The sequence below is a fragment of the Infirmifilum sp. NZ genome (assembly GCF_022693705.1).
GTDB lineage: Archaea > Thermoproteota > Thermoprotei > Thermofilales > Thermofilaceae > Thermofilum.
In genome coordinates this window covers 319,550-376,925 of record NZ_CP094288.1, presented here as the reverse complement: position 1 = coordinate 376,925, position 57,376 = coordinate 319,550, and the positions used below count along the sequence as shown (strand labels likewise).

At 58.6% G+C, this 57,376-nt stretch carries 54 protein-coding genes and 4 CRISPR repeat arrays (2 of these 58 cut by a window edge); of the genes, 28 read left to right on the top strand and 26 right to left on the bottom strand.

Annotation, left to right across the window (positions count from 1 at the left end; translation table 11 throughout):
• Window positions 1-408: the 3' end of a prenyltransferase/squalene oxidase repeat-containing protein gene (locus tag MOV14_RS01965; protein WP_318537552.1), read on the top strand. 525 nt of this gene lie to the left of the window's left edge; 408 of the gene's 933 nt are visible here — the last part of the coding sequence; its start codon lies off the left edge, out of view; it ends in the stop codon at window positions 406-408.
• A gap of 49 nt (window positions 409-457) precedes the next feature.
• Here the strand turns inward: MOV14_RS01965 and MOV14_RS01960 are convergent, their stop codons facing one another.
• Together MOV14_RS01960 and MOV14_RS01955 are read right to left on the bottom strand one after the other, a co-directional pair.
• A complete protein-coding gene (locus MOV14_RS01960; RefSeq protein ID WP_318537551.1) occupies window positions 458-655 on the bottom strand; it encodes a hypothetical protein in 198 nt (65 codons plus the stop codon).
• Window positions 628-813, bottom strand: a complete 186-nt coding sequence (locus tag MOV14_RS01955) for an AbrB/MazE/SpoVT family DNA-binding domain-containing protein (protein ID WP_442786690.1) — start codon at window positions 811-813, stop codon at window positions 628-630. The genes MOV14_RS01960 and MOV14_RS01955 overlap by 28 nt, the downstream gene beginning before the upstream one ends.
• A 276-nt stretch (window positions 814-1,089) precedes the next feature.
• Here MOV14_RS01955 and MOV14_RS01950 point away from each other — a divergent pair, with 276 nt between their 5' ends.
• The 3 genes from MOV14_RS01950 (at window position 1,090) to MOV14_RS01940 (ending at window position 3,573) form a co-directional block, all read left to right on the top strand.
• Window positions 1,090-1,497, top strand: coding sequence for a hypothetical protein (locus MOV14_RS01950; protein WP_318537549.1), 408 nt, complete (start codon window positions 1,090-1,092; stop codon window positions 1,495-1,497).
• A 62-nt stretch (window positions 1,498-1,559) separates the two neighbouring features.
• On the top strand, window positions 1,560-2,492 hold the full coding sequence (locus MOV14_RS01945; RefSeq protein ID WP_318537548.1) for a hypothetical protein: 933 nt from the start codon (window positions 1,560-1,562) through the stop codon (window positions 2,490-2,492).
• Between the two features lie 277 nt (window positions 2,493-2,769).
• Entirely contained in the window at window positions 2,770-3,573 is an 804-nt protein-coding gene (locus tag MOV14_RS01940) for a hypothetical protein (RefSeq protein WP_318537547.1), read from the top strand.
• 55 nt (window positions 3,574-3,628) lie between these two features.
• Here MOV14_RS01940 and MOV14_RS01935 read toward each other — a convergent pair whose 3' ends face one another.
• From MOV14_RS01935 to MOV14_RS01915, 5 genes are all read right to left on the bottom strand, one after another.
• Window positions 3,629-4,150, bottom strand: a complete 522-nt coding sequence (locus MOV14_RS01935; RefSeq protein ID WP_318537546.1) for a DUF3368 domain-containing protein — start codon at window positions 4,148-4,150, stop codon at window positions 3,629-3,631.
• Window positions 4,134-4,454: a UPF0175 family protein gene (locus MOV14_RS01930; protein ID WP_318537545.1), complete on the bottom strand. Its 321-nt coding sequence runs from the start codon at window positions 4,452-4,454 to the stop codon at window positions 4,134-4,136. Before MOV14_RS01930 ends, MOV14_RS01935 begins: the two co-directional genes overlap by 17 nt.
• Window positions 4,455-4,542: 88 nt before the next feature.
• Window positions 4,543-5,013 (bottom strand): type II toxin-antitoxin system VapC family toxin, encoded by a 471-nt coding sequence (locus tag MOV14_RS01925; RefSeq protein WP_318537544.1) that lies wholly within the window; start codon window positions 5,011-5,013, stop codon window positions 4,543-4,545.
• Window positions 5,003-5,233, bottom strand: coding sequence for a type II toxin-antitoxin system VapB family antitoxin (vapB, locus tag MOV14_RS01920; protein ID WP_318537543.1), 231 nt, complete (start codon window positions 5,231-5,233; stop codon window positions 5,003-5,005). Before vapB (MOV14_RS01920) ends, MOV14_RS01925 begins: the two co-directional genes overlap by 11 nt.
• A 734-nt stretch (window positions 5,234-5,967) precedes the next feature.
• Window positions 5,968-7,500, bottom strand: coding sequence for an aldehyde dehydrogenase family protein (locus MOV14_RS01915; RefSeq protein WP_442786689.1), 1,533 nt, complete (start codon window positions 7,498-7,500; stop codon window positions 5,968-5,970).
• A 380-nt stretch (window positions 7,501-7,880) separates the two neighbouring features.
• Here MOV14_RS01915 and MOV14_RS01910 point away from each other — a divergent pair, with 380 nt between their 5' ends.
• The gene (locus MOV14_RS01910; RefSeq protein WP_318537541.1) at window positions 7,881-8,906 is read left to right on the top strand and encodes a hypothetical protein; all 1,026 of its coding nucleotides are present in this window, start codon (window positions 7,881-7,883) and stop codon (window positions 8,904-8,906) included.
• Between the two features lie 128 nt (window positions 8,907-9,034).
• Here MOV14_RS01910 and MOV14_RS01905 read toward each other — a convergent pair whose 3' ends face one another.
• Window positions 9,035-10,261 carry a restriction endonuclease gene (locus MOV14_RS01905; protein WP_318537540.1) on the bottom strand — a complete coding sequence of 409 codons (1,227 nt, stop codon included), beginning with the start codon at window positions 10,259-10,261 and terminating at the stop codon, window positions 9,035-9,037.
• Window positions 10,262-10,390: 129 nt separating this feature from the next.
• Entirely contained in the window at window positions 10,391-10,513 is a 123-nt protein-coding gene (locus tag MOV14_RS09930; RefSeq protein WP_326403749.1) for a hypothetical protein, read from the bottom strand.
• A 616-nt stretch (window positions 10,514-11,129) separates the two neighbouring features.
• Window positions 11,130-13,285: a CRISPR direct-repeat array (repeat unit 25 nt; unit sequence GCAGAAGTCAAGAGACAATTGAAAG).
• A 207-nt stretch (window positions 13,286-13,492) separates the two neighbouring features.
• On the opposite strand from MOV14_RS09930, the gene MOV14_RS01900 reads away from it, so the two are divergent.
• Both MOV14_RS01900 and MOV14_RS01895 read left to right on the top strand, forming a co-directional pair.
• Entirely contained in the window at window positions 13,493-13,717 is a 225-nt protein-coding gene (locus tag MOV14_RS01900; protein ID WP_318537539.1) for a hypothetical protein, read from the top strand.
• Window positions 13,692-14,081, top strand: a complete 390-nt coding sequence (locus MOV14_RS01895; RefSeq protein ID WP_318537538.1) for a hypothetical protein — start codon at window positions 13,692-13,694, stop codon at window positions 14,079-14,081. The genes MOV14_RS01900 and MOV14_RS01895 overlap by 26 nt, the downstream gene beginning before the upstream one ends.
• Before the next feature lie 231 nt (window positions 14,082-14,312).
• On the opposite strand, the gene MOV14_RS01890 is transcribed toward MOV14_RS01895, so the two are convergent.
• From MOV14_RS01890 to csa3, 7 genes are all read right to left on the bottom strand, one after another.
• The gene (locus MOV14_RS01890; protein WP_318537537.1) at window positions 14,313-15,035 is read right to left on the bottom strand and encodes a CRISPR-associated endonuclease Cas3''; all 723 of its coding nucleotides are present in this window, start codon (window positions 15,033-15,035) and stop codon (window positions 14,313-14,315) included.
• 14 nt (window positions 15,036-15,049) lie between these two features.
• Window positions 15,050-16,645 carry a CRISPR-associated helicase Cas3' gene (gene cas3, locus MOV14_RS01885; protein ID WP_318538116.1) on the bottom strand — a complete coding sequence of 532 codons (1,596 nt, stop codon included), beginning with the start codon at window positions 16,643-16,645 and terminating at the stop codon, window positions 15,050-15,052.
• An 8-nt stretch (window positions 16,646-16,653) separates the two neighbouring features.
• Window positions 16,654-17,853 carry a type I-A CRISPR-associated protein Cas8a2/Csx9 gene (cas8a2, locus tag MOV14_RS01880; protein WP_318537536.1) on the bottom strand — a complete coding sequence of 400 codons (1,200 nt, stop codon included), beginning with the start codon at window positions 17,851-17,853 and terminating at the stop codon, window positions 16,654-16,656.
• Entirely contained in the window at window positions 17,850-18,584 is a 735-nt protein-coding gene (gene cas5a, locus MOV14_RS01875; RefSeq protein ID WP_318537535.1) for a type I-A CRISPR-associated protein Cas5a, read from the bottom strand. The genes cas8a2 and cas5a overlap by 4 nt, the downstream gene beginning before the upstream one ends.
• Before the next feature lie 12 nt (window positions 18,585-18,596).
• A complete protein-coding gene (cas7a, locus tag MOV14_RS01870) occupies window positions 18,597-19,595 on the bottom strand; it encodes a type I-A CRISPR-associated protein Cas7/Csa2 (protein WP_318538115.1) in 999 nt (332 codons plus the stop codon).
• Window positions 19,595-19,966: a type I-A CRISPR-associated protein Csa5 gene (gene csa5, locus MOV14_RS01865; RefSeq protein ID WP_318537534.1), complete on the bottom strand. Its 372-nt coding sequence runs from the start codon at window positions 19,964-19,966 to the stop codon at window positions 19,595-19,597. The genes cas7a and csa5 overlap by 1 nt, the downstream gene beginning before the upstream one ends.
• Before the next feature lie 192 nt (window positions 19,967-20,158).
• A complete protein-coding gene (gene csa3 / locus MOV14_RS01860; protein ID WP_318537533.1) occupies window positions 20,159-20,782 on the bottom strand; it encodes a CRISPR-associated CARF protein Csa3 in 624 nt (207 codons plus the stop codon).
• A 66-nt stretch (window positions 20,783-20,848) separates the two neighbouring features.
• Window positions 20,849-23,403: direct repeats of the CRISPR family, unit length 25 nt; unit sequence CTTTCAATTGTCTCTTGACTTCTGC.
• A 363-nt stretch (window positions 23,404-23,766) separates the two neighbouring features.
• Here csa3 and cas4a point away from each other — a divergent pair.
• The 4 genes from cas4a to cas4 are packed head-to-tail and all read left to right on the top strand — an operon-like array spanning window position 23,767 to window position 26,344.
• Complete coding sequence (cas4a, locus tag MOV14_RS01855; protein WP_318537532.1) at window positions 23,767-24,558, top strand: type I-A CRISPR-associated protein Cas4/Csa1; 792 nt, start codon at window positions 23,767-23,769, stop codon at window positions 24,556-24,558.
• Window positions 24,539-25,501: a CRISPR-associated endonuclease Cas1 gene (gene cas1, locus MOV14_RS01850; protein ID WP_318537531.1), complete on the top strand. Its 963-nt coding sequence runs from the start codon at window positions 24,539-24,541 to the stop codon at window positions 25,499-25,501. The genes cas4a and cas1 overlap by 20 nt, the downstream gene beginning before the upstream one ends.
• Window positions 25,498-25,779: a CRISPR-associated endonuclease Cas2 gene (gene cas2 / locus MOV14_RS01845; RefSeq protein ID WP_318537530.1), complete on the top strand. Its 282-nt coding sequence runs from the start codon at window positions 25,498-25,500 to the stop codon at window positions 25,777-25,779. Before cas1 ends, cas2 begins: the two co-directional genes overlap by 4 nt.
• Window positions 25,766-26,344, top strand: a complete 579-nt coding sequence (gene cas4, locus MOV14_RS01840; protein ID WP_318537529.1) for a CRISPR-associated protein Cas4 — start codon at window positions 25,766-25,768, stop codon at window positions 26,342-26,344. Before cas2 ends, cas4 begins: the two co-directional genes overlap by 14 nt.
• Here the strand turns inward: cas4 and MOV14_RS01835 are convergent.
• Both MOV14_RS01835 and MOV14_RS01830 read right to left on the bottom strand, forming a co-directional pair.
• A complete protein-coding gene (locus MOV14_RS01835) occupies window positions 26,341-27,702 on the bottom strand; it encodes an ATP-binding protein (RefSeq protein ID WP_318537528.1) in 1,362 nt (453 codons plus the stop codon). The genes cas4 and MOV14_RS01835 overlap by 4 nt on opposite strands.
• Entirely contained in the window at window positions 27,677-29,041 is a 1,365-nt protein-coding gene (locus tag MOV14_RS01830; RefSeq protein WP_318537527.1) for a hypothetical protein, read from the bottom strand. The genes MOV14_RS01835 and MOV14_RS01830 overlap by 26 nt, the downstream gene beginning before the upstream one ends.
• Before the next feature lie 213 nt (window positions 29,042-29,254).
• Between MOV14_RS01830 and cas6 the strand changes: the two genes are divergently transcribed.
• The gene (cas6, locus tag MOV14_RS01825; RefSeq protein ID WP_318537526.1) at window positions 29,255-30,094 is read left to right on the top strand and encodes a CRISPR system precrRNA processing endoribonuclease RAMP protein Cas6; all 840 of its coding nucleotides are present in this window, start codon (window positions 29,255-29,257) and stop codon (window positions 30,092-30,094) included.
• 154 nt (window positions 30,095-30,248) lie between these two features.
• Window positions 30,249-33,901: a CRISPR direct-repeat array (repeat unit 25 nt; unit sequence CTTTCAATTGTCTCTTGACTTCTGC).
• 260 nt (window positions 33,902-34,161) lie between these two features.
• Here the strand turns inward: cas6 and MOV14_RS01820 are convergent.
• The 4 genes from MOV14_RS01820 to MOV14_RS01805 all read right to left on the bottom strand — a co-directional run bounded on the left by MOV14_RS01820 (window position 34,162) and on the right by MOV14_RS01805 (window position 38,602).
• Window positions 34,162-35,394: a hypothetical protein gene (locus MOV14_RS01820; protein WP_318537525.1), complete on the bottom strand. Its 1,233-nt coding sequence runs from the start codon at window positions 35,392-35,394 to the stop codon at window positions 34,162-34,164.
• Complete coding sequence (locus MOV14_RS01815; protein WP_318537524.1) at window positions 35,391-36,563, bottom strand: hypothetical protein; 1,173 nt, start codon at window positions 36,561-36,563, stop codon at window positions 35,391-35,393. The genes MOV14_RS01820 and MOV14_RS01815 overlap by 4 nt, the downstream gene beginning before the upstream one ends.
• A gap of 4 nt (window positions 36,564-36,567) precedes the next feature.
• Window positions 36,568-37,131, bottom strand: coding sequence for a hypothetical protein (locus tag MOV14_RS01810; protein WP_318537523.1), 564 nt, complete (start codon window positions 37,129-37,131; stop codon window positions 36,568-36,570).
• A 199-nt stretch (window positions 37,132-37,330) separates the two neighbouring features.
• A complete protein-coding gene (locus MOV14_RS01805) occupies window positions 37,331-38,602 on the bottom strand; it encodes a hypothetical protein (RefSeq protein ID WP_318537522.1) in 1,272 nt (423 codons plus the stop codon).
• Between the two features lie 84 nt (window positions 38,603-38,686).
• Here MOV14_RS01805 and MOV14_RS01800 point away from each other — a divergent pair, with 84 nt between their 5' ends.
• From MOV14_RS01800 to MOV14_RS01755, 10 genes are all read left to right on the top strand, one after another.
• Complete coding sequence (locus MOV14_RS01800) at window positions 38,687-39,079, top strand: hypothetical protein (RefSeq protein ID WP_318537521.1); 393 nt, start codon at window positions 38,687-38,689, stop codon at window positions 39,077-39,079.
• 5 nt (window positions 39,080-39,084) lie between these two features.
• Window positions 39,085-39,807, top strand: a complete 723-nt coding sequence (locus MOV14_RS01795) for an RAMP superfamily CRISPR-associated protein (RefSeq protein WP_318537520.1) — start codon at window positions 39,085-39,087, stop codon at window positions 39,805-39,807.
• A complete protein-coding gene (gene csx7 / locus MOV14_RS01790) occupies window positions 39,804-40,730 on the top strand; it encodes a type III CRISPR-associated RAMP protein Csx7 (protein WP_318537519.1) in 927 nt (308 codons plus the stop codon). Before MOV14_RS01795 ends, csx7 begins: the two co-directional genes overlap by 4 nt.
• The gene (locus MOV14_RS01785) at window positions 40,697-41,725 is read left to right on the top strand and encodes an RAMP superfamily CRISPR-associated protein (RefSeq protein ID WP_318537518.1); all 1,029 of its coding nucleotides are present in this window, start codon (window positions 40,697-40,699) and stop codon (window positions 41,723-41,725) included. Before csx7 ends, MOV14_RS01785 begins: the two co-directional genes overlap by 34 nt.
• Complete coding sequence (locus tag MOV14_RS01780; protein WP_318537517.1) at window positions 41,700-44,474, top strand: Cas10/Cmr2 second palm domain-containing protein; 2,775 nt, start codon at window positions 41,700-41,702, stop codon at window positions 44,472-44,474. The genes MOV14_RS01785 and MOV14_RS01780 overlap by 26 nt, the downstream gene beginning before the upstream one ends.
• Window positions 44,471-45,139, top strand: a complete 669-nt coding sequence (locus tag MOV14_RS01775; RefSeq protein ID WP_318537516.1) for an RAMP superfamily CRISPR-associated protein — start codon at window positions 44,471-44,473, stop codon at window positions 45,137-45,139. The genes MOV14_RS01780 and MOV14_RS01775 overlap by 4 nt, the downstream gene beginning before the upstream one ends.
• A complete protein-coding gene (locus MOV14_RS01770) occupies window positions 45,115-46,128 on the top strand; it encodes an RAMP superfamily CRISPR-associated protein (protein ID WP_318537515.1) in 1,014 nt (337 codons plus the stop codon). The genes MOV14_RS01775 and MOV14_RS01770 overlap by 25 nt, the downstream gene beginning before the upstream one ends.
• A 5-nt stretch (window positions 46,129-46,133) precedes the next feature.
• Window positions 46,134-47,012, top strand: a complete 879-nt coding sequence (locus MOV14_RS01765) for an RAMP superfamily CRISPR-associated protein (RefSeq protein WP_318537514.1) — start codon at window positions 46,134-46,136, stop codon at window positions 47,010-47,012.
• Window positions 47,013-47,281: 269 nt separating this feature from the next.
• A CRISPR array of direct repeats spans window positions 47,282-49,351; the repeat unit is 25 nt; unit sequence GAAGAAGTCAAGAGACAATTGAAAG.
• Window positions 49,352-49,513: 162 nt separating this feature from the next.
• The gene (locus MOV14_RS01760; RefSeq protein ID WP_318537513.1) at window positions 49,514-50,533 is read left to right on the top strand and encodes a hypothetical protein; all 1,020 of its coding nucleotides are present in this window, start codon (window positions 49,514-49,516) and stop codon (window positions 50,531-50,533) included.
• Between the two features lie 356 nt (window positions 50,534-50,889).
• A complete protein-coding gene (locus tag MOV14_RS01755; protein ID WP_318537512.1) occupies window positions 50,890-51,471 on the top strand; it encodes a hypothetical protein in 582 nt (193 codons plus the stop codon).
• Window positions 51,472-51,590: 119 nt separating this feature from the next.
• Here the strand turns inward: MOV14_RS01755 and MOV14_RS01750 are convergent, their stop codons facing one another.
• Both MOV14_RS01750 and MOV14_RS01745 read right to left on the bottom strand, forming a co-directional pair.
• Complete coding sequence (locus MOV14_RS01750; protein ID WP_318537511.1) at window positions 51,591-51,740, bottom strand: hypothetical protein; 150 nt, start codon at window positions 51,738-51,740, stop codon at window positions 51,591-51,593.
• Window positions 51,727-51,999 carry a hypothetical protein gene (locus MOV14_RS01745; RefSeq protein ID WP_318537510.1) on the bottom strand — a complete coding sequence of 91 codons (273 nt, stop codon included), beginning with the start codon at window positions 51,997-51,999 and terminating at the stop codon, window positions 51,727-51,729. Before MOV14_RS01745 ends, MOV14_RS01750 begins: the two co-directional genes overlap by 14 nt.
• 228 nt (window positions 52,000-52,227) lie before the next feature.
• On the opposite strand from MOV14_RS01745, the gene MOV14_RS01740 reads away from it, so the two are divergent.
• Entirely contained in the window at window positions 52,228-52,431 is a 204-nt protein-coding gene (locus MOV14_RS01740) for a hypothetical protein (RefSeq protein WP_318537509.1), read from the top strand.
• A gap of 79 nt (window positions 52,432-52,510) precedes the next feature.
• Here the strand turns inward: MOV14_RS01740 and MOV14_RS01735 are convergent, their stop codons facing one another.
• Window positions 52,511-54,799, bottom strand: a complete 2,289-nt coding sequence (locus tag MOV14_RS01735) for a hypothetical protein (protein WP_318537508.1) — start codon at window positions 54,797-54,799, stop codon at window positions 52,511-52,513.
• Between the two features lie 380 nt (window positions 54,800-55,179).
• Between MOV14_RS01735 and MOV14_RS01730 the strand changes: the two genes are divergently transcribed.
• The 5 genes from MOV14_RS01730 to MOV14_RS01710 all read left to right on the top strand — a co-directional run bounded on the left by MOV14_RS01730 (window position 55,180) and on the right by MOV14_RS01710 (window position 56,947).
• Window positions 55,180-55,332 carry a hypothetical protein gene (locus MOV14_RS01730; RefSeq protein ID WP_318537507.1) on the top strand — a complete coding sequence of 51 codons (153 nt, stop codon included), beginning with the start codon at window positions 55,180-55,182 and terminating at the stop codon, window positions 55,330-55,332.
• A gap of 61 nt (window positions 55,333-55,393) precedes the next feature.
• Entirely contained in the window at window positions 55,394-55,618 is a 225-nt protein-coding gene (gene vapB / locus MOV14_RS01725; protein ID WP_318538114.1) for a type II toxin-antitoxin system VapB family antitoxin, read from the top strand.
• Window positions 55,605-56,003, top strand: coding sequence for a type II toxin-antitoxin system VapC family toxin (locus MOV14_RS01720; protein WP_318537506.1), 399 nt, complete (start codon window positions 55,605-55,607; stop codon window positions 56,001-56,003). Before vapB (MOV14_RS01725) ends, MOV14_RS01720 begins: the two co-directional genes overlap by 14 nt.
• 273 nt (window positions 56,004-56,276) lie before the next feature.
• Window positions 56,277-56,546 carry an AbrB/MazE/SpoVT family DNA-binding domain-containing protein gene (locus tag MOV14_RS01715; RefSeq protein ID WP_318537505.1) on the top strand — a complete coding sequence of 90 codons (270 nt, stop codon included), beginning with the start codon at window positions 56,277-56,279 and terminating at the stop codon, window positions 56,544-56,546.
• The gene (locus MOV14_RS01710; protein ID WP_318537504.1) at window positions 56,543-56,947 is read left to right on the top strand and encodes a type II toxin-antitoxin system VapC family toxin; all 405 of its coding nucleotides are present in this window, start codon (window positions 56,543-56,545) and stop codon (window positions 56,945-56,947) included. Before MOV14_RS01715 ends, MOV14_RS01710 begins: the two co-directional genes overlap by 4 nt.
• Window positions 56,948-56,961: 14 nt before the next feature.
• Here the strand turns inward: MOV14_RS01710 and MOV14_RS01705 are convergent, their stop codons facing one another.
• On the bottom strand, window positions 56,962-57,376 hold the 3' portion of the coding sequence (locus MOV14_RS01705) for a hypothetical protein (protein ID WP_318537503.1). The gene runs 140 nt beyond the window's last position; only the last 415 of its 555 coding nucleotides appear in the window; the start codon falls outside the window, past its right edge; it ends in the stop codon at window positions 56,962-56,964.

The following is a 57,376-nucleotide window of genomic DNA, read 5'->3' as shown; positions in this document are numbered from 1 at the left end:
CCCGTGGCCAGCTTTCTCCTCGCGCTCAGGAAGAGCGACGGAGGCTTCGGGGCGAGGGACGTCAGCGTCGAGTCAACGTACAGGGTCCTCGAAGCGCTACACGCCCTGAACCGCCTGCCGCAAGACCTCGAGCCAACCCTCGGGTACCTGAGGCGCTCAGAGAACCCGGAAGGCGGCTTCAGCGCGAGCCCATACACGAAGAGCAACTTCATCGAGCACCTCTACTTCGGCCTCACGTCGCTCAGGATCCTCGGCGCGAAGCCCAACCACAGAGCCGCACACATAGACTACGTGGCCAAGTGCCAAAGCGAGAAGGGAGGCTTCAAGAGAACGCCGCTCCTGGGAATACCCACCATCGAGTACACATACTACGCGGTTGCCAGCCTAAAGGAACTAGGAGCGATTTAAACCCAGACCCTCCACCCAGCATCCTTACGCGCGGTGCCGGCACGCTCCTCTAAAACTTTTTCCTCCCGAGCGGCCTCCGCCAGAAACGCGCCGCCAGCCTCGCCTCCTCGACTAGCATACTCACGCTCAGGTAGACGACCAGGCTGGCGTCGACGAAGACCCTCGCAGGAGCTCCTCCTCCAGCTCCACCCCCTCCAGCTCGCCCAGCCTCTCCTCCCCTCATCCTAGCCCTCCTCTCCATGTCCACCTCACAACCTCCTCGGGGTTCTCGACTCCTCTGAGCAGGATCCCCCCCTTCGCCAGCTCGAGAAGTAGCACCCCCTTCAAGATCCGGTAAGCCTCACTAAGCGCCTTCGGGATAACTACCTGTCCCTTGGGGCCGACCCTCACGCGGATTCTAACCATCCTTTGCACTTCTTCCAACCATGATTCATACATGATTCATACGTTACTTTGCTTCCTCACGTGGATTGAGAAGGCCTCCTCTTATACGAGGTCACTCCTATTGGCCTCCGGCTGCAGTGAGATTCGGATGAGGGAGGTTGGACACAGAGAAGCGAACAGAAGCTTCGAAGGGTTTTGTCGTATCACGGCCTTCTGCGTTTTACACATAACATATATGATAGATTTTAAGGATAAAAATACAAATAAGTTTATATATGTCTCATTTTTTCTGCATTTATGAGGAAAAAAGTAAAAAGCCGTAAAGCCGGCTTCCTCTCCGCGTTCCTCGCACTAGGCGTGCTGGCCCAAGTGCTGTTCACGGCGAGCGCCCAGCCCCAGGGGTACACGCTCGTCTACTCCTCTCCCTTAGCCTACCCCTCCGAGGGGGCTGAGTGGATGAACCCCAAGGCTGTCTACGTGAAGGCCGACGGGGAAGGGCTGTACTTCTACGTCGAGTACTACGGCCCTATGCCCAGCTCCGGGGATGAGTGGAGGCGCATAGCCATAGACCTTGACTCAGACGGCAACCCAGCTACAGGCGATAGGAGCTCGGCGGACTTCGGTGCAGACTACGATTTCCTCTTCGTCACAGCCGGAGACCCCTCGAACTGCCCAGACACCTTGTCTGCAGGTGGGCAGAGCTAACCCCCTGGAACACCACGCTGAACTGGTTTGACCTCGACAATTCGAGGAACGTGACGGCGAGCGTGAAGCAGGAGCCCGGGCTAAGCTACGCTGAAATACGATTCAGCAAAGAGGACGTCAACTTCAGCCAAAGCAAGGTGAAGTTCAAGCTGACCTTCATCTCCCAGGTCCTAGCCATCCCAGACGCCTCGGCGAGCTACGTGCTGGGCTCCTCGGCGGCCCGGGTAACCGTCGACGGCAACACCGCCGACTGGGGCTCCACAGCCCCCCTGCTGAAATTCCCCTCAAGGTCCATAGCCCCGCCTGACCTCGAAGTCTCCAGCGTCTACGTTGCAGACGACACCGAAAACCTATACCTCAGGATAGACACGAGGCGGGCTCCAGCCACAAGCCTTAAAGGCGGCTACCTCTCGCGGTCCCTATACGTATACTTCGACACAGACGACGACAGCAAGACAGGGGACCCCTGGCACAGTGGAGCAGAGCTCCTCCTAAAGGCGGAGTTCAACGTAAACCCAACCCGCAAGAGCAGCACCGCAGTCTACTACAGGTACTCGGGGGACTGGAAAATGCTCGCCATCAACGACTCAAACACGGGTTTCAACGACGCCTTTGAGGCCAAAATACCCCTAAGCTACATGGGAGCAAAGCCCGGGCAGCGCATCAAAATACATCTCACGTGGATCCTCTGGCAGTTCGTCGCCGAGACCCCAGTCCTCGAGTACCCGCCCACAACACCCACCACCGAGGTCTCGCAGCCTGCAAAACCCACAGAGAGCACACCAAACCCCCAGACCCCACCCGAAGCTCAGCAACCAACCCAGACCCAGCAGCCCCCGCAACCCTCCACCCAGCCCGCAACACCATCCAACTCCACAAGCTCACTCAGCGCCGAGGCGCTCCTCGCCCTGGGTGTCCTGGCCCTAATCGTAGCTATGGCTCTGCTGGCAACCAGGAGGAGAAGAGCCCCGCCCCCACCCCCTCCACCAAGCTAGCTAGCCTTAAGCAAGGAGCAAGCTGAAGAGCTAGAAAGGGAGAATCGTTGCACGAGCTTAAGGCCCCAGCCTCAAAGCCCTGGTATGCATGCGTGGAATAGGGGAAAAGACTGCAGTAGCCCTACCAAGCGGCATACAAAATTCTCGAAAATGCTTAATCCTCGACCCCGCTTAAACCTCATCTAACCCGCCCACGAGCCCAACAGCCCCTCGCGGAGCCCACCCCCGCTAGCCTCAACGACTTTATAAGCCCCGCACCCTAAACAAAGTAGGGCAGATGGCGCATCTGGAGCTTCGGAAAAGGCTGCTCGACCTGCTCAAGGAGGACGAGGAGCTACGATACGCCGTGGCGGGCCTCCTGGGCCTAGAGGACCTCAGAGCATCGGCCAAAAGGCTCGAGGAAGCCCTCGCCAAGCTAGCCGAGGCGCAGGCCAGGTTCGAGGAGAGGCTCTCAGAAGTCGAGACCCGAGTAGGTCGGCTTGAGGAGGCAATCGCCAAGCTGGCCGAAGCCCAAGCAAAGTCGGAGGAGAGGCTCGCAGCCCTCGAGGCACGCACCGGCAAGCTGGAGGACGCGGTAGCCAGGCTTGAGACCGCGTTGGCGAAGCTTGCTGAGGCGCAGGCAAAATCGGAGGAGAGGCTGTCCAGGCTCGAGGAAGCTGTCGCCAAGCTAACCGAGGGGCTCGACGCTCTCCGAGTCGAGGTGGGGAGGCTCTCCGAGACACTGGGCTTCGGTCTCGAGGACATCGCGAGGGTGGGCCTCCCCGGCTGGCTGCACAGGCACCTAGGGGTCGAGGTTGGGGAGCTGAGGAGGGAGTTCCTCCAGGTAAAGGGGGAGGAGGTGAAGGTGAACCTCTACGGGGAGGGCTCCCTCAACGGGGAGAGAGTCGTCGTCCTCGGCGAGGTCAAGTCCAAGATCAGCGACTCCGACGTCGAGCGCTTCTACAGGCGCGTCTACAAGCCAGCCTCAGAGGCCCTCGCGTGCAGGACCATAGGCGTGCTCTTCGGCTACCTCATCTACCCACCCGCCAAGGAGAGGGCGCGCAGCCTCGGGCTGCACACCGTAGCCAGCTACGAGAGGTGAAGCCGCAAACCCCCTTATCCGCGGAGCCTTGAAACCTTTAACCGGCGCGCAGGCTCTAACCCCTGCCGGTCTTCGCGAGCTCCTCCCTGATCCTCGCGTAGAGACCCGCTGAGACCCGAAAGCCCCTCAGCACGAGCCTGTCTAGGATCAGCAGAGCCTCCTCCGGCGCCACCGCACCCCTCCTCGCCGCGGCGACGAGGACGTAGAGAGTCCCGTGGACCTCAAGCCCCAGCGAGCGGGCCACGAGCCTAGCAGCCCTGTCGTCCACGAGCACGTGGCAGGGCCTCATGAGCAGCGCCAGGGCAAAGACCTCAGCCTCCCCTCTGTGGATCAAAGGTGCTGAGCGAGCGATCACGTCGGCCTCTCCTCCAGGGGCTTCCGCGACGCGCACCAAGCCAGACTCCACCGCAGACTTAACGGCCTCGACGTCCGAGAAGCCTCTCTCAAGCCCCCTAACCACGACTTCCTCGTACACGGCCCTCGGGATCACGACCTCCTCGTAGACCGCGCCGAGGAGGCGCAGGGCGCGAGTCCTAGCCAGGTGTATCAGGGGCGTGGAGTTAGCTACCGCCCTCACCGAGCGCAGCCCTCAAGTCCTCCTCCAGCTCCCGCAAGCCGTACTGAACCTCAACCTCCCGCTTCTCCAGCTCTCCCACCATCTCCCAGAGGCTCAGCCCCGCCAGCTCCGCCGCTCTCCACAGGGTAACCCGCCCCTCACGGTAAAGCCTCAAGGCGAGCTCGACCCTCCTCTCCCTAACACCCTGCGCGAGAATCTCTCTGACCACCTCACCCCTCTCCCGCCCCTCCAGCTTGGCCAGCTCGTCGAGCCACCTCAGAACCTCCCTGGGCACCCTCACCGAGAGAACCTCCACGCAGCTCACCGTGTACAAATGTATACGGGCAGGATATATGCTTAACCCCGCGGCGCACCTAGCCCGACTCCACCGCTGATCCAAGGGGCCTAGACCCTCAGCGGGCCTGCCGCTCGCTACCAGGCGCCGAGCTAGACCCGTTGTAGTCCCTGATGTGCCTCACAGGTTCCTCGCCGCCCAGGCTCCTCAAGAGCCTCTCGTCCGCCGTGTACACGACGGTCCCGAGCGAGCGCGCCAGTGCCACGTAGAGCGCATCGTACACGCTCACACCCCTCGCCAGGCTGAACTCCAGCGCCGCCCGAAGCAGCCCCTCGTCGACGCCCACCAGCCCGACCTCCGTCCTCCAGAGCAGCTCCAAGGCCCGCAGCGCGCGCCCCGCGTCGAGGAACCCCCTCGCGACGTACTTCCTAAGCGCGCTCGCCACCTCCACCGGCGCGGTGCACGGCGCGACGACCCTGACGCGCCCGAAGAGGTGGTCGTCCCTCAGCGCCCACGCCTGCTCGTAGAAGTCCTCGGGGACAAACCACTTGACGAGGACGCTAGCGTCGGCGACAACGCTACCGCTCATCCCGCACCTCCCTGACGAACTCCGCCGCGTAGTTGCCGCTCAGCCTCCCAATCTCCCTCGCGAGGGCCTCAGCCTCCTCCCTGAGCCTCCTCGCCCTCTCCTCCCTGACCCGCCTGGCCAGGAACTCCCTCACCTCCCTACCGTAGTCTATCCCCAGCCTCTCCAGCTCCTCCTTGAGTTGCCTGGGCACCCTGATCCCCAGCACGACTGTCGACCCCACCCCGCTCACCGTAACACTTCAACGCTAACAACATTAATAAGCTTACTGTTAACAAACTAAGTTAACAAAGGGGGACTCTGCGCGCTCTAGCCGGGCCCCCGCCACCCTGAGCTCAAAGCAAGATTGCGAGCCACAGCGCGGCTTCATTGAGCTCAGTGCCGTAGCGCCAACGTCGAGCATCAGCAGGGCCTGCTAGCCTGCACAGTGCCGGTCAGCCCCATGAGGGGCACGGAGTTAGCTACCGGCATCAGGCGAGCGCAACCCCCCAAAGCAGTACTGAAGCACAGCCCCCCGCTTACCCAGCCCCACCTTTTAGAGGCTAAGCCCAGCGACTTGCCCCTAGGACGGTGCGACCCCGCGGCAGAGCCTCGGTGCAAGCACACCCCTCACACACTATGCGCCAGAACCTCCCCCATAACCCCCGGCTCGGCCAGCACGCTAAGCCGCAGGAACATCCCAGGAAACCCCTACGCTTACCGCGGATAACCGCATACCGCCTGCTAACCCCCTCGATGCGCAGAAAACATATCGCAGGCACGCCGTGCAGCACGGGTAGGTGTGAGCGTGTGGAGCAGAAATTCTGTGTAGATTCCTCGCACGCGAGGAGCTCTCGAGGAGGCTCAAGAGGCGGGTCCTCCTCACCGAGCCCAAGTACAGCAGGCTGGCGCGCACCCTAGCCTAGGCGGTGCGCATCAGGCGACGCAAAAGATTGCCGTCGGGCTGCACCAGCATGCTCACTCCGCGTAGCTCCAGACGCCCCTCCCCTTGAAGTTGAACACGATCGTCTTGTAGGCGCTCACGTGCTCGACCGCGTACGCCACCCCCTCCCTCCCGATGCCCGAGTCTTTACGGCCGCCGAACGGGTAGTAGCCGATCCCGTGCCTCGGCATGTCGTTGACGTAGATCGCCCCGAACTCCAGGAACCTTACCAGCCTCCGGATGCGCTCCAGGTCCCTGCCGAAGATCGCCGCGTCGAGCCCGTGCCTCCTCCCGTTGGCGATCTCGATGGCCTCCTCCTCGCTCTGGAAGTCGGTCACCACAGCCACGGGGGCGAAGACCTCCTCCCTGTACAGCCTCATCCCCCTGAGCGCCTGCTTGTCCAGCACTTCAACCAAGGTCGGCTCAACCAGCGTGGGGCCCAGCCTGCGGCCGCCGTACAGCACCCGCCCGCCCATCCTCAACGCCTCCTCCACCGCGCTCAGCATGTCCTCGACGGCCCCCTCGTCGATCAGCGGGCCCATCACCGTCTCGGGGCTCCTCGGGTCGCCGACCACCACCTTGGAGAGCTCCCGCACAAGCCTCTCGGTGAACTCCCCGTACACGGGCCTCTCGACGAGAACCAGCTTCACCGCGTCGCACCTCTGCCCCGAGTAGCTGTACACCCCGGCGGCAACCCCTTCCGCGGCCAGCTCCAGGTCGGCGTCCGCCAGCACGATCGCCGGGTCCCCGCCGCCCAGCTCCATCACGAACTGCTTGATCCCAGCCCTGGCAAGGATCCTCCTGCCCGTCTCGCTGCTCCCAGTGAAGCTGATCACGCTCACCCTGTCGTCCGAGACCAGCCTGTCGCTCTCGCTACCCGGCAGCGTGACGACCGCGAAGGACTCAGCCGGGAAGCCCGCCGCCTCAGCCAGCCTGGCGAACAGCAGAACCGGCAGGGGGTCAGCGGACGGGGGCTTCAGCACCACCGCGTTCCCCGCGACCACGCTGTACGTGAATTTCGCGACGCTGTCGAAGAGCGGGTAGTTGAACGGCGCGACAGCCAGCACGACGCCGTACGGCTCCCTCCTCACGATAGCCTCGGTCCCAGCCGTCGTCGAGTCCCAGTCCCCCGGCGCGTACTCCCCGAAGATCTTCCTCGCGTCAAGGCTTGCCCTCCGGAGCCTGATGATGCTGGAGTCCACCTCCCCCGCCGCCTGCCTCCGCGTCTTCCCCGCCGTCACCACCAGCGACCACTCAAGGTCCTCCCTGTACCTCTCCAGGAGCCCCGCGAGCCTCTCGAGCAGCTCCAGCCTCCTCCACCCAGGAGTGTCCCTGATCGCCCACCTCCCCCTCCTGTACACCCTCTCCAGCGCCGCGTCCACCTGCCCCCAGGAAAGCCTAGGCACCTCCGCCACCACCGACAGGTCGATCGGGCTCCTCACCCTCGTGTACTCGTCAGCCGAAACCCACTCGCCAGCCAAGTACGTCTTGAACCTCAGCACCCCGCCAGCCTCCTCGAAGATCCCGGAGAAGACATCCCCCTTAACCCGAAGCTCAACCCTACCCAGGTTACCCGTCACTCCAATCACCACGCAGAAACAACCCCCAAGCCATAAAAAACCAGCGTATCCCACATGGATATTAAACTGATTTCGACATATCGAGACCACAACCAGTACACCAGCCCAGCCCCCGCCTCTCGGCTAGCCACCAGTCCCTCGGCGAGCCAACAACACGCCCCAGCACCGACGCCCCCTTGCTCCTGACGCTTCAGAAACAAAACACCTATAGCTTGCCCTCTAGCAAGCAAGGTTAACGTGCTAAACAGGTCTCCATGCTTAAAAAGTAACAAGTAACCCTATCAGTTTCAGCCACCCTCTATCATAGAGGTTGGGCTCAATCAGGATTATGTTTTTTATAAGAGTTGCGAGCTATCCAATTGAGCGCTATGCCCCCGTGGTACGTGCACGAGGCCGTTGCAAGGGACGTTTTCTCGATACCCGTGGAGATCACGCGGGAGGTGAACCGGCTTATCGACGCCGGGCCTGTGCACGACGCCGGCAGGTACATGCCCGAGGAACCCTCCCTCTTCGAGCTATACTTCAGGCTAGAGGAAGCGCAAGAGAAGTCGAAGAAGCGCTGGGAGGCGGAGCACGTCGTAAGGAGTATCCTGGGCCGCGGGCAGCTGTGGGTCGACGCGTTCCTCGTCCACCACTTCCTGGACGTTCTCGGGCCGAGGGCCGCTGCCCTGAAGGTCACCGGCTACCCCTACGAGGAGGCCAGGCTCGGCATGATGCACGGCGCGGTGGCCGACCTGGTTTACCACTTCAGCCTCTCTGAGCTGACGGCGAGGTACGCTGACGAGCGCTACCTGCTAGAGAAGTTCGGAGGCGAGGTCTTCGACCGGGTGGTCTTCCACGAGGCCTTCGACGGGTGGGCTCAGCTCGTGGCAAGCAAGGAGCTGGAGCTCGAGAGAAGCACGGACGTTGCTAGGCGCGTCGAGGAAATTACCAGGAGCAAGCTCAAGAAAATCGACAGGATAAGAATTCCCAGCCTCTGGTACGTTGAGAGAGATGAAGATGCGAGGCCCTTCAAGCTGGAAAAGATCCGCGGAGACGCCATGTACTACGTCTCCCTCCTCGCGGCAAGGCTCTCCCACCTCTTCTTCTACGCGCTCCTCACGCCGCTAAGCCAACAGATGATCAGCGAACGTCTCCTAAAGGTAGGATTGAACGCGAACTCCTCTATAGCTAGGAATGCGCACGCGGCGTGCATGAGTACCGACAATGAGGGCAGTTGCTACGAGGCCGCCCTGAGGGAGGTTAGGCGGTCTGCCGACCTTCTCACAAAAGCCCACTTGGAGGGTGGCGGGGACTTCAGGATCCAAGTCCCGGAGCGCGTCTTCGAGGAGTACGCCAGGATCTTCGCGAAAGGCTACTTCACAGTCAAGAAGATTATAGAGGAGTCAGCGTAGACCTTCCCAGGGCCCATTCGCTTAAGGCATTTTTCCCCGCGCTGCCTGCCACCTCAACGAGCGCCACAGCCCAGCCTACACGCCGCTGACGCCACCGAAGGTGCTCGCCCGCGCCCGCGGCGCACCGCCTACACGCTCACTAGCGCGTCGGCTAAAGTGGGTTGCTCCAGCCACCCAGCTAGGTGAATGAAGCGGTACGACCCATCCTTCTTCTCCATCTTGACCCTGTAGGTCGGCACGTAAAGCAAGCTGACTGCTCTCACCTCCAGATCGTAGAGCTCCTCGACCACGCGTCTGAGGTGGTCTAGGTCGATTCTTGGCTCTGAGGAGCGGCCCCGCGGTGGGCCTTTCTTTGCTGCTTCAGGCTCTACCAGACTGGAGCCGGCTTCCTCGAGCTCCTCGATCGTCGGGAACGGGGAGCTGTAGACCCTCACCGTCCTCCTGCCTCTACTCCCCTCGCTCGCCCACGTGCCGTCATAGGCTATTTCCCTCACGAGGAGGAGCCCTTTCTCGTCGAGTTTACTCAGCACGCGTGCCAGCTTGCTCCTGCTCCACCCGGTTTCCTGGATGAGGTCCTCGGCGGCTGCGCTCTCGTACCGGCCGAGAACTCTGAGCAGCTCGAGCTCGTCGTCCGACAGGGGCTTCACGCTCACCGCCTCTATGGAGCCTCTCCCGTAGAACACCAGCCCACCGTTCACCGCGCTGACGTAGAAGCCCACCTCGCGGTGCCTGGTCACCCTCTTCCTGACGAGCACGCCTTCCTCCTCCTCATAAGTGTGGATTCCATCGATGCGGTAGAGGGGGGTGTAAACGAGGGTAGCCTCCACGGGCTCCTCCACTTTGGCGAACAGCTTCTTCACGGCGAACCTCTCTGCCAGCATGATGGCCTCGCGGGCCCCGTAGGCGGGATCGAGGTGTAGCTTCTCAAGAACCTCCTCGGCCCTAACCGCTCTTATCTCCTGAGCCATCTTGTCGAGGTCCAGGAGCTTTACACCCAGGATCTCCGCCGTCTTCACGGCGTCCTCCGTGAAGCCCTTCGCCGAGACAACGTAGACCTCAGAGGCGCCGACGTCCCTTGCGACGTGGTGCGCCTTGATGATCCACTCCTTCGGGATAGGCTTCCCGTAGTTCTTAGCCTCAACCACTCCCACAACGTCGCCCTTGACGATCAGCACGTCTATCTCGTGCCTGGCACCCGAGAAACCTGTCCTCACGACGTTCCTCCTAATGCTGTACCCCAACCCTTGGAAGTACTTCTCCACGGTCTCCTCGAACAGGTGACCCTTCCTGTATCGCTCCAGACTCTTTTTAGACGAGCTCTTGGCCTTCCTACCGCTAGCCCTTTTCGTTTTCACATCGATTCATCTACTTTTAGGGAGCTTGGCTCGAATAAAAGTTTACGCTGAGGGCAGGAGTGGCATTAAAACGTCTAGATGCGCAACTCCCCTCTCCTAATCCATATACATTGGAGCACGTTGCGGAAGCTAGCCCTCAAGGTAGACCCTACCGTCCATTACCTTGAACCTCTCCTCAGCGGCAGACTCTGCGCTTAGAGCCCCCTTCAAGCAGAAAAGCACCGGGCAGGGGAACGTATCCCTAAACCACACGAGCGGAAAGCCTCTCCTCAGATCCCCATGCTCCCACTCGTTAGCCTACCCCGGGCTCCTGAGCCCTGAACCGGACCAGCTTATCGGCAGACGAGCCCCCAACCCGTCTAGAAGTCGCCCCGGGCGCCGTTGCGAACAGCGCACTGGCCTCCATCAGAGGAAGTGCTCTAAAAAGGGACGCTTAGACTTAAGCGTGCCTAGGCTGTGGAAGAGTATTGACTCGGCGAGCCCACTGCTTTATCCGAGGCTTCCACGGGTTCGAGAAAAACGCTTCTAGTGACTCCTTGTTCTCGCACGGGATGGTAGCCCAGCGAGCTCCTCGACGCCATAGCCGGCGCGCTAAAATCACCTAAAGTATGTTGAGAGCCCCTTTAAACGTTATTTTCAGCAGTGAAAAGATTAGCTATATTTAAGGTTTTCTCTGGGAGGGTTAGGCTGGAACATAACCCAGTTATTTTATATTTCAAATTTCATTAATATTGCGAACTTTTAAAATAGAGGGAGGGTTCGAAGTCACAACCACGGGAAGAGGCATGCTGTAAAACGCGTGTTCGCAAGGGAGCAGGGAGCAGGTCGAAAAGGAACACTTAAATACCCCCTCCCACACCGTTTAACGGCAGAAGTCAAGAGACAATTGAAAGTGGGTAATACGGCACCTGTCTCTCACCCGATTCATACCACCAGCAGAAGTCAAGAGACAATTGAAAGTTACCCTTCCAGGCGAGCACCACGGGTATCACGCGGTTCATGACGTGCAGAAGTCAAGAGACAATTGAAAGGGCTCTCGAAGCGCGTCCTCGAGGTATGGGTTGACTCGCAGAAGTCAAGAGACAATTGAAAGTCGCCTACAGTTGTCCAGTTGTACCTAGGCAACAGCTCCCGCAGAAGTCAAGAGACAATTGAAAGAATGTGCAAACAGACCCCTCAACTGCCACGCGTGTTGTACGCAGAAGTCAAGAGACAATTGAAAGCACTCCGCAAGAACAGCAGTTCCTATCCACGATTGATACAATACTGCAGAAGTCAAGAGACAATTGAAAGCTCCTGCGGCGCGGCCTCAAGCGCGGGATGGTACGACCAGCAGAAGTCAAGAGACAATTGAAAGGAAGGCGTGTCCCCCTACCTGCCACCCAACTACAAGCAGGGCAGAAGTCAAGTGACAATTGAAAGGAAAGGGAGGCCGCGACCCTTCCAGACCCCGAAAACGGTGAGGCAGAAGTCAAGAGACAATTGAAAGCGAGGCACAGCATGGTACAGCGCAACCACCACAGCGGCATACGCAGAAGTCAAGAGACAATTGAAAGATCATCTTCGACTTGGACATGCAGTTGCGTAGGCTCTACAGGGTTCTAGCAGAAGTCAAGAGACAATTGAAAGAGCATCCAGGTGCCCTCGCTCGCGCAACCGGCAGCCAAGAGCAGAAGTCAAGAGACAATTGAAAGTTGCAGGCGCTAAAGCAGGTGAGGGAAAGAGAGCTTGGACACAAGCAGAAGTCAAGAGACAATTGAAAGTTCGCCAAAAACGCTGGGTGGGGGACTGTTAGGATCAAGCTGGGCAGAAGTCAAGAGACAATTGAAAGCCGGCACCGCTGTTGCCGTAACAATCTCTCCCATTGTGCAGAAGTCAAGAGACAATTGAAAGTACGACGTGGCGCACGGGCGGAAGCAACTCACCGACATAGGCAGAAGTCAAGAGACAATTGAAAGCTACTCATTCCCATCTACCCTTCTAAACACGAAAACATAGCAGAAGTCAAGAGACAATTGAAAGACCTTGTCTCTCCAACCTTCCGGCTCCGGACCTGTCTCCGCAGAAGTCAAGAGACAATTGAAAGATGCAGGAGCGCGTAGTATACGACCCGATGAGCGGTCAGCAGAAGTCAAGAGACAATTGAAAGGACATCGCACTCGTCGAGCCCCAGCTCCTCGCCGAGGAAAACCGAGGCAGAAGTCAAGAGACAATTGAAAGTCGTGAACTGGTGAGGAAAGGACTGGCAAGCAATGTATCACCACGCAGAAGTCAAGAGACAATTGAAAGCGGGAAGCTGCCATGCTAGACAGGCTGCGGGGCCTTCCGCAGAAGTCAAGAGACAATTGAAAGCAGACACTATTCTGACCTCGGCCTCCGAGGGGAGCGTGGGCAGAAGTCAAGAGACAATTGAAAGTCCCTCGCTGGAACTCCGGTCAGTGTGACTCCGTCTAGGCTATGCAGAAGTCAAGAGACAATTGAAAGGCATGTTACGGTACTTCTTCCCGTCCCTACCGTAGCTCCTCGCAGAAGTCAAGAGACAATTGAAAGACTAGCTTGCACACGGGGCAGGGTTCTCTCCAATACCCGTGCAGAAGTCAAGAGACAATTGAAAGAGGGATACTCCAAGCGCCCAGTTCCCACTAGCTTTATCGTTCGCAGAAGTCAAGAGACAATTGAAAGCTGAGGTACTTCCCATTCCTGTGGAAGTTCTACGCGAATGCAGAAGTCAAGAGACAATTGAAAGGTACCTCTGTGAGCGAAACCTCCTCTTCCTCCTTCAGCTTCTTCCTTGCAGAAGTCAAGAGACAATTGAAAGTTCTGTTGTCGAATTTCGACGAGGAGACTAAGAAGAGGCTTGCAGAAGTCAAGAGACAATTGAAAGTAACTGCAGTATCGATAGTCTTAATTATGCGTTGAAACCTTGTTTCGCAGAAGTCAAGAGACAATTGAAAGCTCCGTGACCAGGAACGCCTCGAGGATGTAGCGCTTCTTGTCCGGCAGAAGTCAAGAGACAATTGAAAGACGGAGAGGGGCTGGGCGCGTTCTGGCCGGGCGAGTTAGAGGTACTGCTTCACCCCCGGTTGGCTAGCGTGGACGCTTTCCTATCGAGGGGTTGCGTGTGCCTGGGCCTTTGATGCTGGCTCCAGCCTCGGCGGAAGACTTATTTTATAGGGTTGTGCCTGCTGGTTGGGGGGCGCCTTGGGTCCAGGCACCCGGGCGGCTCCGCGCGTGCGGGGAGCGCTGCTGCGGCTCGCGGTGCTCCTGGCGGTCAACCTCGCCATCGCGGTCCCCCTCTCCGTGCTGCTGGGGAGCGTCCTTCCGCTCCTCTTCAAGTACACTGAACCAACGCCGCTTCGCGCGTCGGTGCTCTCGGGCCTCATCACAGCGGTGCTCATAACTATCCTACTGCTGGCGCTGGAACGGGAGGGTGCCCGAGAGCCGAAGCGCCCTTAGCGGGCGCGTGGATACGCGGGCCGCTGGAGCGGATGGCCCCAAGGTGGCTGGGGTCAGCCAGGCGCGCCTAAGAATCCAGGCTCTCTTGGAAGTCTCCTCAGGGATGGGGCAAGGACTCCCGCGCAGCACCCAGCACCTCTCTTGGCGCCGCGTGAAGGCGATGCCTTGCAACCGGCACGGGAGCTCTTCGGTAGCCTGGGGAAGGCTGGGGGATGGGAAATCCTCAAAGGTGTCCATTTCGAGGGGCGTGCGGGGCGCCGCAGTTAGATCCAGGGGCTACCTTGAGGAGACGAGGCTGGTCGAAGCGCACCGAAGCCTCGCCGAAGGCATTAGGCCTCAAGCGAGGCGAGAACCGGATTTCTAGAGGGCTTAGGGGAAGAGCTTAAGTACCTGCATCGCGCTTTGATTTTGAGGGTTTGCGGCCGCAGAGCCCCGATGCGGTGTGGGCCCGAGCGGGGATGAAGGGCCTGAGGCGGGGCCGCGGCTCGCCCTTATTCCCCCAGCTGGACTCAAGGTCACCAGCCTATCGTAAGGCCAGCGCGGCGAAAGTCCCCGGGAAGAAACGCCACTGTTCACTAAATACAAAAATATGTTATTACCTACTTTCGCCTGCCCTATACACCCCTTCCCGGAAGCTCAGTCGAATTTTCTCGAGCGCCACCTTCAGCTTCTCGGCTTCGTTGCCGAGGAGCGTGGGCTCGCCGCCCCGGGACCTGGAGGCGTAGTTGTCGGCCAGCATGAGCGGCTCCAGGAGGGCGAACACCAGCCTCAGCCTGGGCCAGTCCCCCGCTTTGAGGTCTAGAAGGCTCCTAACCTCCTCTACCTCGCGCACGCTCAGCGCCCGCGCCAGCCGCACGGGGAGGCCGGCCCTCCTCTCCAGGAGCTCCTCAAGCTCGGCTATGCACTCCTCTGCGAACCTCAGGCCGCTGCGGTTCTGGAGTAGAGCACGGGGCTTGCGCGGCATCGTGTGGTGGTGAAGGAGGACGGCGAGAGCCGCGGCCTCTTGCAGCCCCCCGAGGGATTCGCAGGACTTTAGGATCAGGGCGGCTGAGGCGAACTCGTGCCCCTGGAAGCCTCCCCGCGCGTCCTGGAACTCCAAGAGTAGCTTGCCCGCGTCGTGCAGGGTGTAGGCGGTGAGAAGAGCCTGCTCTGCCTGCTCCGCGCTCGCGCTGAGCCGAGCCCTGAGAGCTATCATGTGCACGTAGTCGGCGTAGCCGCGCTCGAGGAACACCCGCCTGATGTAATCGAGACCCTGCTCAACGTGCTCGCGCATAGTCTGCGCCACTTTGCCCTCAGAGAAGAACGCCGCGCAGCTCAAGCCTCTCACACCCCCTACTCGGTGCACTCGGCTAGACCCCTCCCGGGGTCGTAGGTACCGGTGAAGCGGATCTCGACGCTACCCCCTAAGGCCATGCGCTTCGCTAGGCTGTAGAAGTAGCCAGGGTCGACGCTTCCCGTGGCGCCCTCGACCTCCAGGAGGCCGCGCTGGTACATCCTGTAAGCCTCTATGGGGCGCAGGAGGATCACTTCACCGTCAACGTCTACGGGGAGGCTGAACTCCCTGAGGAAAGGCTCCCGCTTCATAAGCTTCTCAATGGCTTCCAGCACCTCAAGGCTCCTACTCATGGGATCGTACAGCTTGGCCATGACTTGGCTCAGCCTGAATGCGCTCGGAAGCACCTCGGTCGCGCGCTTCCCGTGAACCTCCGCTAGAAGCTCCGCGTAGGTCGAGGGGACTCTGGGCTTGAACCCCCCGCCCCTCTCCCTCAGCCAGCGTAGCGTCTTGGAGACCTTCACCTCCTCGTACGGCGAGTAGGGGCCGTCTTCGGCCACGAGCACTGCTCCCTCGCGATCACCAGGCCTCCTGGCGACCCTCCCCATCCTCTGTATCAGGCTGTACGCCGGCGCTGGGTCCGTGACCAAGACGTCGAAGCTAGCGTCGACCCCGGCCTCGACGACCTGCGTAGCCACGAGAACGAGCGGCTCGCCCAGCTCCTCAAGCTCGCGAACCCCCTCCAAAACCTCCCTCTTGTGGAAGGGCTTCATCCGCCCGTGGAGTAGCAGCACGTTCCTCCGCGAGCCGCGAAGCCTCTCGTAGATGCACGTAGCCCTCGCGGGGTTGTTCGCCACGACCAGGACTCTCCTGTAGCCGAGGGCCTTCTCGAGGGCCTCGGCGGTGGGGGCGAAGCCCAGGCGGATCGACTTCCCGCTCTCGCTCTCCACGAATGGGTCTCCAGTCAGCGGCTCACACTTGAGGAACTCTACCTCGCTTTCCCGTGCAAGCTTGCGGAGGAGCTCCTCGTAGCCTTTGGAGAGCGTGGCGGTCATCACCACCACCGGGACGCCCACGCGGAGGAGGAAGTCGAGGACCATGTAGAACGCGTCCCTCATGTACTCCTCCTCGAGCGCGTAGTGGGCCTCGTCCAGCACCACCAGCGAGTTCAAGAGGCTGGCCTGGGTGAGGAAGTCGTACCCGAACTCCTCCCCCATCCTCACCCGCTGCAGCTTCTTCGTGTTCAGCCTCAGGAGGTCGAAGGTGAATGTATCCACAGTCGTCACGTTGAGGGGGAAGGCGTGGAAGACCTCCCAGCTCACACCCATCATCTTAACGCCGACGGCCTCCCCGCCCAGAACCCTGGCGGCCTTACCGGCAACGTCCTCCACGATGGACCTCAAGGGCAGGACGTGCACGACCTTTGAGAAGTACCTGGCGCGCGTGGCCGCCGCGAGGGCTGAGGCGAGGCTCAGCGTGGTCTTCCCGTAACCCGTGGGCGCGTTCACAACGGCTAGGAAACTGCGGCCCCCCTCGAGCACCTCGCCCGCGTGCTCGAAGAACTGCTCGAGCAGCGGGCGCCTAACGTCCCCCTCCCTGCTCACCTTACTTTCCACGGCTCTGTAGGCGTCAATCAGGATGTTGCCGCCGGGCATCGGGGCCACTACGCGATCGCCTTGAGCATGGCCTGCACGTTCTGCTCGCTCCTGAACGCCATGAGCCTCTGAGCGGCCTCCGCCCGTAGCTCTCTGTTGCGGATCGCAACGTCTAGCCTCCTCAGGAACCTGAGGAGCGCGTCCTCCAGCAGCGCCGCGTTCCTCGAGACTACGGCGCGGTAGAAGTCCTTCACGAAGAGGTAGAACACGGGCTCCCCGGAAACCCCCCTACCCGTGAGGTCTTCGACGGCATGCCTCACGATCACCTTTAGCGGCTCAAGGGGCTCTTCGCGAACCACTTCGAGTGTAAGCTTCCTGAGCTCGCCCAGGTACGAGTTGAGGTAGGCCACGAGAGGCTCCAGGTCCACGCTCAGGCTCCTGGTCACGGTGTACGTGTTCGCCACGAACTCCACAACGTAGAGGTTAAGCGGGAAGGCCTCAGGGCTAACGGACCGGCCGCTCTCAGCCACACCCATCGCCATCTGGATGGAGAACACCTCTTCGGATGCCGGCGACGGCCTCACATCCCTGCTCAGCTTCGACACTAGCTCCAAGCCCTCCAGCATCCTGGAGAGAGTGGGCGTGTGCAGCGAGCTCAGGCCCTCAAGGGTGAGGGGCAGCCCGGGCTTCGTGAACACGTGGTAAGCCCCGTCGTAGTAGCCGCCAAACCCCAGCATGAAGCCCAGCGCCAGAATGGCAAACCACACCGGGTCCACGAGGAGGTCAGCCTCTGGACCGCTTGTGGGGCTCATAAACACCGTCTGCTTCTCGTAGAACTCGGCCTGCTTCAAGATAGCGGGGACTATCGCCAGCTTCCCCCTGAAGGGCTCCCCGAAGCTTAACCCCTCCACGCTCCCTAGGCTTCTGAGGAAGGAGACCTGGTCCTGGCGGAGGAGCCTGGCCGTCCCCTCCATGACGTACAGCATGAGCCTCGCGTACTCAGTTGGCTGCTCGCCGCCCCCGTACCACTTCACGAGGACGCCATCATCCGGCGAGAAGTAGTGATCCTTGAAGTGGCCCGTCACTGCGCTACTGGTGATATCTTCCCCACTCAGCTCCTCGGCCTTTCTCTCAAGAACGTCGGCAACCCGCTCATTCACCTCCTTCTCCTCGAGCTGGGCGTCGACGAGGCCCTGCAAGTAGATGTACGCAAGCCCCTGGGCCATGACCTCCGTGAGTAGCCCCGAGGTGAGTACAGGCGCGCTCAAAGGACAACCACCCCCTCGTCGAACTGGAAGACCTTCATGCCTTTACCCCTCACCCTGACCCTGCCTCTGGGGTAGACGACCCTAATTCTCGGCGCGGAGGCTATATTGCCCAGCACCGAGCGCCAGTCGGCTGTGAAGACCACGTCGTAGGAGCCCTCCAGGCTAACCCCCTCCCTCCACTCGAAGGAGTACTCCGTCTCCACCTCGTCGACCGCGAGCACCCTGCCTACACCAGAGGAGACGCGCTCCACGCTCACCAGCGACTCCCTCGAGCCGAGCCTCGAGATCCCCCACGCTGCCCTCTCGACGAGCCTGGCGCAGTCCCCGTCGCACCTCCCGCTGAGAACGAACAGGGCTTTTATGGCGAAGTCGCCCTCCCCGTAGAGGAAGGTGTTCATGAGGGCCGTCACGGCCTGAAGGGCCTCCCCGCGGTAGTACTCGTTTATCTTGTAGAGGGAGCCGTAGGAGTAGCCCTCACCCGAGACGGCCACAGCTACGTGCTCGATTAAGTCCCTGAACTCGGCGCTCCTCGGCTCGACGTGCCCGTCCCTGAACACGACCTCCCTTCCGTCTTCCCGGGCGAGGGAATAGGAGAGGGCGCCAAGCAGGGAGCTTGGGGGTGGGTGCTTCAGGCTGACGCGGGCCTTGCTCTGCGGCTGAACCCTCAGGGACACCACGCCGTGCGGCCTCAGAACGGCTAGGACGTAGCGTAGAGAAAAAGCCGCGCCCAATGCGCACGCACCCTACACCGTGCCCTCCTGCTTGAGGGCCTCGATCACGGCGCTCAGCACGTCCTCAGGGGTCCTGTAGCCCTCGGCCCCCATCTCGAAGTAGAGGGCCTTCTCGCCGAAGGTGGCTTTCACCCTCTCGAGCCTCTGCCTCGTCGAGGTGGCGAAGTCGTCGTATATGGGCGAGGTGACCGTGAAAGGCCTCTCAGTGAGCGTCGCGACCAGCGAGACTATCCCGCCCACTGGAAAGAAGCGCGAGAGCTTCGCGCCGAAGCCCTGGGAAGACAGCATCCTGTACAGGGCCCTGACGGCGGCCAGCCGCCTCTTGCCCACGTCCTCGACGAGCTGCGCCCCGGAGTAGCTGCTCACTCCGATCCCGGCCAGGTCGAGGTTGAAGGTGAACGCGTAGATCGCCGTGCCGCTCTCCACGTAGTATATCATCTGCTCGGCCGCCCCCTCCCTCCTCTCCCCAGTGGTCCTAGCGTGGCGCGCGTGGAGCTGGGGCTCCAGCGTCGCGTAGGTCGCCATCGACTTGATGGGGAGCGCGTAGCTCACGGCGAACCTCGACGTCCTCTTCACCGGGGGCTTCTCCGCGTAGAGGAACCCCCCTACGTCCTCGACCACGCACCCCCTCACGATCCCAGCCTCTATCTCGTTCACGACCCTGATCAGCTCCTCCTTCTTCGCCCTCTGGCTGAGCTTCGGGACCTTGCCACCGAACTTCTCGCTCGCGTGCTCCTCGTCCATCGACTTGAGGAACTCCCCGGCTGAGCAGTACGAGCACACAGGCAGGTTGAGCGACTTAGCCTCCTCGGCGAGCAGCTCCTGGTACGCGTGCGCCAGGCTCTCCCCGCTGACTGCCGGCACGTACACTACCTTGGGCTTCCCGCCCTCGGTGATGATGTAGGGTACCCTCCTGTGCCTCGCGTAGTTGCCGCTGACCTCAACCATGTTCAGGGCCTCGACGTTCGCCTCGAACCTAACCCCAAGGCTCAGGAACGACAGCACGCCCATCACCCCTCAGCCTCCCTCGCCGGGACGCTCATAGCCATGATCGCCACGCGCCTAGCAACGCCCACATCCTCCCAGACCGCCCTCACGAAGCTCGCGACCTCATCCTCGCGCGGCTTCGCAGGCAGGTAGACCTTCCTCTTAGCTCCGGCCTCCTCGAGCTCGAAGTAGCGGAAACCCTTCTCGTCGGACGCGGCGGAGTCGTAGATCGAGGTGAAAGTCCTCAGCGCGTCCCTGATAGCGACCTCGACGGTCTCGGGGTTAAGGGCGTTGCCGACGCGGTCGACGAAGCTGTAGTTCCGGATGGCCGCGAAGAAGCGCAGCATCTTGACTATCCCCTCGAACTCTTTCACATCAACCCATTTCGAGCCCATGCTTTCACCACTCAATAAGGCTGCAAGGCCGTTAATAAGCTTTTTGTTTCATAGAGTGTTCAATCTTAGTGAAATAAGACTGAGAATGTTCCAGATAGATGAAACGCAGGTAGCCGCTGAGAGGCAGGATTTTTGAGGAAGTCGAGACGAAGAAGCGAGCCTTGAGACCAGGCTTTCCTGAATCGTGAAACATCAAGCGGAGTGTATTCGCAGGTAGAGCCTACCGGCCTCGGTCAACCTGAGCTCCTCGTCCACGAGTCCCAGGGCTTTCATCTGCTTAATCTCCCTGCTCACCGTGGCCGGCGAGTAGCCCGTTACCGCCGAGACGCCCCTCACACCCCCCGCCTCCTCCAGCGCCCTGAGGATGGAAATCCACCTATCCCTCCTCGGCGCCTTGAAGACGTGTAGCGGTATCGAGACGTAGCCCCTCAGCGACTCGAGGTCAACGTCGACGAAGACCCTGACCCCCTCGAGCATCATGAGCCCCAGCAGGACCTCCACCACGAGCGCCCTCATCCCCCCGCTCAGGCTCCCGTAGACCTCGGAGGCACCGTACTCGCGGACCGTCGACCTGACAGCCGCCACCGCGGAGACGAAGTCCCCAACGTTCAGCTCTACCTCCCTCAACCCGCCCTGAACTAGGCCCTCGACGATACCCCTCAGCGCCTCCAGCGCCCTCGCCGCCCTCTCGTCCCTAGACTCCTCGCGTGGAAGAAAGACCACTACCGCGTCATCCCTACCAACCCCCCTCCTCATCAGAGCACGCACAGCGAACTTCTCGTCAAAACCCAGCGTTACGACAAACAGCCTGCCCACACTACCTCGAAGAAGAATCGGGGGCGAAAAACATATCTCTATCGCACCCCAGCCGTGTCGTCCTGCTTTTCAATTGTCTCTTGACTTCTTCACAATTGAAAGCTGCTTTCCGAGCACGGCAAGCTCTCCCTATCCGACACTTTCAATTGTCTCTTGACTTCTTCGAGACCGTCTACAACGTCATGTGGAACCTCAGCGAGCTTCTTTCAATTGTCTCTTGACTTCTTCACCCATCCACCGTCACCCCAGCGGCTTCGCTTTCAACAGGGAGTTCTTTCAATTGTCTCTTGACTTCCTCAAATAAACATATAAAACGTCTCGGCGCGTAAGAACTAGGGATCCTTTCAATTGTCTCTTGACTTCCTCTGCCCCACGTTCTCAAGCACCCAGAGTAACACGGCTGTCCTTTCAATTCTCTCTTGACTTCCTCTTTTCCTTCTCTCACGAATAGCTCCCCTAGAGGAGATTGACCCCTTTCAATTGTCTCTTGACTTCCTCCCAGCGCGACGATGGCGGAGGTGTTGTCCCAGTCGTAGCTTTCAATTGTCTCTTGACTTCCTCGCAGAGCTTTGTCATTTTGCCACTCAGGGAGACAACCCACTTTCAATTGTCTCTTGACTTCCTCCGAGGCCGGCATTTACGTGAACCGATCGGATTTCATAAGACTTTCAATTGTCTCTTGACTTCCTCCTCACACCGAAGAGCACCATGTGGATATGGATAGCTCCGTCTTTCAATTGTCTCTTGACTTCTGCGCGGCAGCCGCCGTAGCCGCGCTGACCTACCTATACATCGCCTACTTTCAATTGTCTCTTGACTTCTGCCGTGACTTTGATGTTCACCGCGGTGTTGGGCCTGAGCAGCTTTCAATTGTCTCTTGACTTCTGCTCTCCTAGAGCAGCTCAAGTTGGCTCTCACGCTTCTTGAGCTTTCAATTGTCTCTTGACTTCTGCTGGATCCAGTTGCGGGTCATTCTAGGTGCCCGCAACCTTGGCCTTTCAATTGTCTCTTGACTTCTGCCCGTAGGGATAGACTCGCAGGGGAGAAGGCCCATCTATTCTATCTTTCAATTGTCTCTTGACTTCTGCCTATAAGTTATGTTTACAAAATCGTTGTGATTCAAAGCGGTCTTTCAATTGTCTCTTGACTTCTGCTTTCGAGGTCTTCCTATGGAAGTAGTAGTAGAAGGAAGTAGAAGGCTTTCAATTGTCTCTTGACTTCTGCCTCACCTGAGAAAAGATGGGTAAAAAAAGGAATTGTGTTTTATAGTCTTTCAATTGTCTCTTGACTTCTGCGTACAACACGCGTGGCAGTTGAGGGGTCTGTTTGCACATTCTTTCAATTGTCTCTTGACTTCTGCGGGAGCTGTTGCCTAGGTACAACTGGACAACTGTAGGCGACTTTCAATTGTCTCTTGACTTCTGCGAGTCAACCCATACCTCGAGGACGCGCTTCGAGAGCCCTTTCAATTGTCTCTTGACTTCTGCACGTCATGAACCGCGTGATACCCGTGGTGCTCGCCTGGAAGGGTAACTTTCAATTGTCTCTTGACTTCTGCAGGTTCGCCAGCTGGTGGAGTGGAAGAAGAAGTACTGCTTTCAATTGTCTCTTGACTTCTGCAGATCCTTGGTCGCGATCACAACCTCGTTACCCCTCTGCTTAGACTTTCAATTGTCTCTTGACTTCTGCCGGGTCTACCAGTTCAAGAGGGTGTCTAGATGACGAGTCTTTCAATTGTCTCTTGACTTCTGCGCGCGAGCACCCTCGCGCCGCCCGCCTCCGCTATGCCGCTCTTCTTTCAATTGTCTCTTGACTTCTGCTCAGGAGCCTCCTGCTGAGCAGCAGGAAAACAGCCCAGGAGATGGCACTTTCAATTGTCTCTTGACTTCTGCTCGGACATCCTCGCTCGCATGCATAACCGCAACTGACTTTCAATTGTCTCTTGACTTCTGCTGAGGCAGATGGGCTACTCCCAGCAGGAGATAAATGCGATAGCCGATCTTTCAATTGTCTCTTGACTTCTGCGGATCTTGCCGAGAGCCGAGTCCACGTCAACCGTGTATCCGCTTTCAATTGTCTCTTGACTTCTGCGTATTTCTTCAGATAGTCCTTAACCGAGAGCTGAGTAGCATTACTTTCAATTGTCTCTTGACTTCTGCTGCCTGATGATGTGAGAAAGAAGCTTGAGGAGATTAGGCGTGACTTTCAATTGTCTCTTGACTTCTGCCCTCTCTCATCGCCCGCCCCCCGAAGCGGGCTCAGAACTTTCAATTGTCTCTTGACTTCTGCGCGCGCTGTCCCTTCTGCACGGTGCCGAAGGACAACGCCTTTCAATTGTCTCTTGACTTCTGCGCACGTGACAGTGAGGCTGAGAAGCTGATTACGGGGTTGATGCTTTCAATTGTCTCTTGACTTCTGCGACGCCTACCTGCAGGGCCAGGCCAGCCTAGCGGACGCGGACTTTCAATTGTCTCTTGACTTCTGCGGGCAAGGACTCGGTCCCGCACGGCGTCGTAGGCGATCACCTTTCAATTGTCTCTTGACTTCTGCTGCGGAATTTGCGCGTCTCGGGGTCGTAGTATAACGGTATGTTTAACTTTCAATTGTCTCTTGACTTCTGCCGTTAAGCGTTGTGGGAGGGGCTATTTAAATGTTCCTTTTTAGCCTGTTCCTTGTTCTCGTGCGAACACGCGTTTTCAGGCTTATCTCTTCCCGTGGTTGTGATTCCTAACCCTCCCTCTATTTTAAATGTTCGCATCGCTAATGAAACTTGATTAATAAGATAACTCGGTTATGTTCCAGCATTCTCTTCCCAGAGAAAACCTTAAATATAGCTAAATTTTTCACTGTTGAAAATAAACTTAAGACGTTCTGCTGGTGCTTTTGCAAAATGTTTCGAAAAGGTCTTGGCTTGTGTCTCTCTTTATGCTCTCGTGGGTTAGATTTATTTGTACCGTTTGAAATGCATTTCCTAGTGGAAAACTATGTTCCCGTGGACTGTCTGGGGTAAGGTGAGGGGCGTCGTGGCCGGTGACCTCGTGGTGGAGCTGAGGGGCTGGAGGCTCGAGCAGGTGGGGGCGAGGCACGGCTTCATGCCGACTGTGAGCGAGGTTTCCTCGCCTTGCCCGACGAAGCGCGACGCGTACCTGAGGAGGGTCAGGGGGCTGAGGCCTCAGGGCGACGGGGTGCTGCAGGTGGGGAGGCTCCTGCACGAGGCTTTCCTCGAGCCGTTCAGGCTGGCGCTGAGGGGCCGGGTGAGCGTGGAGGAGGCGTCGAGGGCTAAGGCTAGGCTGCTGAGGGGGGCTCCGAGGGACCTAAGGGCGGCCGCGTCGAGGGTCTTCGACGAGGCCTTCGCCCTGGCTAGCGCGTGGGGCGTGGGCGGCGCCAGGCTACCTGTGGCGGTCGAGCCGGAGCTGCCGGGTAGCCTGGTGGGGCTCTCGGACACGGTTAGGCCCGACCTGCTGGTGGGCGGCGTGCCAGTGGACTTCGTCACGGGGAACGGGCTGGAGCGCAAGGAGCTGGCGGTGACCGCCTACGCGCTCGCGGTAGAGGCGCTGACGAGCAACCCCGTGAACTACGGGGTGGTGGCGCAGTTCGCGGGCGGGAGGATAACTTGGAGGACCGTCGTCCTCGACGACTCGGTGAGGGGCCGCTTCCTCGAGGCTAGGGACTACGTGGCGCGGGTCGTTGAGTCGCGCGAGGACCCTGGGGTGGCGGACGACTGCCCGGAGTGGTGCCCCTGGAGGGCGGTGTGCCATGCTGCTCTTCGTGTCTAAGCCGTGCAGGGTGAGGGTGGAGAGGGGCAGGGTGGTGCTGCGGACTAGCGACGGCGAGGCTGTGGAGCTCTCCCCGGCGGTCTACGACTCGGTGGTGATCGCGACGAGGGCGGCGAGCATCACCTCCGCAGCCCTGCAGGCCCTCGCGGCCCACGGGGTCGACGTCACGCTCCTCGGGGCCCACGGGCACCCGGTGGCCCGCGTTTACCCGCCGACGATCAACAAGACCGCCGCGACGAGGGTGGCGCAGTACAGGGCGATCGTGGACGGGCGGGGCCTTAAGGCGGCGAAGAGCATCGTGGAGGCGAAGGTGCGCAACCAGGCGGGCATCTTGAGGTACGCGGCGAAGTCGAGGCGTGACGACTACTTCGCGATTGAGGCTGAGAGGGTTGAGGCCCTGGCGGACGAGATCAGGCGCGCGAGGCCGGACGCCGCGGAGATCAGGGAGCTCGAGGCCCAGGCCGCGAGGGTGTACTGGGGGGCTGTCGCGAAGCTGCTCCCCGAGAGCTACGGCTTCACGGGCAGGGACCCGCAGGGGCTCGACGTGTTCAACATGGCGCTCAACTACGGCTACGGGATACTCTACGCGAGGTGCGAGAGGGCGCTCCTCCTCGTCGGCCTCGACCCCTACGCGGGCTTCATGCACGCGATGAAGAGCGGGCAGAGGACCCTGGTCTACGACTTTATCGAGCAGTTCAGGCCGGTCGTCGACAAGGCCCTGATCTTCGCCCGGCTCGTGCTCACGGCCTCGAACGGGATCTTGGACAGGGACTCGAGGAGGAGGGTGGCTGCAGCAGTCCTGGATGCGCTGGGGAGGGAGTTCCCCTACAGAGCGGGGAGGGCGACGCTGGACGACATCATCGTCAGGAAGGCGTCCGAGCTCGCCAGCTACCTCAGGGGCGAGCTTGAGGAGTACGTGGGCTTCAGGGCGAGGATGGGATGAGGGTCGTGGTCGTGTACGACATAAGCGACGACGCCGACAGGCTGAGGCTCTCCTCGCGCCTGCTCGGGCTGTCCCTCACCCGGGTCCAGCGGAGCGTCTTCGTGGGCAGGGGCGGCTACGCGTTCGCGAAGGACGTCTACAGGGTGGCGCAGAGGCACGTCACCCAGGAGGGCGACAGCGTCATCGTGCTGGTCGTCCCCGACGAGAGCCTCGAGCGCGCGCTGGTAGCCGGGAGGCCCATGGCCCCGCTCGGGGGTGAGGCGCGTGTCGTCGTATAGCCTGGAGGAGGCGGGTCTGCTCCCCGTCGCCCTCCTCAAGGAGTACGCCTACTGCCCTAGGTACGCGTACCTCCAGCTCAGGCTCGGCGGGGACTACGTCACCCCCTCCATGAGGGCCGCGGGGGAGGCGGGGCTTCCGGAGCTGAGGCCGCCCGCGGGCTGGGAGCTCCTGAGGAACCTCTACGTGAGGAGCAGGAGGCTGGGGCTCCACGGCTACGCGGACGCGGTGCTGAGGCGCGGCAGCCTCGTCAGGGTTGTGGAGGTCAAGGCTCTGAGCGACGTCTCCCGGCGCTCGCTCTACGGCAGGCTTCGCCACGTCCTAGCCCAGGGCGTAGCGTACGCCCTCCTGGCGGAGGAGACCCTCAGGGCCACGGCGGACTCCGTCCTGATCGTGGGCTCGGGCAGGTGGGTGGAAGTGCGGGTGACGCCCTCCCTCAGGAGCTACGTGGCCTCCCTCGCCCAGCGGATGAGGCGCGACCTCGAGGCCCCTAAGCCGCCCCCGAGGCAGGCTAGCTGGAAGTGCGGCTACTGCTACTACAGGCGCGTCTGCAGGCAGCTGGGCTAGCCTTTCCTAGGCCTCACCTTGACGAGCACAGGGTACCTGACCGCTACTCCGGCGACCAGGGCGATGCCGCGGGGCAGGTGCGGGACGAGGCGCAGGCTGGAGCCGAGGAGAGGCTTCAGCATGGCGAGGTCGGTGGCGCTGTCCATCCTCAGGACGATCTTGGTCCCGCACTGGCTGAGCACGTCCTTGTCGAGGCCCACCACGCGCTGGCTCGCTACCATCAGCCCCACCCCGAACTTCCTCCCCTCCCTGGCCATGACGCGTAGCGCCCTCTTCGAGAAGACGTCCTCGTCCTGCGGGAGGAACCTCTGCGCCTCGTCGACGATAAGGGCGAAGCCGGGCACATCGTTGGTCCTCCTCAGCTCGAAGAGCGCCCAGGCGATGGAGCCCACGAGCGCCCCAGTAGCCCTGTCCGGGAGCCCGAGCCCGGCGTCGAGGATTGTGGCCCTGCCCTCCTCCACGAGCTCCTCTGGTGGCCCTGCCCCGCCGCCCCCGGTGAAGATGCCCATAGCCTTCAGCGTCCTGAGCCTCCTCACGACCCCTATCACCGTCTCCCTCCTGAACCCGTACCTCTCGGCGGTGCTCTCGACGCTGGATATGATGTCGCTCAGCTCGACGCCGTCGCTCTCCTCGTAGGCGAGGTGCAGGAGGTCCCGCTGTACCTCGGTCATCTCCGTGGCCTCCGCCACGGCGTCGGGGCTCAGGAGGCCGGGCTTCAGGAGCACCTCGGTGATCCTCGCCCTCCTCACCCTGTAGCCCTCCCCCTCCAGGAAGCCGTACTCGCCGTGCACGTCCACCACGACGACCGGGTAGCCGTGGTCGAGCAGCTCCTCGGCCAGCACGCCCAGGGTGTGCGACTTCCCCGAGCCCGTCGCCCCCACTACGGCCACGTGGTGCCTGACGAGCGTGTCCGCGTCGAGGAGCGCCTCCACGCCCACGCGCCAGAGCTCCCCGAGCCTCACCCCTCCCTCTCTGAGGCCGAGCAGCCTCATCAGGTAGTCCCTCGAAGCCGGGTAGACCGGCGTCCCAGGGCTGGGCGGGAGCATCGGCGGGACCAGCTCGCCCGAAGCGGTCACTACCTCGAGCGCCCTAGCCCTCGCGACCTGCACCTCGGAGGCGGCGAGTAGGGTGGACGCTGGCAGCCTGAGGCCGTACTCGCTGGCCTCCGAGACGACCCCGACCTCGCTGAGCGCCGCGTTGATCGCCTGGACGCTCACGACCCTGGCTAGGAGCGTGCCCCCCTCGACGGGGACCTCGATGAAGTCCCCCGTGGCGACCGAGCCCGGCTCGGTGACCTCGAACTCGAACGCGAGCTCGGTCGGCGGGTTCCTGCTAATAACTACCCCTAGCTTCTCCACGTGCGATCACCGCCAGAGCCCCCCTGAACCACGCCTCGAGGTGCCTGACGAGCCTGCCGGCCTCCGCCTTCGCCTCCGCCACTCCCAGGGGCTCGCCGCGGGCGTAGAAGTTGCCCTTGAGCGCCCGGACGATCTCCTCCTGGACGGCTAGGGGGTCGGAGCGCGTCACGTACTCGACCTTCACGAGCCTCTCGCCGACCTTCCAGTAGAACTCGTACCACCCGCTGACGCTCTTCCCCCTCTCCCTCTCGAGGCTCATAGGCGCCGTGTACTCCCAGGGCTCGAGGACGTAGGAGAGGAGCGCGAAGTCGCTGACCGCGGGCCCGCTCAGCCCCAGCCTCCCGCTCACGGCCGCGAACAGCCTGCTGTCCCTCGGGACCAGGACAACGCCGGCGAGCGTGACCCCCCTCGAGGAGGCGGCTTCGAGGAGGTCGAGGAACGCGGACTCCATGCCCTCCTTCAGCTTCTGCAGCTCCCTGCTACCCCAGACCACGAAGCCGTGCGGCCAGAGGCTCCCGCCGAGCAGGGCCAGCTCAGGGGGCTCGGACTCCACCTGGCTCCTCATGGCCTCGTAGGTCATCCTGGCGACGATGAACCTCGCCGCGAGCCTCCTGCCCGCCGCCAGCAGCTCGGGCCTCTCCACGGCCAGCTCCAGCACGCCCTCGTCAAAGGGCTGCGAGCCCCTGAAGCTCCTCAGGTCCGGCCGCCTCACAAACCGCACCCCGGAGACCTGCCCCGCCTCGTCCAGCTGGACGTGCGCCACGCACGCCGCGAGGTACGCAACCGCGATGACGATGCTGCCGGCCAGCGCGTAGTCCCTCAGCACCGCCTCGTAGGCAGCCCCCGCCAGCGTAGCGGGCCTCGACGGCTCAAGCTCCCTCGAAGAGAGAATCGCCCTGTCCCCGACCAGCACGTCCCCCGCTAGGGACTCGAAGGCCCTCCTGAGTGCGCCCCTGTCGCCTAGGGCCTCCAGCCTCTTCCTCAGCCTGTAGACCCTCTCGAAGAGCGCGTCCGCGACCTCGGGGTTGCTCAGCAACGTCTCAGCGACCACGCTCTCCAGCTGCGAGTCGGCTCCGAACACCTCGGCCCTCAAAACCGCCCTAGAGGCGCCCTCCGTTAGCCTGTACCTCCCACCCCCAGCGTACTCGACCGCGCCGATCGAGACCAGGTCGATGAGGTAGTACCTGGCCATCCTCTCCGTCACGCCGAGCCTCTCGGCCAGCTCCGAGGGGGTGAAGTAGCCCCTCTCCGCCGACAGCTCTAGGCACGCCTTGAACACCCCCTCCAGCCTCGACGCGTACGCCACGGGCGCCGCCGGCAACCCAACCGCCTGAAACACATTTCAGAACCTGAACTTTTATTCCTGATGAAGATATGAGTGAAAGTGAAGTTTCAACGGCCTTCGGCTGTTACAGGTGAATGTTTCTGAAAAACGGAGTTTTACCGGATTATATCTCGGGAGGATAGCAGTTCTTCGTGGAAATTTTCCCGCGTGGACTGCCGTCACCATTATATTTTACCCGCGCGTCTGGTTAGCGGCCGGTGCAGCCGCGTGGAGAAGCCGAGGATCTACACGGTCTCCCTGACCCTGATTCCCCGCCAAGACACCCCCGTGGTGAGCTGGAGCGGGAGCTTCGCGCTGAGGGTCGTCTACGAGTTCCTGCACAGGGCCAGGATCGACTTCCCGAAGAGGGCCGAGAAGCAGTTCTCCGTAGAGCCCCTCGCCGTCGACGGCGCGGAGGGCTACCTCCTCACCGGCATCGTGGGGAGGAGCGGGAGGGCGAGGGTGCGCGAGGTCAAGGCTGGCACGCCCATCACCGTCACGGCCCACTTCTACTCCGAAGCCCTGGCCTCCGACTACATGTTCTCTATCGCCCAGGACCCCAACCTCGAGCTCCCCAGCGGCAGGTTCGAGGTGGCTAGTGTTTCCTTCACCCAGGCCGAGCCCCCGCAGCCCCCAAAGCCCCCCAGGCTGGCGGTCCTAAGGGTCAGGTTCCTCTCCCCCACGATCCTCATGTTCTACGGGAGCGACGTCCTCTACCCCTCCCCCACCCGCGTCGCCCTCAGCGCCCTCAAGACCTACTCCCGCGTAACGAGCGTGGACACGAGGCCCGCCAGCGACACCATCGCCAAGACAATCGAGGCCGTCGGAGCCCCCAGGGCGAGGCCACTCAGGGTCGACATAGGGGAGGGAAGGGTGATCCCCGCCTTCATCGGCGACGCGCTGTACGCCGTCCACGGCTCCAGGGACGCCCCCCTAATCCTCGCCGCCCTCAAGCTCGCCGAGATCACCGGCGTCGGCCAGTCCAGGTCCCTCGGCTTCGGCAGAGTGAAGGTGGAGCAGCTGCACACCGGTGAGGCGCAAGAAGCCCAAAGCACCCCACAGCAGTAGCGTATCAGACGCTAGCTGCGTCCAAGCCCCGCGCGCCTAAACCCTCCCGGGAAGCGGAGCCCGGTCGGACAACCCCTTCATTGTCTCTTGACTTTTTTCAGCATACACGCATGCGGGTGCCGCGCGCGGTGCGAAGAGGGGATACTTCGTAGGACTCTCAATTGTCTCTTGACTTCTTCCATCAAGCTGAAGCCGGGCCAGTTCATCGCCTACTTCCAAGGCTTTCAATTGTCTCTTGACTTCTGCTTTGAAGAGCGGGGATTTCCGCATTCTTTTGACGATCTTTCAATTGTCTCTTGACTTCTGCTCGCAAAGCGAGGTTGACGTGGTGAGGGGGCTGAAGGGCTTTCAATTGTCTCTTGACTTCTGCTACTACGAGAACGCCGTTCAGGTGAACACCGTCACCGCGCCTTTCAATTGTCTCTTGACTTCTGCGGTTACTTGGGACGCCGTCAAGCTTTTGTCGAAGAGGCTCTTTCAATTGTCTCTTGACTTCTGCTTTCGTTCAGAAATTACCGTTTTTGACTGTAAGGGAAACATTTGCCTTTCAATTGTCTCTTGACTTCTGCTCGTCGGGCACGGGAGCGCGGACATCCACGTCGCCAGCTATTACGACTTTCAATTGTCTCTTGACTTCTGCTCAAGGCTTGAAAGGTAACTCTCAAGCACGTTAATGAACTCAACTTTCAATTGTCTCTTGACTTCTGCGTACGACAAGAAAACGATGACTTTCCGCTTCAAGCGCACGCCTTTCAATTGTCTCTTGACTTCTGCCTAGGTACGCGACGGGCGCGATGACGTAGAACAGCAATACCAGTCTTTCAATTGTCTCTTGACTTCTGCTCGAGACCGTTGTCGTCGCCGCTGGAGCGCACGAGCAGCTTTCAATTGTCTCTTGACTTCTGCTCCCAGCCCCCACTTAGCTATGTCACCGGTTCCTACAGCTAGGATATTAGCTTTCAATTGTCTCTTGACTTCTGCATCGTGTCCAGGTAATATCCGAGTGCTAGCCAGCCGATAGAACTCACCTTTCAATTGTCTCTTGACTTCTGCGAATATACGCAAGCCCGTGCAAGTCACAGTGAGACAATGAACTTTCAATTGTCTCTTGACTTCTGCGGCCTAACCTTTTGCAGGTTTTGCAGAGAGCAGGATATCTTTCAATTGTCTCTTGACTTCTGCAAAAGCAGTGGATACCGCTGTTCATTACCATCCCAACCGTGGTTATTCTTTCAATTGTCTCTTGACTTCTGCGCTAGCTTGAACTTAGTCGATGCGTACAAAATAATAAACTTTCAATTGTCTCTTGACTTCTGCAGGTAGAGGCGAGGACGTAGTGGACGCGGAGACGAGGCTTTCAATTGTCTCTTGACTTCTGCTAGAGGCGTGACGCCTAGGATGAAACCCATGTTGACTTCCTGCCACTTTCAATTGTCTCTTGACTTCTGCCGCGACGCGGGGGCTTCCTCTATCTCAAAAATGTTAGATCTTTCAATTGTCTCTTGACTTCTGCGTAGCCTACGGCTACTTCACGGCAGACGACGCTAAGGTTATAGCCGACGAGCTTTCAATTGTCTCTTGACTTCTGCGGGGACCTAGTTGCAGGTTTTTTATCACCACCGTTTTTTACAACCACGCTTTCAATTGTCTCTTGACTTCTGCGCACCATCGACAACGACCTAAAGTCGCTCCTACCTAGGGTGCTTCTTTCAATTGTCTCTTGACTTCTGCGTGTCCTGAATGTTCTTCAGCACTTGGTCAATGGCCCTGTCCTTTCAATTGTCTCTTGACTTCTGCTACTTTCACCGTGAACGACTATGGTGCAGGGTTCAGTGTTTTGCTTTCAATTGTCTCTTGACTTCTGCCCAGGGAAGCTTCGGCGCGAAGGGGTTCAACGCGTAGTCCTTTGCACTTTCAATTGTCTCTTGACTTCTGCAGACCGCAACGGGCCTGCCCCTCCTCTGAATGTGCTCTGCCTTTCAATTGTCTCTTGACTTCTGCTCTCCGGTGGCTTCTACGTACGCAACACGGGGAACTTCCTTTCAATTGTCTCTTGACTTCTGCCGATGATGCTGACTGGCTGATTGAAATCAAACCCGAGCTACGTCTTTCAATTGTCTCTTGACTTCTGCGCTCGTTGACCCCGATGAGCCTAAGCGCGTCGAGTTCGAGGCTTTCAATTGTCTCTTGACTTCTGTGGAGGCCGTAACGTTGGCGGGTGCGCTACTGATGGTACTGCTCTTTCAATTGTCTCTTGACTTCTGCAAACAATTGTAAGGGAAAAACCTCCCATTCGATAATAGCTGTGAAACTTTCAATTGTCTCTTGACTTCTGCTCACCTTGAGTATTCTCTCACGATTAACACTAACATATAGTCTCTTTCAATTGTCTCTTGACTTCTGCCGCTCTTCACGAACCACCACCTCATGTAGCAACTGAACAACCCTTTCAATTGTCTCTTGACTTCTGCTTGAGAACACTATCGTATGGGAGCTGAAGCGCGTAGCGTCTTCCCTTTCAATTGTCTCTTGACTTCTGCCCACGAGCCTCGTCAACGCCTCGGTGAACTACGGTGCGGCTTTCAATTGTCTCTTGACTTCTGCTCGTGCGGCCGAAGCGGTCAAGGCTCCAAGCTATGACTGCATCCTTTCAATTGTCTCTTGACTTCTGCTTTCTTGCATTTTTACAGCGCGTGAGCGAGATAACGGGACTTTCAATTGTCTCTTGACTTCTGCACAGCGGATCTCAAGGTAGCGTGGTACGCTGAAGTCTAAGACACTTTCAATTGTCTCTTGACTTCTGCCCACGAAGTCGGCGGGCTTCAGCCCGAGCCCCCCCGCGTCCTTTCAATTGTCTCTTGACTTCTGCCCGGAGCCACCGCGTCTTCGCGTACGTGAAATGTGTACTTTCAATTGTCTCTTGACTTCTGCGACGAGTCCCAGTTTCCGCGCGAGCTCGCTCTGCGCCTTTCAATTGTCTCTTGACTTCTGCTCTGGCTTGGGGTTAGGTTTTGCATGTTTTGCATGCGAAGCGTTTCTTTCAATTGTCTCTTGACTTCTGCATTGAACTCTATTCAAAATGCTAAAGGCAAATATGTAGTTGAACCTGCTTTCAATTGTCTCTTGACTTCTGCGTAACATTCATTAAGACATTGAAGGATATTACACGCGGTGAGGCTTTCAATTGTCTCTTGACTTCTGCAAAGATAGCCCTGTGCGTCACGCCGTCCATGAACCCTACGTAACTTTCAATTGTCTCTTGACTTCTGCGGGGATTCCTGAGAGAGCTAGATGAGCTAATGCCTGATAACTTTCAATTGTCTCTTGACTTCTGCTATGCTAGTGGGATACGGCGCTTGCCGTGGCGGTATTCGTCCTTTCAATTGTCTCTTGACTTCTGCCTCACTCATTTCTCTCTCGAATGGTGCTACAACTTTTATATGGTTTCTTTCAATTGTCTCTTGACTTCTGCAACACTCCTGAGCAGACACTCCTCATGAGGTTATAGACTTTCAATTGTCTCTTGACTTCTGCTGCTGAGACTTGGCATGAAATAGAGCCGCATGATGCTGTACTTTCAATTGTCTCTTGACTTCTGCCGAAATAGATGATATGGGGCGTAGCGTTACTCTTGTAGACGTAGCTTTCAATTGTCTCTTGACTTCTGCCGATGCTCGATGCCTACAAGGCAGAGGCTGAGAAGTGGCGCAAACTTTCAATTGTCTCTTGACTTCTGCATTGAAAGCCGCAAGTACATGGAAAGGGCGATACCCGCGCTGATACTTTCAATTGTCTCTTGACTTCTGCCGTTAAACCATGTGGGAGGGGGTATTTAAATGTTCCTTTTTAGCCTGTTCCTTGTTCCCGTGCGAACACGCGTTTTTGCAGGGTGACTTTTCCCGCGGTTGTGATTTCTAACCCTCCCTGTATTTTAAATGTTCGCGACGTTAATGAAACTTGATTAATAAGATAACAGGGTTATGTTCCACCCCAGTCTTCCCAGAGAAAACCTTAAATACTTCAGATTTTTTCACTGTTGAAAATAACGTTTAACTCAAGGGGTTGGGTTATACGAGGACGGCCTCTGCTCCCGTCTTCTTGGCCCAGGCGTAGAGGGGGAGCGCGATGGATGCCGGGCCCTGGGCCACCACTATGGTGCGCTTGTTCTTGACGTGCTTCTTGAGGGCGGCCTCGAGGCTCTCCTGGCTGAGCAGGTAGGAGTCGGTGGCCGATGTGGGGACGTAGACTAGCTTACCGTGCGTTTTCAGCCAGCCGGAGACGATCCTCTCGGCTAGGACGTTGTGCAGCGAGGCCTGGGTGAAAAGCACCGCAAGCGTGCCTTCCTTGTCTAGGTGCTCTGCGAGTAGCTCGCGCTGGAGAGGGCCCCACTGCTCGGTCGCCACGGTTACGATCGTGTCGTATTTACCGCCCGTTATCGTTTTCGTAAGTGCGCGGTGGAGGAGAGTGCTTCTGCCGAAGAGGATCTCTGAGCGCTGCAAGCCCAGCCTCGCTTTCACGGTGCTCTCGAGCTCTGCGATAAGTAGCTGTGTGTCGGAGGCGCCAAGCCGCTTGAACGTGTCGAGGATGCTCGCGTAGAGCTCGCTCGGGTTAAGCTCAATGGGGGTTGGTGGCTCGGCCATGAGGAACCTCATCGTCTCGCCGAACTCCCCGGCTATCCTCCTCCCGTAGTAGCCGTACACATAGTTCAGAGCCGCGGCGAGAGCCGTGGAGACGGCCTCCGCGCTGACCCCGGCACGGGTGAAGAGCGGGAGGGACTGCGCCAGCACAAGCGAGAGGTAGTAGCCGCGCCTGGTCTTCGCGGTGAGCAGTGAGGCCAGCGTTGTAGCGGCCAGCTGCTGCTCGTGCTCGTCGTCGCCCACTTCAAGGGAAGGTGCGCAGCTTGAGCATAGGGTGTCCGCTGGTAGCTGGGAGAGGGGTCTCTTAGCCAGCCTGTGGATGCTCGCTACGACTTCTGAGGAGGTGTGCTCCTCTATCTCCTCGACGACAAGGATCGGCACGAAGGCGAAGGGATAATGGGGGCTGTTCCCGATGAGCGTTAGAGCACCCATCGTTTCTCCCATTTGCTCGACTTTCATCCGCACTCCAAGGCCCATCAGCCTCAACAGCTCCTCTAGCACACTAGAGCAAATCTTCTTTAAGTCTCCCTCAGCAAAGCAGTCAGAGTTCACGGCGAGGCCGACGTCGCCCAGGCTACGTCCCGCCTCCAGCCACGGGACAGCGAGTATTGTCTTGCGCGACTTCTTCTCGCGGACGGTGAAGAGGACGCTGAGCACGCTCATCGCCCTCCCCCTGTTTCAACCACCACGCTCCTCGCCAGTAGCAACGCGAGCTCGCAGAGCTCCTTATCGCTGAGTCCCGACGCGAGGGGGCAATCCCCCAGTAGCTGCTGGGGGTCGAAGAGCGGTTGCTGACCGCCTGAAGCATAGCAGGCTTGCTCGACCGCCTTAAGGTAGCCATAGAACGATTTAACACCGTAGGGGACTTCGCTGTAGGGCGCGTAGAAGGACTCGTTTACAACGAGCACTTGGTGGCGAGCTTGGGAGTCGAGCACCTGCTTCAGCGCGGCCTTCGCGTAGTCGCCGAAAACTATGAACAACACATTCTCACAGTAGCCGGAATTAGAGAGATCTTTCAGCAAGTCGTTCTTGTCGACCTGTATGAGAACCTTGCACTTGTTTCCGGCGAGGCTCGCGAACTCTATCCCTCTGCTCTTGAGGAAGCTCTGGACCTCCTGGCTGATGTAGCACACCCTATCGGGCCCGCCGTTCTCCGGTTGCCCGCACCTGAGCAGGCTAGCGAGGATCTCGATGCTCTCGAGGACCTTTCGGAGCCTGTATTCCTCCATGCCCTTCTGTACTAGGACAACCCACGCGCTTTTACTGCAGAGAGACGAAAGGGTCTTGCACACCTTCGTGAGGTGGTTCCTCAGCTTTTCAGTGATAAAGTTGCCGTGGTCGTGAAGGGCTTTGACGATCTGGTAAACGCTCCCTGACTCCCCGCCTGTGACGCCGAGCGATCCGAGGAGCTCCCTGATCCACTTCGCGATGTTCTTGGCTTCATCCTCGGGGAGCAGGAGCGCGGAGTAGAAGAGCATGTTGATTATCTCGCTGAAGGCAAGGTGGGCTGGGGCCGGAACCTCCACATAGCCTCCGCTCTGAGGAGTGTTGACCTTTACCCACAGCTCGCTGGGAACCGGGGTCAGCGTCAGGAGGGACCGCTTGGCCACCTTCCCGGCGATCTCAGCTGCCTTCGAGACGTCCTCGACGAGGAGATACCTCCCTTTCGGGATTCCGGTGGCGGCTAGGAGCCTCCATGGATCTGGGTCGTTTTCGTCGCACTCGCAGAGGTAGTCCACCTCGAGGAGCGCGCTCGTGAACGTGTAAGGCATATCCGGGTCGAAGACCGCGGCGTTCTTCACGCACCTGTCCGGGAGCACTCCGCCGCTCAAGCGGCTACACCTCGAACCCGTAGACGACGACGTACTCCCCGTCGGGGTAGGTGTAGGTCAGCCTCCTCAGGCCCGCCCTCATCGCCGCCACCGGGACGAGCTGCGTCCCACCCGAGATGTCCAGCACCCTGACGCCGTCGCCGCGCGCCCTCTGCAACGCGCCCGTGAGCTCGGAGAGCACCCTGTCCACGCTCACATCGCGCGAGGGGGCCATGAGCGACGTGTAGAGGCTCTTGACGAGCCCGCTCTCCCTGAAGAGGGCCAGGACCCTGTGGGACAGCTCCGCGGCCTTCACGCTGCCCGCCACGACCTCAGGGCTCGTGACGACGACTAGCGCCGGCTCGCGCCCCTGCATCCCCCGCACAGCCGCAGCCGCCACGAGGACCTGGGGCGAGAAGCCGAGCGTCACCCCGTCGGGCGCGTCGCCGTAAACCCTGATGTACCTAACTGCCTCCTCCACAGCCCTCTCCGGGCCAACCCGCTCTACGTGCTCGACCCAGGCCTGCAGCACGCCGGGCTCCTTGGTGTAGGTGCAGAACGCCCTCCTCCACAGCTCGACCTCATCCACCACTCGTCACCCTCGTAGCTGAAAATGATCGCGCCCGCGTCAAGGCAACGTTAACCGGGACATTCAATATCGTAACAACTCCTCTCCACATCACTCCTCAAATCAAGTGACTTAAAGCGCATTACTATTTTAATAGTTTTTGCCTTAGGTAGTCTGCTGTCTTTTATCTTGCAGACTAAATTATATTATTTTGAAATTATTAACCTAGAGGCTTAACATCTATGTGGTGATTTTTTGCACTTTGTGTGCTGGTGGTAAGTGCTCTAAGATATTCTTGGAAAAATCCACACCCCGCAATTAGGTCGCTAAACGATAAGCAATGCATGGATTCCTTATAACCGATCTTATTAACTAACTCTTCCGCCTCTTTTGGCTTATCAACTACAAGTACTACTCGATTGGCATTCAATATTTGCTTAACTATATTTAAATTTTCTAATTCTTCCTCCTCCAGTGATTCACCTGTCTTAACCTCTACGACCCAAAGTTCATTACGTGGAGCGGCTAATACGTCAACCTCGTACTTTGTTCCCTTCTTTTCATCCTTGTAAGGTACTTTAAGCCTCGGTATCGCTGGTATGCCTAAACGAATAAAAGCCGAATATACCTCAAACTCGGCAAAGCCACGGTTGACGAAGACTTTATTTATATAGTCCTCGATGTCTTTGGGGAGCGGCCGTCTTTCTTCATTCAACCTTCGCAAGTGTTGAACTACATAATCGACCAGATATTTTATGTATTCCTTTAAGTCCGCTAAATCGTTTGACTGAGATAGCTGGTCATATACAAGGGAAGAAAGCTTACTTACTTCACAACCCCCAAGGAAGTTGCTGATTTCTTTTGAGTGGATAACAAGTTTCTGCCCGAGCTTCGAATAAAGTTTACTTATTTGGCTAATCTTTTCGAGCACAGGAGGAGCTAAGCCGAAACCAACATCCGCCAACTTGCTCCACACCCTAATAATAGGAATATCACCACTTTCTACTTCTATCTTGCATTCATCCGGATTTCTTTGGTTTAATTGTAATAGCAAGGCTACACCGCTTAGGAATGTTTGCCTCCTATTGACTATTTCAACGATTTTTTGATGAAAATCTGCAATTTTACTAGAGGCTTTTGTAGGAAAGTGAAGACAGAGTTCCTGGGTCAGTTCAGGTTGAGGGTAAGAAGTTTGAGTTGCTTCTTCAAAACTGTTTTCAATAAATAAAATAAGTGTTCTTGTGGCATTCTTAAATAATTCGATCAACTCGTTACAAGTATTCTTCATGCTTTTCTTTATGTCGTTAACCTCCTTTGGGAATAGAGCTTCTAGGATATATTCGCATTCAGCTTCGGAGAAGTTTTTTATCTCACAAAGTTCGAAAGTAGTAGCAGATATGATATCTTCCCTTCTTAGAATGTTTACAGAGTATTTGTGAAGAGAGTTGAGAATTTTATTAGCGATTTCGGTGCTAATAGTCTCTTGATTCAATGTGATCACCCGCTGAGTTGTGTAGCTTTTCTTAATTTAGATTGGAAGTTAACTTTAAAAAAATGTCGATGTTAAATAACATGTATGTCCGCGAAAATGAAGCAGATAGACGAGAAGTGGCTTCTCGACTGGGGCGCGCGCATAGGTGTCGCGGCGAGGAGGGATGGGGTTAAGGCCTCGCAGCTCGAGAATCTCATCGCTTCGCTTGATTCCGTGGAGGGGAGGGAGGCGCTTCTCGTCACCGCTGCTTACGCGCTGAGGCAGGTGCAGAGACTAGGTGTAGGGCGCACGATGGCTAGACTCGTGGCTCAAGCCTTGCGCGAGCTGTACGAGCGTGATTACGGGAAGGAAGAGGCTAGGAAGATGCTCGGCTTTGCCAAGTGGGTTTTCGAGGCCGTTGGAATGCAACGCGTAAGTGGCGACCTCAGTCAGCTCAGCTTGGAGGAGCTCCTCAAGCAGTTGGCTAGCGCTAGGTGAGCTAGTTGAGGGGACGTTACGCAGACTTCGATAAACTCGAGGTGCTCACCCGGATTACCGGCACGCTTGTCAACGTCTCTCCGCTGAGGGTGGGGGCTGGGAGGGAGGCACCTCTCGGATCGACTGTGGACACCGCGCCGCTTCGTGTGGTGTTCGCCGACGGGAAGAGCGTACCCTACATACCGGGGAGTAGCCTGAAGGGCGTTTTGCGTAGCTTGGCCGAGTCGATCGCCAGGGCCAGGAACATGCCCGTGCACTCGCCATGGGACCCTGAGGCTAGGGAGGAGGGGGATGATGGGACTTACTGCGTGATCTGCGGCACTTTCGGTAGCACTAGGCTGGCGAGCCACGTGCGCGTGTACGACGCCTATCCTGAGGGCTTCTTTGCTCCCACGTTCGTGAAGACGGGGGTCGGCATAAACAGGGATTTCAGCGGCGCGCAACCGGGGATCCTGTACACCGAGGAGCAAGTTGCGCCCTACGTGAGGTGGAAGTTCATGATGGACATTGTGAACATAAGGGTTTTCCCGCAACCGGCAGATGAAAGAGGTGGGCTCCTTAGGGAGTTGCTTGAGCTCCTGGCTAACGGTATGGTGCAGGTCGGCGCAAGGAGGACGGTAGGCTACGGCCTCATCAGGCTCGTGGAGGGGAGATACGACGTGTACGAGCCTAGGGACGGGCGCCTCGCGAAGGTGGCTGAGGGGGAAATAAGGGGTGGCGATCTGTGAGCCAAAGGATCCCCTGGAGCTCTCATAGGGTGCGGCTGCGCGACGCGGTGGTCGAAGGCTATCTCGTGAATGACTCCCCGCTCAGGGTCGGTGCGGGCAGAGAGCCTCCGCTGGGCAGCGCGGTGGACTTGGCGGTCTTGAGGGTGGCAATAGGTGGGAAGAAGGTGCCCTACATCCCGGGGAGCAGCCTTAAGGGCGTGTTCAGGAGCACAGCCATGCAGCTGGCTCTCGCAAAGGGGTTGCATGCTTGTAGCGGGCTGTCAGGCTACACGTGCATGGATCAGGAGTTCACCGAATACGGGGGTAGCACCCTCATGGGCTACGTTCAGGATCGGTTACGGGTAGGGGACGTTATGGAGGCTATCAGGGCTTTTCACGAGAAAGCGTGCCTGCTCTGCAAGATGTTCGGATCTCCGTCGTTCACCGGTCACGTGGTGTTCAGCGACGCTGACCCTCTCGACGAGCGCGGGGAGGTCGTCGAGGTCCCAATCGGCGTCAGGACTGGCATCGCGATAGACCGCAGGACGGGAGCGGTTCACGCGGGCGCGCTGTACCAGGTGGAGTACGTGGAGCCCGGTGCGCGCTTCCGCTTCACGATCGCGGCGACGAACTTGCCGAACTACGCGCTCGGCCTTCTCTTCAAGGCCCTGAGGATGCTGCACGAGGGGTGGGTGAGGGTCGGCGGCTTCAAGACGAGGGGCTTCGGCAGGGTTCACGTAGAGGACCTCCGCATTTCAATATGGGGTCTCACCGTGGAGCAAGGTAAGCTTGTTGCGATAGACGATAAGGACCTGGAGGTGGATCTGGGCAGCATCGCGAGGGTTGAGGAGCATAAAGTAGTGGCTGAGGGGGCTGTTGCCTGGCAGGTGGTCGGGAAGCTGGAAGAGGTGTGGGAGCAGTGCAGCGCGCGCTTAAAGTCTTAAGGGGAAGGCCGAGGGACAGGAGCAAGGCTGATGGGCTTGCCGGCCGCCTGAAGGTTAGCCTGAGAACGTGTTCCAGGAGTTTGGGCGACAGTTACGATAGCTACCTGCACGTGGGCACCGGGATGCTGAAATTCTCCTTCGACAGGAGCCTCCTCGAAAAGGTCACGGGCTCCAGGGAGCGCGTGAACCTTGAGAGCTTCATCCGCGAGCTCGCCGAAACCATGTCCGTTGATTACGCGTTGTTCTCGTCTACGCGGGCTGGCGTTGTGGTGCCTGGAAGCAGCGTAAAGGGGAACGTCAGGAGCAGGCTGGAGCTCAGCTTCGTCCCTAAGGGGGACGCTGTCAGGGCCTGCTTCGTGAGATCCTCACAACCTATCTTGGAGCCTAAGCCCGGCCAGCAGGGCTGGAGGCACTACAGGATATGGAGGGGGTCGCTGGAGGGACACCGGCCGGCCTGCACCTGCGTGGAGGGGCCAGAGGAGTGCGAGGTCTGCCTGCTTTGCGACATCTTCGGAACGGCGGGCCTCAAGGGGCTTGTGAGCTTCAGCGACTTCGTCGGCGTAGGGACCTCAACTGTAAAGCTGGATCTGCCCTACAATGAAAAAGTCGAAGCGGTTCCCCCTGGGAGCAGGTTCAGCGGCGAGGTTTACTTCTTCAACCTTAAGCCCGAGGAGCTGGGGCTCATTCTCTTCGGCATGGGTTTGAGCGACTCGAGGGTGGGTAGGCCGGTCCTGCTCGGGAAGCTGAAGTACCGCAGAGACCTCCCGCACATCTTCGGCGTGGTGAGGTACGAGCTGGAGAGCCTCGAGCTGGCACCCTTCTCTAAGGGCCTGGAGGTCGGCTCATCCTCCATTGCGCCTGGGTCTGTGGTGAGTGGCGAGAAGCTCGACCCGCTGGTCAAGGATCTGGTGGGCGCCGCTAAGCAGGCGTACGCTGAAGAGCTAATAGAAGTAGATGAGGTGGGGATCGTTGGGAGCCTCACTTCCGGAGTTTAAGGAGCCTTACCCGGTGTACCGCGGCTTCAGGGTACCGCTTTGGGAGAAGGGGGCACCGGTAGCAGTGAGAAGGGTAACGGATGACGACCGCAAAGAGTTCCTTGAGATGCTCTCAAGGCTGAGGGGGCTGCTCGAGAGGCTCGTGAAGCACTGGGAGACGGTAGGGGTTAAGGAGGAGGACCTCCTTGAGCGCGTGGCTGACGCGATCGCGATTTTCCTCAAGGCCCCCCTGCTCGCCGAGGTCACACCCGTAGCTCCAACGCCGCTCAAAGCCTTCGCCTACATGTTACTGCTACCCGAGGAGTACGGGAAAATGGTTGCCGAAGACCCTTACAAATTCGCTGTGAACCTGACTGCCCTCTTCGGTAGTGAAGAGTTCCGGCAGGTGAAAGAGTACTTATCGCCCCTTTTCGATCCCGCTACCTCTCAGCTCGTGTTCAACGCGTGGGTTAAGTTCCCTGCCGACACCAGGCCTGGGTACAACACCTCTAGCCTCGTGGCTCACGCGCTCCTAACCTCTGCCCTAGTGTGGGTGCAGGAGTGCAACCGGGAAGCTCCCACGGGGCGCTTAGCGATGATGCGTCTCTCGGCTCTCCTGCACGACCTTGGGAAGGTGCTCGACCCGGAGCACCACTACGAGGCTTCGGAGCAGCTGGCCCGTAGGCTGCTGACGGGCCTGCTTCCCGACGGCCTAGTGAGCGAGGTGGCGAGGATTATTAGGGAGCATCACAGGGCCGGAGGAGTCCTAGCGGAGGCGGACAGGCTTGCGGCGGCGAGCGATAGGCTTGATTTCGTCGTTCAGGCCACTATCGGCGAAGAGCTAAAGAAGATGGAGAGTCTCTTGAAGCTGCCAAAGGACAGCTGGGACTTCTGGCGGGAAGCCTGCAGGAAGGTTGAGGAGCTGCGGGACGCCGGCGTTATCAGCGAAGACCCTGTACGCGAGCTGACCCAGAAGTTCCTTGAGAGGCTCGCGGGCGGGGTTGGGGCTAAGTTGTCTCAGGAGCAGGGGGAGGGTAAGGCTGACACGTACCTAGTGCTGGTAGACGTGGACTCCGTTCAAAGCTTCGTCTTCAGAAGCCAGGAGATAAGGGTGGTCGCGGCGGCCAGCTACCTAATCGACCTTGCGGTCCACGCGCACTTCCTCTACTACCTGCGGGCGAAAAGCATCAAGGTTCCGCCCGAGGCTGTGCTCTACTCGGGGGGAGGGATGCTTCTCCTCGTTCTACCAAAGCGCATGATTGAAAGGCTTCGCGATCTGGCCAGGGGATACGCGGAGAAGTTTGGTCCACAGCTTCACGTGGCCTTGGCCCCCTTCTCGACGAGCTACCCCTACGTTAGCGGGCTCCTTTTCCCAGCCATGAGCTTCGAGAAGAACAACGTCGCGTTTGGAATGAGTAAACCCGAAGGAATGGAGGGCTCGAGGGGCTTATGCAGGCTCTGCTACTCGGCGCCCGCTGTAACCACTGTGGATACGCCTGAAGGCAAGGTGGATGCGTGTAAAGTTTGCCACGACCTCTACGAGCTGGGCTCGAAGCTTCACTTCAAGGCGAAGTGGGAGTCGAGGATCGCTGTCGACGGCGCGGAGTTCAGCCCATCTCAATCATTCGGCGCCTTGTGGGAGGAGGTTTCCGGCGACATCATGAGGATCATAGCCGGTCATACCCCCGATGAGATCGAGAAGGCCAAGGGAGGTGAGGTTAACTGGAGGGATTACGCCGTCGTCAGGTTCGACGGGAACATGATGGGTTCGTTCATGCACGAGGCGGTCTCGTTCTCTGACGCCGTGGAGCGGAGCTTCCGGATAGACGTCGCGATGAAGACTGCCTACCGCAAGGCCCTCGAAGCCCTGTATCTAGGCGTTAAGGAGGCGGTCGGTAAGGAGGAAGCCATGAAGGCGGTCTCCCAGGTCTTTCTCGGGACGATATACATGGGCGGCGACGACGGTTTGATACTCTCCCCCTCTTGGGCTGCTCCCGTGCTGGCTCACTTCATCGCCGAGGAGTTCTGCAGGCAGCTAGGCTTAAAGCGCGGTCTGTCAGTAGCGGTGGTAGCGGGCCCCGTGAAAATGAACCTCTGGTCGCTGATCGACAGCGCGGGTGAGCTGCTCAAGGTGGCCAAGGGGGTTATCAGGAGCAGGGAGAACGCCTCACTGGGGGCGCTGGTGTTCGACATTTACGAGTCGGGCTCTCCCTCTGGAAGTAGCGCCGTAGAAAGGATCTCGCTCCTGTCCCGCCGCGCTCGCCCCAGCAACGTGGCTGAGACAACCGTTTGCGGCGAGAGCACCATCGACAGCATCCAGCCCTACCTGATAGAGCTCGGCGACGGAGCCGAGCCGGAGGCTTGGAGAACGGTTTTCCGCCTGGTCTTCGCGCCTGAAGGGGTTAACGGGCAGTGGAGTGACAGCGTCAGCTTTGAGGTTCACAAGCGCTCTTTCGGCGTGGCTTTCCTAACCTCGAGGCCCAGCGGCTCCGAGCCCTCCAAGAAGGTTGAGTCAGAGAGGCTGAGGAAGCTGAGGGCCGCCACGCTGAGGGCCTGGAGCGAGGTTTCCGGCTCGCCGTGCTGGAGGGAGATACTGGCTGTGTACCTCCAGAGGCAGGCGGCGCGGGGTGAAGGTGGGCTAGGGGATGCCTACAAATCGCTCCTCGAGCTTGTGAGGGCGACTTTCCTCGGCGCTCCTCCAGGCAAGAGGGCTATCCCGCTCGCGGACGTTTTGATCCTAATCAAGCTGGCTGGGGGTGGTGCCTGGTGATAGGGTTCAGGATCAGGCTTAAGGCTGTGGGTCTGCTGACCGTTGGGTGGGGAGTGCCCGAGGTTGTCGGCGCTGATGTGGTGCATGCCAGGAAGCTCGTCGGGGACCGCTTCGAGCTGTACATTCCCGGCAGTAGCGTGAAGGGCGCCCTGAGAACTTCAGCCTCTCGCGTAGCAGAGGCCTATGGCTTCACGAGCTGCGGCGAGGTAAAGCCCGAGATGATCGAGCAGGCTCACAAAAGCATGGGAGGTCCCTGCGACGTATGCAGGCTCTTCGGGTACCCCGGGACGCGCCCGGAGGGTCATGCGAAGCTCTACGTGAGCGACTTCAGGGCCGTTGGAGAGCTTACGACTGAGATAGTGACTCGCGTCTCCCTCAGCGACACGACTCTCACAGCCAAGGAGGACATGCTCTACACAATGGAGAACCTGCCACCGGGGGTAGAGTTCGAGGGCTTTGTCAGGCTCGAGGAGGGGGCAAGGGAACTTCTTCCTCTTCTGCTCCTTGCTATGGCGGAGCTCAGGACGGGGAGGTTCGGGAGGAGGTCGGTCGTGGATTTGAAGGTTGAGGATGAGGGGAGGCTGGACGGGCTCATCGGGGATGAGTGGAAGCCCCTTCTGCAGAGGATGAGGAGGTGGCTGTGGGAAAGGGTGGTGCAGCCGTGAAGCTGTACGAGGTTAGGCTGGTGCTCAAAAGCCCCGCTATCATCACGCGCAGGAGAACCGAGCGCGGGTACATAAGGCCGCCCGAGTACATACCCGGCTCTACGCTACGCGGAGCCGTCGTGACGGCTCTCTTCAGGGCAGGGCCCCTGGGGGAGGAAGACTTATCCCGAGAGGCGAGCCAGCCGAGCATCTTGGCGTCAGCCGCATTCCCGCTAGCTGGAGGGCACCGGACACTGCCGGCTACGCCGTTCATGGCGCGCTGCAAGCTGTGCGGCCACACCCAGGACCTGACGGAGAGCGCTGCGAGGGCTCTCGAGGGCGGCCACAACCCCGAGTTCCCCGGATTCTGCCCACGTTGCCTAAGCCGGGGGCTGGTCTCGCCCCTTGAGTCCATGCACGGCGAGCTTGTGTACCTTGATGGAGACGAGTACAAGACCTTCAGGCCACGCACCTTCAGGGCCACATCCGTCGGGATAAGCAAAACAAGGGGGTCGGCTGTGAGGGAGATGCTGTTCGAGTACGAGGCGATAGCCGAGGGGTCGGAGTTCTGGGCTCGGCTCGCCGTAGCCGATGGGATCGAGCTGCCAGGCAGGCTGGAGGTTACTCTAGGTAGAGGGTCTTCGAGGGGCTTCGGGTGGGCTGAGCTGAGCCTCACCCAAGTTCAAGCACGGCCAGCGCCCGATAGGGGCGTGTTTATAGCCTTGTCCCCCCTGCTACCCGAGAAAGCCTGGGAGTGGGGCGGGAGCAGGGTTGAGGTGGAGAGAGCTTTCGGTAGGACCTTCCGGGTTCAGCTCGGGTGGGACATCAGGAAAGGAGCCCCACGACCCTTCGCGACGCTCGTTAAGCCCGGCGCCGTCGCCCTGGTTAGCCAGAGCTGCGAGCCGGCCGCCCTCCGAGCCGGCCTCCCAGTGGCCCTGAACGGCGACATTATTACGGGCCTCAACGCCCTGGTGCCGGTTGACGAGTACTACAGGCTGCTCAGGGGGTGATCGGAGTGGGAGGAGGGAGGGTTTTTGAGGCAAAGTTCATCGGGAGGCTCGTCTTCGAAGCCCGGACGCCTGTCCACGTGGGCGGGGGGAGAGAGGCGAACGTGCTCTACGCCCTCAGGCTACGCTCGCGCAACGCCCTGCTGATACCAGCCAGCACGTGGAAGGGGTCGCTCCGCTTCCTCGCTGAGCGCTTGGCTCTGACTATGCAGATGGAGGAGCTGGAGAGGCTCGCCCTCGAGAAAGTAACGCTCTCGCAGAGCCCGCGGGAGAGCACCAGGGAGCTGCTCGGCGAGTTCGAGAAAGCCCTCAAGGGCGAGGACGCCGGCCCGTTCCGCCACGAGGACGTCATGCGCGTCCTAGAGGAGGTTGGCTACGAGCTCGAGAGGCTGGAAGACGTGCAGGGCGCACTCATCGACTACCTCTCACACCACTGCCCGGTCGGGAGGCTCTTTGGGAACCGCGTTAGAGCGGCCAGCGTCCGCCCCCTCGACACGCTGCTACCCCTCAGGGTGCAGAGCAGGTACGGGGTCGGCATCGACAGGAAGACGGGGACGGCGATGGAGGGGGCGCTCTACAGGGTCGAGACGTCCCTGGCAGGGGTCGAGGTGCCCCTGGTACTCGTTGGCGAGGTGGAGAGTAGGGGTAGCACGCCGTCCAGGCTGCTTGCGTCGCTCCTCGAGGCCGTGGCCGAGGTGGGCCTAGCCGTCGGGGGGAGGAAAAGCGCGGGGCTGGGGCTACTGGAGCTCAAGCGGTCGGAGTTCCACGTCGTGGAGCTTGAGCGGGATGCCGCAACCAGGAGGGGGGCGCTCCTGGGGGATCCCTTCGAGGCACCAGCGGTTGACCTCGAAGGCTTCGCGAAGTGGCTCCGCGGCGACCAGCTCTGAACCCGAAAAACCCCCTAGGGAAACTTAAATTTATTTTCAGCAGTGAAAAATTTCAGGCTATTTAAAGTTTCCTCCGAGAAGACTGAGGTGGAACATAACCGAGTTATCTTATTAATCAAGTTTCATTAACATTGCGAACTTTTAAAATACAGGGAGGGTTTGAAATTACAACCACGGGAAGAGATAAGCCTGAAAACGCGTGTTCGCACGGGAAACGGGAAACGGGTAAAAAAAGAACATTTAAATAGCCCCTCCCACATCGTTTAACGGAAGAAGTCAAGAGACAATTGAAAGAATGAGGCCCCGACCCCGACCAAGCACCGGTGGTGGGAATGGAAGAAGTCAAGAGACAATTGAAAGTCCTGAGTATCCTCAAGGTAAAGCCTGAAGAAATCAAGAAGAAGTCAAGAGACAATTGAAAGTACCTGAGGTTAGGCTCCTCGCCAGGTTGAATATTTTCGCGAATAGGGAAGAAGTCAAGAGACAATTGAAAGTAACTACACTCCTCGCGGCTCCTACGACTTATCAATCAGAAGAAGTCAAGAGACAATTGAAAGTCTTGCCTGCTGGAAGCCACCTTAGGTTGAGGAGGTTCTCCAGAAGAAGTCAAGAGACAATTGAAAGATCGATACTCCCCGAGACCCCCCACGAGTACACGCTCGGCGAAGAAGTCAAGAGACAATTGAAAGAGGTTGGCGTTCGTCTCGGGTGAGCTTGCCACACGCGGGGAGAAGAAGTCAAGAGACAATTGAAAGGCGTAATCTCACTTGCAGACGCTCTTTTCGTAAAACCCTAGAAGAAGTCAAGAGACAATTGAAAGTTTCTCCTCTCCGCTCTCCTCGAAAGACCAATTAGCCCACGGAAGAAGTCAAGAGACAATTGAAAGTGCCGTAGCGGCTCTCGATCATGCGGATGTAGTTCTCAACCTGAAGAAGTCAAGAGACAATTGAAAGGCTCTCACCTGGGTTACGGGTAGGCTTTCATTGACACTATGAAGAAGTCAAGAGACAATTGAAAGTTGCTCTTGCCAGGACTCCTGAGCTTCGATAGGATTTTCTGAAGAAGTCAAGAGACAATTGAAAGGGATATGGTACTATTATCCACACTCATGAGCCATAGCTGTACGAAGAAGTCAAGAGACAATTGAAAGTGTACATCTGCAGCTTGTCCACCGTCACGCTACCGGTCTCATGAAGAAGTCAAGAGACAATTGAAAGGTAATACTGCGCCGGTCACGGAGCCGGTGTGGACGTTTATCCGAAGAAGTCAAGAGACAATTGAAAGTCTCGTATATTGTGAGCAGGAAGCCCTTAGCCCTGGCCTTTATATGAAGAAGTCAAGAGACAATTGAAAGTTTACTTCTGAGCAAGCCTAGCCACCCTTCCGCAGTCGAGGCAGGAAGAAGTCAAGAGACAATTGAAAGAAGGGGAATAAGTGTTGTAGTGGTAAGGAGAGTGAAGTGGCCTGAAGAAGTCAAGAGACAATTGAAAGACGTTCACCTTGCCCGTCTTGGTGAAGGGTGACATGCCGGTGAAGAAGTCAAGAGACAATTGAAAGCCCACCCCTCGCCATGCCGTATATCATGGACTCTCCGTAGGAAGAAGTCAAGAGACAATTGAAAGTTTTGCGTTCACGGGACCTTCACCTCTAGGACTTCCAGCACATGAAGAAGTCAAGAGACAATTGAAAGTCGATTGTGGGGGCCCACTTGTCCAGTTGTTGCCTGTTCTTGTGAAGAAGTCAAGAGACAATTGAAAGAGATCAGCGGGTCGTTGGGGGGTTTCGTTGATCATTGGGGGAAGAAGTCAAGAGACAATTGAAAGCTTTATCAGCACAAGTGTGCGCCTGCGATTCTTAGCCGAAGAAGTCAAGAGACAATTGAAAGCTCCTCTCAGGGACATGCGTCGCCCACCACAGCTTAGCGAAGAAGTCAAGAGACAATTGAAAGTTGTTGGTGCTGGCGGCAACTTGAACTCTGGTGGTGGTGAAGAAGTCAAGAGACAATTGAAAGACGGTAAGCCAGCCTCCGGTGTTTGTGCTCGAATCGATGAAGAAGTCAAGAGACAATTGAAAGATACGTGATTTCGCCTCTCTCCTCGATCACTTTCAGCGCGAAGAAGTCAAGAGACAATTGAAAGGAACAAAATGATCGGGTCGGTCCCCGAGGGAGCGGGACCTAGAAGAAGTCAAGAGACAATTGAAAGATTTTAAACCGCTTTTTCAAAACAGAGATTTATTTACGTTTAGAAGAAGTCAAGAGACAATTGAAAGCATTTCAGCCCAGAGAACCATGATGTTGTGCTTTGGAGCTAGCGAAGAAGTCAAGAGACAATTGATTGGTTGTATATTGGGTTTAAGCTAGGTGAGTTTTTCTGATGGATCCCTAAAAATATGAATTTTAGCTTGCCAAGGGTATTGTCTGCTCTAGCTTTTATATGTGAAGTGTTGATACGAGGTCTTAGAGAAAAATTTTATATTCTTTTAGGTAAGTAAAAACTGCAATGAGCATCCGAGATTTTGACGAAGTGGACAAGGCAATCTGGAAATACAACAAAATTACCTATGAACCAGTCTTCTGGGATTACGTTCACAAGTTCAGTGGTGGGTTAAGGGAAGCAATTCGTGACAGCTCACACGAGGTGGATATTGTAAGGAAAGTTGTGCATCAGCTGCGAGGATTTGAGGTAAGAGGGCGTAATGGCGTGACGCTTTCAACTAGCACCGCTTTTATTCATGGGAAGATCATGGCTAGTTTTGATTTCAAAGGAGACAATGTTAGAAGGGAGCTTGGTGATTTGATATTCATCCTTTCTGTCGTCTATAGGAACCTAATATTTTTTGAGAAGCTCACGATATCTCAAGCAAAGGTAACGAGAAACGGTGTGTGGGATCTGTCGAATGAGGCTCAGCTTTACCTGCTTTCACGCTTTCCGCCCTTCAAAATAAGTGGGCGGGGCAGAGAGTACCGTCTGCCTAACTATACCTATACCTTAGGTTCATACACTCTATTTGACCTTAGAGAAAATGACCTCGTTTACATCAGCGCGCGTCTCCTTGATGACATTGTTAGTGCCAACGATTCGAGAGTAGAAAGAGTGAATAGAGAAGATTTATTTTGGTGTGATTATTACTCATTGTATTTACGTTACCATCGCAATTGGTATGTACCTTGGCTATTAGATCTACCTACTTTTATACCCCCACCCCTTTTAAGCGGAGAAGTTCTAGGCGTTTCTCTCTGTTCATTAGACGCCTTCGGATTTGCGTCCAACTTCCTCAGGGGCTTCGTAGGAGAGCCAGCTTTCTCTGCTATGGGATACTATAACTGTAGTATAGCCAGTTTTCTGCAGAAGTTGATATCATACTTCAAAGGAAAGAAATGTTTCGAGGATTTTGTTCAGCTTTTTACGCGGTATGATTATCCATACGATGTCCCTGACCCTGAGGGTATAGAGATAGAAGAAAGGGGTGGAGAAGGTGGAACCGGGATCATATATACAGTGATAAACCTTGGTGAGTAGGTGAATTGGAGCTAACTATTTTTCGGGTGTGTTTTTTCTCAGATTTGCTTCCATACTTAGGGTATGGCTGCTCCTATGCTCTCTCCCAGCATAACTGGAGATGTACCTGTGCGATGCACGTTGATGGTCTAAAGAAAAACTTCTCGCGTGAGGGGTTGTGGCAACTGGTCGCGGTAAAGGTTAAGTGGTGCATTCGGTGCTTAATGTGGGAATGAAGCTGGAAGGATTAGCAAGAAGCCTCCCTTTGTTGGCGACCCCAAGCGTTAGTCAATACCAAGGGGAAGCCCTATGCTGAAGCTTGAGGTTAAGGGGTTTGAAGCGTCTATGGCATAAGCTTCATGACCGAGTGATGCGGTGTGAGCTGTGGTATGGGCGGCAGGGTTGAGGCGCTGAGGGAGCGGTATAGGCCGTCTAGGGTGGTGGTGCTGATGGTGGGTGAGTCTCCGCCGGCGGGCGGGAGTTTCTTCTACGCGCATGGGGGCTCTAAGCTGGGGCGGGCGACGAGGGAGGCGTTCGAGGAGGCGTATGGGGTGAGGTTTGGCAGCTACTCGGAGTTCCTGGAGTTCTTCAGGTCTCGGGGGTTCTTCCTGGTGGACCTGCTGGGCGGGAGGGGTAGGCGTGTCGGCGAGGCGCCGGAGGGGGAGCTGGCGGCGGCTGTGCAACGGCTCGCGGGGCTTGTCGGGGAGCTTAGGCCCAGGCTGGTGGTGGCCGTGCTGTGCAGGGTGTGCGACCTCGTCGAGGAGGCTGTCCGGCTCGCGGGCCCGGGGGTGCCTGTTGTGTGCCTCCCGTTCCCTGCGAGGAGCAGGGGCAGGTACGTGAGAGGCCTCGTCGAGGTTCTTCGCGCCCTCGAGGAGGGCTCCACGCCAGCGGGCGAGGGCTTCTGCTCGGGCAGGAGGAGCCGCGGCCTGAGGGGTTTGGCGCCCGGCGCGCCCCACTGAGCGGTGTCAGTCTAGGAGCCCCCTTGGGCTCCAACCTCGGGATCCCGAGGTTGTTGGAGGAGACTATCGCCTGCGCCCCGGGCGAGGGAGCTGCTGCTTGAGGGTGAGGCTTCCCGGGTCTACGAGTGGCCATAATCGAGTGGATTGTGGAGTCCGTCACGCCCCCTCGGCTTGCCGCTTCTCAGGGCTCCGAGAAGCCTCTTGCACTCCTCGCTTCTACTGCGCGAGGGCATCACTTCGAGGAAGATATTTGTGTCAATCAGGTGCACCGCCCAGCAACCTTGTTGTCCAGAGGTGCTTGATCCTGTGCTGGAGCTCCGCGGAGTCTAGGTCGATGTCGGCGAGGGCGCCGCTGATGGCCTCAACGGGGTCTCCCTCGAGGGCCTCAGCCCCCTCGACGTGCGAGACCCACATGCGTATGGCCTCTTCGAGGGCCTTGCTGATCGAGCCTCTGCGGTGCCCGAACCTCTTCATCGCCAGCTCCCTGAACCTCTTCTCCAGCTCCTCGTCGATGCGGGCCCTGATCACGCTTCTAGAAGGCCTTGCTTTCCTTTAAGCTTGGCGCGCGTCTGCGGCGGGAATGAGTTGAGACTTTTACCAGGCGTAAAGTGCTGGGTTTATTTTGGTGGGCTTTCTTCTGCGCGGTGGGCGGGGCTGTGACCCTCGTGCGCGGGTAGGTAAGGTTCATAGGCTAGCTCGCTGTTCACCTCAATGGTTTAGGTGCTCGAGCGGCTTGCGGAGAGGCTCTGGAGGCGTGTGGCTCGGCGGCGTTGGCTGAGTAGAGGCGCTCCCACGAGGGGCGCGGCGGAAGTCGCCGAGAGGGAGCTGGGTGGAGGCACAGTGGACTCGATTGTGGGGCTCGGGCTGCAGTCCGGCCACATCTGGGAGGGCGAGGACCTGGTGGCGGCGCTGAGGAGGAGGGCCGAACAGACCTCTCCCAGGTCTTGGCGTGGCTCTTAAAGCTCCACGTGGGACCTGCGGGTGCTTCGACGCATGCTGTGAGGGGGCGTGCCGCTCAGCTGAGCCTGCGGCCGGCGCTCTACTTTCTCCGTTGGGAAGGCTCTGGGGCGTGTTCGCGCGCTTTTCGTTGCGCCGAGGTGTGGGCGAGCCTGATGGCTAGTAAGCCCGCTAGGGTGACTAGGATCAGGCCTGCCAGCGCGGACACTGGCTCAGCCCAGCTGGGGGTTTGACCCGCTGTTTTCTCGAGCTTCCAGATGGCCCTGACCCGTAGGGGGCTGTTCACTGTGATGTTGAGCGTGGGTTGCCGTGAGGCTGTTTCTCCGTTGACTTCCCAGGCGTAAAACACCCACTTGTGCGTTGTGTTCTCCGGCACCTCGGTTGGTGCGATCGATATTCTTGCCGTGGAGCCAGCCTCGTACCAGCCTGCCCCCGTGGTTGCGCCTTTCTCCGTGGTGACCTCGACTAGGTAGAGGGTTCTCCACCGCGCCGTGAGGGTGCGGTTCGAGCCGGCGAGGAAGCTGTAGCGCGACTGCGTGCTGGCTAGCTCGGGGCCCTCGTACCAGCCTGAGAACGCTCTACGCGTCCCGTTGGGTAGCTCGATCAGTGTTGGCTGTACCTCGATGGTGGCGTTTTCCCCGGCGTTGTACCAGCCTGTGCCGATCGGTTGCCCGTACTCGCTTTCAGCCAAGATGTAGTAGCGAGGCCCCTGCTCCTTCCTGTGCAGGGGGTTAGCTAGCTCTCCTCTTATGTAGGCTCTGTAGGCTTCTCCCCAGCCGTCGTTGACGTCCCAGAATATCCAGATGCCGAGTAGCCTACCGGGAGTGTCAACGAGGCTAAGCTTGCCTTCCACCCCGCTGACCCACTCTTCCACGGTGCTCGCGTTCCAGTAGCCTGTCACGATGACCTGCTTTCGGGTTGCGTTCTGGTAGAGGGAGAGCTTGACCGGGTCGTAGAGCTCAGTCACGAGGGTCGCGTTGAGCCTGTCGAGCACCCCGAATATACCGGATGAGTTGGCTTTCTCTATGAAGGGCTGGTCTATCCAGAGCCATACCTTCTCCCTCTCAGCGTCGCCTAGAGAAAGGTAGAAGCCCTCGAGCTCGCCTGGGTTCATCGCCCTCCCCTCCCAGCCGTACCAGACAGCCACCGCTAGCGTGGAGGAGAGGTTTAGCAGGTGCTTCGAAACGGAGAGGAGGGCCGTGCTCACTCTGCTTCCCGGGATCAGGTACTCCCACTCGTCTCCGTACTCCCACTTCGGCAGCACGAGGTAGAGCACTCTCAGGCGCGCGAGTTGCGCAAGCTCGTCGATGAGCCGTGCGTTAAACCGGAACACCTCGGTGTCGCTCAGCGGGACGACGAGTATGGCGAAGTCGTACCCCGCTGAGGATATCACTCTGAAGTCGTTTTCGATGAATCTCCTGTAGTCGCTCAGGTTCGACTTAGTGTAGAAGTATATCCTGTCCCCGTACTTCTCCCTCCAGTAGGGGGAGGACGCGCCGCTGGGGAGGATGTAGACGATCCCCGCGCCCGTGAAGTAGGGGCTTGGCGAGTCAGGGGTGAGCCTCACCTTAGCGCCGTAAAACCTGTTAAGCACAAGCTCCAGCGCGTACGCGAAGCCGAAGTTGTCTCCGAACCCGTTAGCGGAGACCTTCACGAAGTACCCTTCACAGACCTTCACGGCGCACGGGTCGAGCAGCCTACTGCCTCCGAGCTCAGCGGCACCATAAGCCTCGTACTCAACACCCTTAAGCCTGCTCTCGTCGAAGGGCCTGAAGCTTCTCAGCGATTTGAAGCTTGGGATATACCTTGCCCCCAGCTCCGTGGGCCTCGTGACGGCTCCCCCGTCTACGGCGACGGTGACTTGCCGGCCGAGGAAGCTGTTCTCAATGCCGGGCCTGTGGACTTTCGAGCCGTTGGCATAGCCGATGTAGTAGAACTCCCAGTCACCCGTCCACACGACGACTCCCCCGCCTCTAATCCACTGTAGCGCGAGCGAGTTTGAACTGCCGTTCCACACGGTGTCCGGGGCTACGTCGCTCGTGAACACGACCACGCCGGTCTCTCGAAGCATGTAGTCCCTAAGCTCCTCGGCGTTGAGGATTCGGTACGGGATACCGAGCCTGTCAAGGGTCTTCCTGATGTTGGCCGCGATCTCCCTTGGATTGACCCAGTTGCTCGGGTAGCGTTCGTCGAAGTAAACTGCCAGCGCCCTAGTGGCAACTTTTGTGGGCACACCTTCAGCCCCGCTAACTCTGCCGGGCTCAGCGAGCACAGGGGGGCTCGAGAGGGGGCATGGCATGAGGAGCCAGGCGGTGAGGAGAGCGAGAACTAGAATGAAAAGGGGAGTTTTCATCATGCTTGTAGCCTCCATGAGTACCGGAGGTTTTCAGCAATATAAATAAGCATCCTGAGACTCGGGTGAAGGGGCTACTGGAGCTCGAGTGCCTTGGAGTCGTGAGGATGGTTCTCACGTACCTCGCGGGCTTCTCCTGAACTTCAGCCTCCACGGGTAGTGAGCGCATCGTAGGTCACGGGTGGAAGTCGCGAGGGCCGCAGCGGAGTACTTCGAGAAGATATGGGCACACGCAGGGGGGCTAGGATACCAGCGGGGCCGCTCGCGCCACTTCTAGGCGCCCAGCCTGGTCAGCTTAGATCATGTTCTGCGCCCAGAGGGCTCCGACCAATACTAATTACAACAAAAAATAATAAAAAAGATGAATTACTGGTCGGCCGAGCCCAGGGCCCGCCCGGGTGCCACGAGTTCCTCTTCAACTCCTGGACAGGTTGAGGGCTAGCGGGAGGAGGATAGCTAGGAACACCTTCGGCTGCCCTGCTTCGTTGCACACCACCGACGCTTGGCTGATGACGAGCTCTCTGAACGAGCTGGTGTTACGAGCTGGTTGACCATATGGTTTATTAATGAGTCTACCATCGTTGTGCCTAAGGGGTGAAGGGCTTGAGCGCGGTGTTTAGCGTGAAGATTAAGAGGGAGGTCAAGGAGAAGATGGAGAGGTACAGGGATAGGGTGAACTGGGCTGAGGAGGTTAGGAGGTTCATCGAGGAGACCATCAGGAGGCTGGAGGCTGAGGAGAACTTCGAGGACGTCCTGAGGAGGCTGGAGGGGGCGCGCTGGCAGGTGCCTGGGGGTTACTCAGCCGCCCTGGTGAGGGAGGATCGTGATAGTGGTTGACGCGTCCGCCCTGGTGGCGTTCTTCCTCAGGGAGGAGGGCTGGAGGGGGCTGGCGAGGTACATGGTTCGGACGGTCTCGGTGGATCATGCGGTGAAGGAGTTCTACAACGCGGTGTGGAGGAGCGTGAGGCTCAGGGGGGTTATCAGCCTCGAGGAAGCCAGGGAGATCATAGGGCTCTTCAACTCCTACCGCGAGAAGAACATGGTTCTGGAGCCCGAGGAGAGGTACGTGGGGCGAGCGTTCGAGATCGCGGTTGAGCACGGCGTAACGGTCTACGACTCGCTGTACCTGGCTCAGGCGCTGCACCACGGTAAGCCCCTCTTATCGCTAGATGAGAGGCAGAGAGCTGTGGCATCCTCACTGGGATTGGAGGTAGTGCCCTAGGCCTCTAAGGCTGCGCTCAAGTGGAGATTCAAGATGGTCTGCTCCCACCCTGGGAACCGACCAAATAAGGTATAAAACATGCTAAAGGCGGTGGTGAGCCTCTCTTGACTTAGGGTTGCAGGCGCCTGCCAGCATTACTGGGTTGGGGTTGAAACGCAGAACGATGAGTGGCTTAACGTGTGCTAGCTGTTCCCGCACCTTCCAGTGTACGCGGGCTGGTTGATGGAAAAAGATATAATTGTCAAAGCGAGTTTTACTGCAGGTGAGCTGGGTTTGACTCTCAGACTGAAGGTCGGGAGGAAAGGCTACGTGATACTGCCTAAAGCCGTCCGCGAGGCGGTGGGAATAGAGGAGGGGGACGAGGTCATCGTGGAGGTCGGCGAGGGGATCGTGCTGAAGCCGGTCCGCAAGAAGGTGGACGTCGAGGAGCTGAGGAGAGTCCTGAGGAGGCACTGGGAAGTGTTGAAGGGGGTTCCTGGCAGGAGGGAGCCGGCGCCGGGCGAGCTGGCTGGTAGCTACCTCGAGGAGGAGTTCGAACAATGAAGGTGTTTGTGGACTCCCCGCTCCTCATATATCTCAACACGGTAGCGGAGCCTGGAGCGAGGGCCCAGTACGAGAGCTTCTACCTAGACCTTCTGTCCAGGTACAGTCCTTACACTGATGTCTTGGTCCTCGATGAGCTGATCTATGTGTCCAGGACAAAGTACGGCGTCCCGTATAGCGTCACGCTCGACTTCGTGGAGTCTATTGTCCTGCCTTACGTGCGCGTGCTCAGCCTAGGCGAGGAGGAGTACAGGCAGGCCGCGAGGCTCCTCCCCGAGTACAACGTAGAGCCCTCTGACGCGCTCCACCTGGCGGTTGCGTTGAACAACGGCATCGGCCTTGTTGTCAGCGAGGATAGGGACTTCGACAGGGTTCCTCTGGTCCGGAGAGTCTGGCTCTAAAGCCGCGCAAAAGGCTAAGCCCCGAGCCCTCGGGGCTCTGGCACCTTTCCCGTGCTAAGTGGCGAGGGGTGCTGGGGCTCGGGTAGCGTGGCGTTGGTTGAGTCAGGCGCGGCTTGGGAGGCGAGCAGGCTGTACACGTCGTCGATGAGCCTCTTGACCTTCTTCAGCTCCTCCTCGAGCCACTCGGCCGTGCAATCGCCGTCGTAGAGGCACCGGATGTGCAGCTTCTGCTCCCTGGCCGCGAACCTGTCGCTGAGGTTCATGTCTCTGACCTGGGGGTTCTTGGACTCGAGCTCCTCCAGCTTGTCCCTCTTCATCTTGTAGGTTTTGATGTCCTCGGGGTCGTAGCCGTAGGCTGTGAGGAGTGCCTCGACTGCCTTCACGCTGGCGTTCCAGGCCTTCTCCGCGGCGTCCCTTACGAGTACGCTT

Excerpts from the sequence above, each read along its gene's own strand:
- cas4a (WP_318537532.1), top strand. The coding sequence starts at position 23,767 with ATGTTCCCGTGGACTGTCTGGGGTAAGGTGAGGGGCGTCGTGGCCGGT.
- cas7a (WP_318538115.1), bottom strand. The coding sequence starts at position 19,595 with ATGGGCGTGCTGTCGTTCCTGAGCCTTGGGGTTAGGTTCGAGGCGAAC.
- MOV14_RS01710 (WP_318537504.1), top strand. The coding sequence starts at position 56,543 with ATGAAGGTGTTTGTGGACTCCCCGCTCCTCATATATCTCAACACGGTA.
- csa5 (WP_318537534.1), bottom strand. The coding sequence starts at position 19,966 with ATGGGCTCGAAATGGGTTGATGTGAAAGAGTTCGAGGGGATAGTCAAG.
- MOV14_RS01955 (WP_442786690.1), bottom strand. The coding sequence starts at position 813 with ATGGTTAGAATCCGCGTGAGGGTCGGCCCCAAGGGACAGGTAGTTATC.
- MOV14_RS01910 (WP_318537541.1), top strand. The coding sequence starts at position 7,881 with ATGCCCCCGTGGTACGTGCACGAGGCCGTTGCAAGGGACGTTTTCTCG.
- MOV14_RS01940 (WP_318537547.1), top strand. The coding sequence starts at position 2,770 with ATGGCGCATCTGGAGCTTCGGAAAAGGCTGCTCGACCTGCTCAAGGAG.
- MOV14_RS01925 (WP_318537544.1), bottom strand. The coding sequence starts at position 5,013 with ATGAGCGGTAGCGTTGTCGCCGACGCTAGCGTCCTCGTCAAGTGGTTT.
- MOV14_RS01950 (WP_318537549.1), top strand. The coding sequence starts at position 1,090 with ATGAGGAAAAAAGTAAAAAGCCGTAAAGCCGGCTTCCTCTCCGCGTTC.
- MOV14_RS01760 (WP_318537513.1), top strand. The coding sequence starts at position 49,514 with ATGAGCATCCGAGATTTTGACGAAGTGGACAAGGCAATCTGGAAATAC.
- cas3 (WP_318538116.1), bottom strand. The coding sequence starts at position 16,645 with ATGCCCGGCGGCAACATCCTGATTGACGCCTACAGAGCCGTGGAAAGT.
- MOV14_RS01820 (WP_318537525.1), bottom strand. The coding sequence starts at position 35,394 with ATGAGCGTGCTCAGCGTCCTCTTCACCGTCCGCGAGAAGAAGTCGCGC.
- MOV14_RS01735 (WP_318537508.1), bottom strand. The coding sequence starts at position 54,799 with ATGGAGGCTACAAGCATGATGAAAACTCCCCTTTTCATTCTAGTTCTC.
- MOV14_RS01800 (WP_318537521.1), top strand. The coding sequence starts at position 38,687 with ATGTCCGCGAAAATGAAGCAGATAGACGAGAAGTGGCTTCTCGACTGG.
- cas2 (WP_318537530.1), top strand. The coding sequence starts at position 25,498 with ATGAGGGTCGTGGTCGTGTACGACATAAGCGACGACGCCGACAGGCTG.
- cas1 (WP_318537531.1), top strand. The coding sequence starts at position 24,539 with ATGCTGCTCTTCGTGTCTAAGCCGTGCAGGGTGAGGGTGGAGAGGGGC.